46 protein-coding genes, 2 tRNA genes, 1 other RNA gene and 1 pseudogene are annotated in these 43,960 nt (G+C 60.2%); 23 read left to right on the top strand and 27 right to left on the bottom strand.

The window, feature by feature from the left end; all coding sequences use genetic code 11:
* Positions 1 to 482 (bottom strand): annotated as a pseudogene (locus NW846_RS08930) (IS630-like element ISSoc15 family transposase); the annotation flags it as partial.
* A 793-nt stretch (positions 483 to 1,275) separates the two neighbouring features.
* On the opposite strand from NW846_RS08930, the gene NW846_RS08925 reads away from it, so the two are divergent.
* The 3 genes from NW846_RS08925 (at position 1,276) to NW846_RS08915 (ending at position 3,356) form a co-directional block, all read left to right on the top strand.
* Positions 1,276 to 1,953, top strand: a complete 678-nt coding sequence (locus NW846_RS08925; protein ID WP_240527647.1) for a bifunctional 4-hydroxy-2-oxoglutarate aldolase/2-dehydro-3-deoxy-phosphogluconate aldolase — start codon at positions 1,276 to 1,278, stop codon at positions 1,951 to 1,953.
* A gap of 385 nt (positions 1,954 to 2,338) precedes the next feature.
* Complete coding sequence (gene ybeY / locus NW846_RS08920) at positions 2,339 to 2,830, top strand: rRNA maturation RNase YbeY (RefSeq protein WP_041438372.1); 492 nt, start codon at positions 2,339 to 2,341, stop codon at positions 2,828 to 2,830.
* Positions 2,814 to 3,356: a diacylglycerol kinase family protein gene (locus NW846_RS08915; RefSeq protein ID WP_099812054.1), complete on the top strand. Its 543-nt coding sequence runs from the start codon at positions 2,814 to 2,816 to the stop codon at positions 3,354 to 3,356. The genes ybeY and NW846_RS08915 overlap by 17 nt, the downstream gene beginning before the upstream one ends.
* Positions 3,357 to 3,584: 228 nt before the next feature.
* On the opposite strand, the gene thrB is transcribed toward NW846_RS08915, so the two are convergent.
* The 3 genes from thrB to NW846_RS08900 all read right to left on the bottom strand — a co-directional run bounded on the left by thrB (position 3,585) and on the right by NW846_RS08900 (position 7,183).
* Positions 3,585 to 4,505, bottom strand: a complete 921-nt coding sequence (thrB, locus tag NW846_RS08910) for a homoserine kinase (RefSeq protein WP_011430460.1) — start codon at positions 4,503 to 4,505, stop codon at positions 3,585 to 3,587.
* 72 nt (positions 4,506 to 4,577) lie between these two features.
* Positions 4,578 to 5,765, bottom strand: a complete 1,188-nt coding sequence (locus tag NW846_RS08905; protein ID WP_240527648.1) for an ABC transporter permease — start codon at positions 5,763 to 5,765, stop codon at positions 4,578 to 4,580.
* Between the two features lie 20 nt (positions 5,766 to 5,785).
* Positions 5,786 to 7,183, bottom strand: a complete 1,398-nt coding sequence (locus NW846_RS08900) for an efflux RND transporter periplasmic adaptor subunit (RefSeq protein ID WP_414346646.1) — start codon at positions 7,181 to 7,183, stop codon at positions 5,786 to 5,788.
* Positions 7,184 to 7,354: 171 nt separating this feature from the next.
* On the opposite strand from NW846_RS08900, the gene rplS reads away from it, so the two are divergent.
* Both rplS and NW846_RS08890 read left to right on the top strand, forming a co-directional pair.
* Positions 7,355 to 7,738, top strand: coding sequence for a 50S ribosomal protein L19 (gene rplS, locus NW846_RS08895; protein WP_011430457.1), 384 nt, complete (start codon positions 7,355 to 7,357; stop codon positions 7,736 to 7,738).
* Positions 7,739 to 7,800: 62 nt separating this feature from the next.
* A tRNA-Trp gene (locus tag NW846_RS08890) sits at positions 7,801 to 7,873 on the top strand.
* A gap of 261 nt (positions 7,874 to 8,134) precedes the next feature.
* Here NW846_RS08890 and NW846_RS08885 read toward each other — a convergent pair.
* From NW846_RS08885 to NW846_RS08830, 12 genes are all read right to left on the bottom strand, one after another.
* On the bottom strand, positions 8,135 to 8,548 hold the full coding sequence (locus NW846_RS08885) for a hypothetical protein (protein WP_011430456.1): 414 nt from the start codon (positions 8,546 to 8,548) through the stop codon (positions 8,135 to 8,137).
* Between the two features lie 41 nt (positions 8,549 to 8,589).
* Positions 8,590 to 8,687: signal recognition particle sRNA small type (ffs, locus tag NW846_RS08880), an RNA gene on the bottom strand.
* A 129-nt stretch (positions 8,688 to 8,816) separates the two neighbouring features.
* Positions 8,817 to 9,533, bottom strand: coding sequence for a BMC domain-containing protein (locus tag NW846_RS08875; protein ID WP_099812055.1), 717 nt, complete (start codon positions 9,531 to 9,533; stop codon positions 8,817 to 8,819).
* A gap of 31 nt (positions 9,534 to 9,564) precedes the next feature.
* Positions 9,565 to 10,260, bottom strand: a complete 696-nt coding sequence (locus NW846_RS08870) for a hypothetical protein (protein ID WP_414346647.1) — start codon at positions 10,258 to 10,260, stop codon at positions 9,565 to 9,567.
* A 74-nt stretch (positions 10,261 to 10,334) separates the two neighbouring features.
* Positions 10,335 to 12,299, bottom strand: a complete 1,965-nt coding sequence (locus NW846_RS08865) for a ribulose bisphosphate carboxylase small subunit (RefSeq protein ID WP_414346649.1) — start codon at positions 12,297 to 12,299, stop codon at positions 10,335 to 10,337.
* Between the two features lie 48 nt (positions 12,300 to 12,347).
* Positions 12,348 to 12,647: a EutN/CcmL family microcompartment protein gene (locus NW846_RS08860; RefSeq protein WP_011430452.1), complete on the bottom strand. Its 300-nt coding sequence runs from the start codon at positions 12,645 to 12,647 to the stop codon at positions 12,348 to 12,350.
* Positions 12,648 to 12,989 carry a carbon dioxide-concentrating mechanism protein CcmK gene (locus tag NW846_RS08855; protein ID WP_011430451.1) on the bottom strand — a complete coding sequence of 114 codons (342 nt, stop codon included), beginning with the start codon at positions 12,987 to 12,989 and terminating at the stop codon, positions 12,648 to 12,650.
* A gap of 91 nt (positions 12,990 to 13,080) precedes the next feature.
* A complete protein-coding gene (locus NW846_RS08850) occupies positions 13,081 to 13,389 on the bottom strand; it encodes a carbon dioxide-concentrating mechanism protein CcmK (RefSeq protein WP_011430450.1) in 309 nt (102 codons plus the stop codon).
* A 531-nt stretch (positions 13,390 to 13,920) separates the two neighbouring features.
* A complete protein-coding gene (locus tag NW846_RS08845) occupies positions 13,921 to 14,646 on the bottom strand; it encodes an energy-coupling factor ABC transporter ATP-binding protein (protein ID WP_011430448.1) in 726 nt (241 codons plus the stop codon).
* A 21-nt stretch (positions 14,647 to 14,667) separates the two neighbouring features.
* Positions 14,668 to 15,507: a cell division protein FtsQ/DivIB gene (locus NW846_RS08840; RefSeq protein WP_414346651.1), complete on the bottom strand. Its 840-nt coding sequence runs from the start codon at positions 15,505 to 15,507 to the stop codon at positions 14,668 to 14,670.
* Between the two features lie 42 nt (positions 15,508 to 15,549).
* Positions 15,550 to 15,768 (bottom strand): NAD(P)H-quinone oxidoreductase subunit O, encoded by a 219-nt coding sequence (gene ndhO / locus NW846_RS08835; RefSeq protein ID WP_011430446.1) that lies wholly within the window; start codon positions 15,766 to 15,768, stop codon positions 15,550 to 15,552.
* Between the two features lie 54 nt (positions 15,769 to 15,822).
* Positions 15,823 to 16,209, bottom strand: coding sequence for a hypothetical protein (locus NW846_RS08830; RefSeq protein WP_011430445.1), 387 nt, complete (start codon positions 16,207 to 16,209; stop codon positions 15,823 to 15,825).
* A gap of 402 nt (positions 16,210 to 16,611) precedes the next feature.
* On the opposite strand from NW846_RS08830, the gene NW846_RS08825 reads away from it, so the two are divergent.
* The 3 genes from NW846_RS08825 to NW846_RS08815 all read left to right on the top strand — a co-directional run bounded on the left by NW846_RS08825 (position 16,612) and on the right by NW846_RS08815 (position 18,393).
* Positions 16,612 to 16,779, top strand: a complete 168-nt coding sequence (locus NW846_RS08825) for a hypothetical protein (protein WP_011430444.1) — start codon at positions 16,612 to 16,614, stop codon at positions 16,777 to 16,779.
* 821 nt (positions 16,780 to 17,600) lie between these two features.
* Complete coding sequence (petE, locus tag NW846_RS08820; RefSeq protein WP_011430443.1) at positions 17,601 to 18,011, top strand: plastocyanin; 411 nt, start codon at positions 17,601 to 17,603, stop codon at positions 18,009 to 18,011.
* Positions 18,012 to 18,162: 151 nt separating this feature from the next.
* On the top strand, positions 18,163 to 18,393 hold the full coding sequence (locus NW846_RS08815) for a hypothetical protein (protein ID WP_011430442.1): 231 nt from the start codon (positions 18,163 to 18,165) through the stop codon (positions 18,391 to 18,393).
* Positions 18,394 to 18,432: 39 nt separating this feature from the next.
* Here NW846_RS08815 and NW846_RS08810 read toward each other — a convergent pair whose 3' ends face one another.
* Positions 18,433 to 18,645 carry a DUF2997 domain-containing protein gene (locus NW846_RS08810; protein ID WP_011430441.1) on the bottom strand — a complete coding sequence of 71 codons (213 nt, stop codon included), beginning with the start codon at positions 18,643 to 18,645 and terminating at the stop codon, positions 18,433 to 18,435.
* Between the two features lie 88 nt (positions 18,646 to 18,733).
* Here NW846_RS08810 and NW846_RS08805 point away from each other — a divergent pair, with 88 nt between their 5' ends.
* Complete coding sequence (locus NW846_RS08805; protein WP_011430440.1) at positions 18,734 to 19,783, top strand: potassium channel family protein; 1,050 nt, start codon at positions 18,734 to 18,736, stop codon at positions 19,781 to 19,783.
* A gap of 18 nt (positions 19,784 to 19,801) precedes the next feature.
* On the opposite strand, the gene NW846_RS08800 is transcribed toward NW846_RS08805, so the two are convergent.
* The 6 genes from NW846_RS08800 to NW846_RS08775 all read right to left on the bottom strand — a co-directional run bounded on the left by NW846_RS08800 (position 19,802) and on the right by NW846_RS08775 (position 26,851).
* On the bottom strand, positions 19,802 to 20,470 hold the full coding sequence (locus NW846_RS08800) for a PHP domain-containing protein (RefSeq protein ID WP_011430439.1): 669 nt from the start codon (positions 20,468 to 20,470) through the stop codon (positions 19,802 to 19,804).
* A gap of 142 nt (positions 20,471 to 20,612) precedes the next feature.
* A complete protein-coding gene (locus tag NW846_RS08795; RefSeq protein WP_011430438.1) occupies positions 20,613 to 21,773 on the bottom strand; it encodes a pyridoxal-phosphate-dependent aminotransferase family protein in 1,161 nt (386 codons plus the stop codon).
* 30 nt (positions 21,774 to 21,803) lie between these two features.
* Positions 21,804 to 21,875: transfer RNA gene (locus tag NW846_RS08790), tRNA-Cys, on the bottom strand.
* A gap of 272 nt (positions 21,876 to 22,147) precedes the next feature.
* On the bottom strand, positions 22,148 to 23,407 hold the full coding sequence (locus NW846_RS08785; RefSeq protein WP_414346654.1) for a CO2 hydration protein: 1,260 nt from the start codon (positions 23,405 to 23,407) through the stop codon (positions 22,148 to 22,150).
* A gap of 53 nt (positions 23,408 to 23,460) precedes the next feature.
* Complete coding sequence (locus tag NW846_RS08780; protein WP_414346656.1) at positions 23,461 to 24,978, bottom strand: NADH-quinone oxidoreductase subunit M; 1,518 nt, start codon at positions 24,976 to 24,978, stop codon at positions 23,461 to 23,463.
* A 13-nt stretch (positions 24,979 to 24,991) separates the two neighbouring features.
* Positions 24,992 to 26,851 carry an NAD(P)H-quinone oxidoreductase subunit F gene (locus tag NW846_RS08775; protein WP_414346658.1) on the bottom strand — a complete coding sequence of 620 codons (1,860 nt, stop codon included), beginning with the start codon at positions 26,849 to 26,851 and terminating at the stop codon, positions 24,992 to 24,994.
* A gap of 269 nt (positions 26,852 to 27,120) precedes the next feature.
* Between NW846_RS08775 and NW846_RS08770 the strand changes: the two genes are divergently transcribed.
* A complete protein-coding gene (locus tag NW846_RS08770; RefSeq protein WP_414346660.1) occupies positions 27,121 to 27,261 on the top strand; it encodes a hypothetical protein in 141 nt (46 codons plus the stop codon).
* A gap of 31 nt (positions 27,262 to 27,292) precedes the next feature.
* Here the strand turns inward: NW846_RS08770 and cobJ are convergent, their stop codons facing one another.
* Entirely contained in the window at positions 27,293 to 29,167 is a 1,875-nt protein-coding gene (cobJ, locus tag NW846_RS08765) for a precorrin-3B C(17)-methyltransferase (protein ID WP_414515778.1), read from the bottom strand.
* A 55-nt stretch (positions 29,168 to 29,222) separates the two neighbouring features.
* Here cobJ and NW846_RS08760 point away from each other — a divergent pair, with 55 nt between their 5' ends.
* From NW846_RS08760 to NW846_RS08745, 4 genes are all read left to right on the top strand, one after another.
* Positions 29,223 to 29,864, top strand: coding sequence for a hypothetical protein (locus tag NW846_RS08760; protein ID WP_414348279.1), 642 nt, complete (start codon positions 29,223 to 29,225; stop codon positions 29,862 to 29,864).
* Between the two features lie 58 nt (positions 29,865 to 29,922).
* Positions 29,923 to 30,387 (top strand): FKBP-type peptidyl-prolyl cis-trans isomerase, encoded by a 465-nt coding sequence (locus NW846_RS08755; RefSeq protein ID WP_041438366.1) that lies wholly within the window; start codon positions 29,923 to 29,925, stop codon positions 30,385 to 30,387.
* A 108-nt stretch (positions 30,388 to 30,495) separates the two neighbouring features.
* Complete coding sequence (locus NW846_RS08750; RefSeq protein WP_240527650.1) at positions 30,496 to 31,074, top strand: 5-formyltetrahydrofolate cyclo-ligase; 579 nt, start codon at positions 30,496 to 30,498, stop codon at positions 31,072 to 31,074.
* A gap of 25 nt (positions 31,075 to 31,099) precedes the next feature.
* Entirely contained in the window at positions 31,100 to 31,540 is a 441-nt protein-coding gene (locus NW846_RS08745) for an FxLYD domain-containing protein (RefSeq protein ID WP_414348282.1), read from the top strand.
* Here NW846_RS08745 and NW846_RS08740 read toward each other — a convergent pair.
* On the bottom strand, positions 31,537 to 32,811 hold the full coding sequence (locus NW846_RS08740) for an amidohydrolase family protein (protein WP_414348284.1): 1,275 nt from the start codon (positions 32,809 to 32,811) through the stop codon (positions 31,537 to 31,539). The genes NW846_RS08745 and NW846_RS08740 overlap by 4 nt on opposite strands.
* A 153-nt stretch (positions 32,812 to 32,964) precedes the next feature.
* On the opposite strand from NW846_RS08740, the gene NW846_RS08735 reads away from it, so the two are divergent.
* The 7 genes from NW846_RS08735 (at position 32,965) to NW846_RS08705 (ending at position 39,321) form a co-directional block, all read left to right on the top strand.
* Complete coding sequence (locus NW846_RS08735; protein WP_414389483.1) at positions 32,965 to 33,993, top strand: BMP family protein; 1,029 nt, start codon at positions 32,965 to 32,967, stop codon at positions 33,991 to 33,993.
* Positions 33,994 to 34,000: 7 nt separating this feature from the next.
* Positions 34,001 to 35,527 (top strand): ABC transporter ATP-binding protein, encoded by a 1,527-nt coding sequence (locus NW846_RS08730; protein ID WP_414515775.1) that lies wholly within the window; start codon positions 34,001 to 34,003, stop codon positions 35,525 to 35,527.
* Positions 35,517 to 36,566: an ABC transporter permease gene (locus NW846_RS08725; protein ID WP_011430424.1), complete on the top strand. Its 1,050-nt coding sequence runs from the start codon at positions 35,517 to 35,519 to the stop codon at positions 36,564 to 36,566. Before NW846_RS08730 ends, NW846_RS08725 begins: the two co-directional genes overlap by 11 nt.
* Positions 36,567 to 36,572: 6 nt before the next feature.
* Positions 36,573 to 37,529 (top strand): ABC transporter permease, encoded by a 957-nt coding sequence (locus tag NW846_RS08720; protein ID WP_414515773.1) that lies wholly within the window; start codon positions 36,573 to 36,575, stop codon positions 37,527 to 37,529.
* Positions 37,530 to 37,595: 66 nt separating this feature from the next.
* Positions 37,596 to 38,279: a dual OB domain-containing protein gene (locus tag NW846_RS08715; RefSeq protein WP_414515771.1), complete on the top strand. Its 684-nt coding sequence runs from the start codon at positions 37,596 to 37,598 to the stop codon at positions 38,277 to 38,279.
* Positions 38,276 to 38,893 carry a DUF488 family protein gene (locus NW846_RS08710; protein WP_414515769.1) on the top strand — a complete coding sequence of 206 codons (618 nt, stop codon included), beginning with the start codon at positions 38,276 to 38,278 and terminating at the stop codon, positions 38,891 to 38,893. Before NW846_RS08715 ends, NW846_RS08710 begins: the two co-directional genes overlap by 4 nt.
* Entirely contained in the window at positions 38,890 to 39,321 is a 432-nt protein-coding gene (locus tag NW846_RS08705) for a DUF488 family protein (protein ID WP_414383681.1), read from the top strand. The genes NW846_RS08710 and NW846_RS08705 overlap by 4 nt, the downstream gene beginning before the upstream one ends.
* A gap of 126 nt (positions 39,322 to 39,447) precedes the next feature.
* Here NW846_RS08705 and NW846_RS08700 read toward each other — a convergent pair whose 3' ends face one another.
* Positions 39,448 to 39,582, bottom strand: a complete 135-nt coding sequence (locus tag NW846_RS08700) for a hypothetical protein (protein WP_414342083.1) — start codon at positions 39,580 to 39,582, stop codon at positions 39,448 to 39,450.
* A 195-nt stretch (positions 39,583 to 39,777) separates the two neighbouring features.
* On the opposite strand from NW846_RS08700, the gene hflX reads away from it, so the two are divergent.
* Positions 39,778 to 41,544 carry a GTPase HflX gene (hflX, locus tag NW846_RS08695; RefSeq protein WP_414515767.1) on the top strand — a complete coding sequence of 589 codons (1,767 nt, stop codon included), beginning with the start codon at positions 39,778 to 39,780 and terminating at the stop codon, positions 41,542 to 41,544.
* A gap of 114 nt (positions 41,545 to 41,658) precedes the next feature.
* Positions 41,659 to 43,389, top strand: a complete 1,731-nt coding sequence (locus tag NW846_RS08690; RefSeq protein WP_099812067.1) for a diflavin flavoprotein — start codon at positions 41,659 to 41,661, stop codon at positions 43,387 to 43,389.
* 80 nt (positions 43,390 to 43,469) lie between these two features.
* On the opposite strand, the gene NW846_RS08685 is transcribed toward NW846_RS08690, so the two are convergent.
* Entirely contained in the window at positions 43,470 to 43,844 is a 375-nt protein-coding gene (locus NW846_RS08685; RefSeq protein ID WP_041438360.1) for a hypothetical protein, read from the bottom strand.
* Between the last annotated feature and the right edge of the window lie 116 nt (positions 43,845 to 43,960).

Genomic DNA, 43,960 nt, shown 5'->3' with positions numbered 1-43,960 from the left:
CCGCTCCATTCCCTCCCAGACTCCCGTCTGGTCGATGGCAATCAAATCCTCCGCTGGAATATTCCTGACTTCTTGACTATAAGCTAGTCGTTCCCTTTGCACCTCCTCTTCTTTGACTTTTGCACTGCGGTAGGTCTTTTTTTTAGAGTCATTCCTTGCTTTTTCAAGAAATTATGTATCGTGACGATGCTTACATTGATTCCTAAGCGCTCGCGCAACAGTTCTTGATACTGCCACAGGTAGAAGTCTGGGTGTTCTGTAATAATTGCCATCACTTCCTGCCGATGTTGTTCCAAAATGCCCACTCGCTTGGTGCCTGCTTTCTTAGGAGCTAAATCTTGAGTTTGTTGGTACTGACGCACCCAGCGGTGTACTGTTCTTTTGGTCACCATGAAGCGTTTAGCTACCTGGCGGATGGAGGTGTTACCTGCCTGGTAGGCTGCTACAACTCTTTGCCGCAAATCCAAAGAATGAGTCGGCATTCCTTTCTCTCCTTCCTCTTGAATACCTGTACCCTATTTTAAATTAAAAGGCTGTACTCCAAATCGTTACAAGATACAAGCAAAACGGCTGGGTTATTTTCAATACCAGTAAAACCGTTCATTCCTTCAATTCCTGACTTCCCCCTCCCTTTGAGAGAGGGGCTGGGGGCGAGGGATCCTCACTGCGGCTAGGTTCGTATCGATCTCCAGATCCCACAGGTCTAATCGGTGCCCAACCTAAACAACCGGCAAGCCAGAGCAACCTCGACACAACATCCAGACAATGGCGATAAACTAGCCGCTCACCTGCCGGCAAAACCTCATGCCAGTAAGATGAAAACGATCAATGCCAACCAGAAAGTTACCTCGTAGAGATGGGCTACCATGCGCCACCTTTCCCCTGAGGGAGCTTCCTCCTCTCCTCTGCCGAGTTCAATGTTGGTTAAGGAGCTAACAAGGCTGCAGATAGCTACTAAAATGAGAGACCAGCGACGCCATGAAAGGATGGGAAAAGTAAGCGCTCCAACGAGTGCTACAAACCCGCAAACAGTTGCCCCTATAAACACCACTTTTGCCTGTTCTTTATTCTATTTTAGCCTTCTTCTCAAAAGGAAATTTGTTATAGCTTGTCATTGTTTTACCGTCGGGCTGTTTGGTTATTTTTAATTGCAATTAAACTTAAAATCAACCCAAGCAAGGTAGAAATCGATGAGAGAGGGCTTTTCCACAGATGGTGTTTGAGGGTTCTGAACAGAGCTTCAGAGAGGGATGGCGGCACCCCTGGCTACTCCATTTGTGGCAGCAGCCCCTGATCGCGGTGATCCGCCTCTCGGCCAGCCCGGCCCAAGCCCTTGAGGGATCCACCCTGGCCATCCGGGCCGGGATCCGCCACATTGAGATCACTCCCCAAGTTCCCCGGTATCTGGAGTTGATTGCCCAACTGCGGCAAGACTACCCGCATTGCTGGGTAGGGGTGGGCACGGTTTTAAATCGGCAGATGGCAGAGCAGGCTTGGCAGGCGGGAGCCCAATTCTATGTTTGCCCCTTTGCGGACGAGAGCATCATCCGCTGGGGTCGGGAAGCAGGGCTGCCCATTGTGCCCGGCGCCCTCACCCCCGGCGAGATCTGGAGGGCCTGGCAGGCCGGGGCAACGGCAGTAAAGGTGTTTCCGGCAGAAAGCCTTGGCGGATCCCGTTACCTGCGCCATCTGCAACCGGTGCTGGGATCCCTGCCTTTGATCCCAACTGGGGGGGTTACCTTGGCCAATGCAGCAGAATATCTGCAGGCAGGGGCCTGGGCTGTCGGCATCGCCGGGGATCTCTTCCCGGCGGAGCTTCTTTCCCAGCAAGGGGTTGATCCAGACAGTTGCCGGCAAGAGCTGGAAAATCGGCTGCGGCAAACGCTACAACAGCTTGCCAGCCAGAGGGTCGCCGCAGCCTGGCCCGAACTTCCGGGTGAACCCCCAGAGTAGGGGGCGCGTTGACGCTCCCCGCACTTGAGTGGGGAGATGGCCGAGCACCCTGGCAGCAAACTTTGGAGGGCGCTGCCCAGCCGCACCCCCGACATCCCTCAGACAAAGAAAGTCCGAGAGTTGCGTCTGATTTCCCTATCACCTTGGCCGCCGCTCCCCTTACATGGGGTTCCTTGACTTCCCCCTTCCAGGGTTTGCAGCGTATTTGCCTGGGGAGGCGTCTTTTATGGCTATCGCAGCGGCACCCTAGCACAGCCAGCAATGTTAGCGCTACAGTACATTGAAGGTTTGTACCACTGGCAAGGGCGACTCAAGTCGTGGGTGGCCGTTCCGCTCCGTACTCAATGGGGCCAGCGAGCCAATTTTGGGTGTGAGTGAGGCCTGCATGGAGGGATTCCTGGATCTGTACCTGGAGCTAAACGTCCCCAGCCCAGTTGAGGAAGCCACTTGGCACCGTTGGTTTGAGGTGTGGCTGCGGGAGCTGGGGGTGACGGATCCCTGCGAGCTCAGCCTTTGCCTCACCTCCGACGAGCACATCCGCCAGCTCAACCGCGAGTTTCGCCACATCGACGCTCCCACCGATGTCCTGGCCTTTGCCGCCGAGGAGACGTCCACCCCTGTCGAGCTGCAGAAGATAACAGGGGTGCGCCTGCTGGGGGATATCGTGATTTCGGTACCCACCGCTTGCGCGCAGGCAAAAGCCCAGGGGCAGCGGCTGTCGCGGGAATTGGCCTGGCTGGCCAGCCACGGCCTGCTGCATCTCTTGGGATGGGATCACCCCGATGAGCTTTCCCTACAGCGCATGCTGCAGCAACAGCACCACCTGCTTGCCGCCATCCAAGAAGACCTGGAGGTGACCCATGGCCAGCAGCCCTAGCCGTTTTCCCCAGCCGCTGCGTTTGGCGGCATTGCGACGGCGAGCCCCTTTCACTTCAGCGCAGGTCGATTCGGCCCATCCCTCCGAGGCACCAGACCCGGGAGCCGAGGCTGACCTCGCGGCGCAGGATCCCTGGCAGCGCCCCCCCTCGTGGCAGGTGGCCACTAGCCTAAGTAAAAGCTTCTACTATGCAGGAAAGGGCCTGCTGTACGCCGCCCGCACCCAGCGCAACTTTCGCATCCACCTGGCTATGGCGGTAGTGGCCTTTGTCTTAGGGTTGGCCCTGCGGCTGAGCGCCGTAGAAATGGCCCTGATCAGCTTGACCAGCGGGATGGTGATGGCCTTGGAGCTGGTGAATACTGCCCTGGAAGCAGTGGTGGATCTGACCCTGGGCAGCCGCTATCACCTGCTGGCAGAAATTGCCAAAGATTGCGCTGCTGGAGCGGTGTTAGTGGCAGCGATGGCGGCTTTGGCTGTGGCAGCTTGGCTGTTTCTCCCCCCCTTGCTGCTGCTGCTGCCAGGGTAGGGACGCCGAAAAAGTTTTGCCCAGCCTCTCAAGGGATCCCATCCCAAACAGGTTTGTGCTGTGGATTCCTGGCTCCCCTCTCCCGCAGGGAAAGGGGTTAAGGGGTGAGGGATAAGGAGGGTCGGGAACTTGAGTGGGAGGGCGGTGTCCTAGTCTGCGAAAGGCCTATACGCCTAAAAGCACGACCCCTTTGTAATCGGGGTGACCAGCTTGACCCAAGGGCCTCCTCTATATTTGGGAATGGATCACCACCCGTCCCCCCTGTCGATCCAAATTCAGGGGTTTGGCCTCTGCTTCGATATCCAGTTGCTCCCAGGCGCCGACCATGGCGCATCCCACCCGTTCTCGCTCCTCCGGGGCGCAGAAGGCTAAAAGCGTGGGGCCAGCCCCGCTGATCACCACCCCATAGGCCCCGGCAGCCAGAGCCGCTGCCTGGACGGTTTTGAAGCCGGTAATCAGCTCCATGCGCGCCGGTTGGTGCAGTCGATCCTGCAAGGCCACCTTCAGCCAGTCCGCCCGCCCCGACTGCAGGCTGCGGATAAGCAGCCCCAGGTGACTGACGGAAAAGACAGCATCCGCCAGGCTGACGGACTTGGGCAGGATCTCGCGGGCCGCCTGGGTAGACAGCTTAAAGTTAGGCACCGCCGCCACTAGGCCGATGCGCTCGTGCCAATCCACCGGGCAAAATACCCATTGCCCCTGCTGCCCCTGCACACAGAGTTGACAGCCGCCCTGGAGGGCGGGCACCACGTTGTCGGGATGGCCTTCAAGGGCAATGGCCAACTGCAGGAGAGTCTCAGGAGCCAGGTTCAGCGATCCAAGAGCATTAGCCCCCAACAGGCCGCCGACAATGGCAGTGGCAGAGCTGCCCAGGCCCCGCGCCAGGGGCACGTTGAGGGTGATCTCAATCTCCACCCCCGGCACCGGCTTGCTTAGCAGCTCGAAAGCACGGCAGAAAGCGCGGTACACCAGGTTGTCCTTGCTCTGGCTGATGTGATCGCTGCCGCGATAGTGGATGCTGAGGCCGGTGGGAATCTCGCGAAATTGGAAGTGGTTGTAGAGCTCCAGGGCTGCACCGATGCAATCGAACCCCGGCCCCAAGTTAGCGGTGGTGGCGGGGACGATCACCTCTACTCGCTCTCTAACCAAGGGGGAAGCTCCTTAGCGAACGGCGGGCAACTCAATACCTGTAAGCCCCCATTATCCTACGAATGGGAGATCTCAGGCTCGCAGGGCCTCGATGGGATCTAGTTGCGCCGCTTGGCGGGCCGGGAAAATGCCGAAAACCACCCCGATCCCCGTCGAGAGGGAAAAGGACACCGCCACCGCCACTGCATCCACGCGGGTGGCCAGGGGGGTGAACACTTGCAGCGCCACCAGCAGGCCGCTGCTGAGGAGGATCCCGGCCACGCCCCCGCTGACGGCAATGAGAATAGCTTCGGTGGCAAACTGCTGCAAAATTTGCCGGCTATCGGCGCCGATCGCCTTGCGCAACCCGATCTCGGAGGTGCGTTCCGACACCGAGATCAGCATCACATTCATGATCCCCACCCCGCCCACCAGCAGCGAGAGGGCCGCCGTGCCGGTCAGCAGCACCCGCAGCAAGGTTAAGATCCTGGCGGCCCCGTCCAGCAACACCTTTTGGTTGCGGACGACGAAGTCATCCTCCCCCACCAGTTGGTGCCGTTGCCGCAGCAAGTTGCGGATCTGGAACTCGGCAGCCGGCAGATCTGCTTCGGAGCGGGCCGAGACGAAGATCGCCGTCAGTTCCAGGCCATAGGGGGAGCGCCGCCCCACAAACCGGTTGGCCACCACATCCACCGGCAAAAACAGGCCGGCATCGCTGTTGCCAAACACCGTTGGCTTAGAACGCAACGTGCCGATTACCTCGAAGGGCAGGTTGTTCAGCAGCACCGTCTCCCCGATGGCGGCAGCGGGATCCAAGCCGAACAGCTCGCGGGCGGCCTCGCTGCCCAGCACCACCACCGGGCGCTGCTCCTCAATATCCGCTGGCAAGAGAAAGCGCCCCTCCTCGATCTCCAAATTCAGCACCGACAAATACTCCGGCCAGGTGCCTGTGGCCTCATAGCGGCGATCCACTCCCCCCCGCACGGCGCGCACATTGACCACAAGACTGGGGACGGCTGCCGACACAGCGGGCACTTCCGCGGCAATTGCCCGTAGATCGTCGAGGGTAATGGGACGGGTGTTGCTGGCGTCCGCCAGGCCCAAGCTGGAAGAAAAGACAATGAGCAAGTTGGTGCCCAAAGAACGGAACTGATCCACGGCCAGCTCCTGGGCAGCATGGCCAAACCCGGCAATGGCCACGACGGCGGCGTTGCCGATGAGGATCCCTAACATGCTTAAACCGGTGCGCAGGCGGTAGCGGCGCACCATTTGCCAGGCCATTCGGGCTGCAATCGGTAGGCTCATGGGTGTGGCTTGATTTGAGCGGTTTCGCTGCGATTTTGCTCTTGTCGGATCAAAGTCTCCAGGTTCACCCCCGGCGGCAGCGCCGTAAAGACCCGATCCCCGGCCCGCAAGCCGGAGAGCACTTGGGTGATCCCGCCCTGGGTGAGGCCTGTTTCCACCGGTCGATAGACGGGCCGCTGGGTTCGCGGATCCAGCAGGATCACTCCCTCTTGGCCCTGCTCCCGCAAGATGGCCACCGAGGGCACCGTGAGCGCCTGAGGCTGCCGCTCCCCGATAAAATCCACCGAGACGTTCATGCCGGTGCGCAAAAAGTCTGCCCCCGTCTCCGGTTCGATCATGACCCGAAAGACGGTGACCTCCCGCACCACCACCGTGGCAGGGGCAATCCGCTTCACCCGCCCCTGCACCACCCGATCCGGATAGGCCAGGGAGCGGATCTCCACCGGCTGCCCCACCCGCACCTGGGCAATCTGCGCCTCCGGCACCTCGGCTCGCACCTCGATCCCCTGGGCCAGCGCCAAGATAGAGCTGGAAGAAGCGGCGGTGGCATCGGAAGCTGCGGTAGTGGGAGTTACAAAGGATCCCACCTCGGCAAAGCGCTGGACAACCACGCCGGAAAAGGGCGCCCGGATCTCGGCCTCAGCCAGGCGAGATTGCCGCTGGGCCAGCTCTGCCTCCGCTTGGGCAATCTGGGCTTGGATCTGCTGCAGCGTTTCTGGGCGGCTACCTGACCGCAATCGCTCCAGCTCCTGTTGAGCCGCTTGCCAGTCCGCCTGCGCCTGTTCCAGGCGGGCCAGGCGTTGATCCAGCTCGCTACGGGCCACCACCCCCTGCTGCACCAGGGTCTGAATCCGCTCCAATTCCCTTTCGGCCAACCTCACTTGCGACCGCGCCGCATCCACCCTGGCCTGGGCCGCCGCGATCACCTGGGGTCGCTCGCCAGCTTGCAGTTCCGCTAGGCGGGCCTGTAGCTCTTGGATGCGGGCTTGGGCTTGGCGAATGCCGCTGGCTAAATCCCCGTAATCCATCCGAGCCAACACTTGCCCTGCCACTACCTCATCTCCCTGATCCACCAGCAGCTCTGCCAGACGACCGGACTCGCGGGGGCTGACATTCACCTGCCGGATCGGCTGCACCTGGCCGCTCACCCGCAGGCGTTGGGCGAGATCTGTCACCTGCACGGGCACCGTTAGCCTCTCCAGGCGCTGGGCCGTCTGTTGCCGGAGCTGACGCTGAACGAGAATGCCGCCGCCCAAGCCGGCTAACAATATCCCCACAAGGATCCAGCCGATGGGCAGTCCTCTGTTGTGGGATCCGGTCTGTGGCAGAGGTTGGTCAGCAGATTTGGCAGGGGTTGGGGATCCCGTCTGGGGCTCATTGGTGCGCAGGATCACAAAAGTCTCTCGCCTTTAACAAGGGCTTTCTCTGTATCCAGCCTATTGAAAAAGGAGAGGGGGTGCAAACGCGGTTTCCCGCATGGCCATTGGGTTCGGACGGCTGGCAAGCTCTGTACAAAAAAAGGGGGGATTGCTACACTGATTAGCTGCCGATAACGCGGGAAAGCCATGAACGCTCGCATCAACGCCGAAGAGATCATCCGCTCCATCGAAGCGGCCCACATGAAGTCGGATCTGCCAGAGATCCATGTTGGCGATCAGGTACGGGTGGGGGTGCGCATTCAAGAGGGCGGCAAAGAGCGGGTGCAGGCCTTTGAAGGCACGGTCATTGCTATGCGTCACTCTGGATGCAACCGCACCATCACGGTGCGCAAGATTTTCCAGGGAATTGGAGTGGAGCGGGTCTTCCTAGTTCACTCGCCGCGCATCGACTCAATCCAGGTGTTGCGGCGTGGCAAGGTGCGGCGGGCCAAGCTGTTCTATCTGCGAAACCGAGTGGGCAAGGCCACTCGCATCAAAGCCAAAACGGATTCTAAAGAAGAAACCCTCTAAGGCTTTGGGCATACCTGCTACACTAGGTAAACTAGGTAAGGGGCTGACCCTTTACTACTCCTGCGTCCTTAGTTCAGTTGGTAGAACGTCGGTCTCCAAAACCGGATGTCGGGGGTTCGAGTCCTCCAGGACGCGTCAGCGGTTCGGCATTTTGAGGTGGCTTGGGGTAGATTCTCAAGCTTAAGCGCCCCGAGCTGCCAATTTTCAGAGAGAAGTCAGGGATCCAAGCCAACCGCTCCAACAAAAATTGGACGAGCCTGTTTAGACTCGCCGCTGCGGCCAAGGAACTTCGGCGGCAGCCGTTCGCAATCGGGCTGAGGGCGCTGCGGAGAGTCTTCCAGTTCCCCGTGAACGAGGATTAAAGAGATAGAGATCCCAACTTTTCCCGGGCCAAACCTAGGACTTCCTCGCTTCCTTCTTGATGCGATCCAACTCTGCCTGTAGCTCAGCAATCTGTTGGCGCAAACGGGCAGCTTCCGAAAGTTCAAGGGCAGTGCCAGTCTTGTCTTCAGCGTCGCCCATGTCGTCAATGTTGATCTTGCGAGGGGCGCCAGCAGACCTTTCCCCCCCCCTACGGTTGGCGTTGGCAGCGATGGCGTCCATGTAGGCCCGCGCCTCTTCGGCGGTCATCGCCCCCCGCTCCACCAATTCATCCACCAAAGCCTGGACCTGCTTGCGCAGCTCCAGCAGACGGCTGTTGGCTCTCCCGGCCACCTTTGCAGCATTGTCTGCCACCACCGCGGCCAAACCCATGCCGAAGTAGAAAGCCTTCTGAGCAAAGTTGGCGAGGGGGTTGTCTGTCTCGGCCATACAGGTGTGCGCTGCCAGGGCAGAGGTAAAACTTGGAAGAGGGCGACCCGGGTTGACGCGCCTGCTCAGAGCATCCCGTAGTGCTGCTATCTTCCGATCCTGACACGGTTTGGGCGTCGGAGCTGCACGGACCCAGGTCTTCCAGTAGCCTAACATTTTTCCTCTCTGCCCCGCTCGGCTTTCTGGAGGTGATCTCAGATCTTCTCCCCCTGTAGACGGCGGGAGGGGGCAGAGTACAGCGCGAGCCTTCCCGTCTTGCAAGGTAAACCTAAGGGGTTTCCGGCGGCTCCAGATAAACTGGGATCCGCTCCACAACGGTATCGCTGCGCCGCACCTCTTGTCCCTGGGCTTGGGGAATAGCCACCGGCAAGGTAACCGGTTGGGCAACGAAACAACTGGCCACCGGCAGAGCCTGCTCCAGTTCGTCGAGAGGGCGCGGGATCACAGCCACCGCGTTCAGCTCGCCGATGCGCTCTGCCTCGTACATGCCGGCATCGATGGCGATGGCCACGTTGGCCACCGTGCCCCGAATGATGGCCGTACACAGGCCGTCGCCAATGGTCTCGTAGGCGGCCAGTTGCACATCCGCCGTTTTCAGCATTGTGTCGGCGGCCCCTACCATAGCCGGAAAGCCGCGGGTTTCCAGCAGGCCCACGGCCAAGTTGCTGAGGCGGCTGTAGCCGCGGTTTTGTGCCAGTTGAGACAGCTTGCTGCTGACGGGCAGCACCGCCTCCAAGTTAGGCAAAGGCCGTGGAATGACCAAACTGGAGATCTCCTCTTGCTCAAACTGGCGGGCCACCTCGATCCCCTCCTCGATGGCAATGCGCACATCGGCAATCCCTCCCCGTACGATTGCCGTGCAGTAGCCTCCTGAGATCTTCTCAAAGCCGATCAGCGTCACCCCCGCCGACTTGGTCATGGCGTCGGCAATGCGCACAATGACCGGAAAGCTGCGTGTCTGAATAAGGCCCAAAGAGGTGGACATAGCACCCTACTTCTTTATGCCAGTGTAGCCCTCAAGACTGGCCACCCCCAGAGGATAGGATCTGCCGGTAAGGATAGATCTTGCCCAGCAGCCGCTCCAGCTCCGAATAGCCCGGGATCCCATTTAGCTTGCGGGTCTTAGGGGATCTCGAGTTCTCTTGGGTTTGCTCAGCCGCCTCCTGCCAACGACGGGTTTGCTTTTCCACCTGGGCCAGCGGCGAGTCGGGGGGAGAGGGAGGGGTCGGCTCAGGCAAGGTTTCCTCAGGGGGTTCTATCGGCTCTTGCGGGGCCGCCGCCGACACGGGCTCTGCCTCGCTAGCCATGCCCACCTCCGCCTCTTGCCTGCTGGGATAGGTGGGATCCCCGACCAGCGAGCGGGGAGGGATCACCGCCTGGCTGAGCACTGAACAGTTGAGCAGCGTGGTTTCCGAGCCGATACAGGCGTTTTTGCCGATGGTGCCCTGCCCGATCACCAGCACCCCCATTCCCAAGGTGGCCCCCGCCTCCACGACGAGGGATCCCCCGCAGGCGTGCAGGATGGATCCCATGCCAATACAGACGCCTCGCCCGATCTCGATGCGACAGCCGGGGTTGGCCCGCAACAGCACTCCCGCTGCAATGCCTGCCCCTGCCTCCACCTGCACCTCGCCACTGACATAGTAGCGAGTTTCGCCGTTCTGGCTGGGCCAGGAGCGCAGCGTTGTAGAGGTGGGCAGAGGCAAAGCCAAGGTGCTCCTCATCGCTAGGAGGTCGGATCAAAACCAACCTTGAACCGACAGTGATCAGAGAACAGGCGGATCCCTCAAGGGGTTTGGATGATCTGCTCCAGCACCCGTCGTTTGGCTTTGGGGTCGATGCCCAGCAGGCGCACATACTCGCCGCGATGCTCCTCCAGGCAGGCTTCCAGAGCCGCCACCACCTGGGGCAGCTGGGTGGCCTCGATAGGGCTGCAGCTCTGCCAAGAGGAGGTGCGAAAACGCCGCTTGTCCGCATGTTCGGTGCCGATGCGGTAGCCCTGGCTGAGCAATTGCTGCACCTGTGCCACCACCTCGCTGCTGAGTCGGGTGCTGGCAGGAACGGTGGAAACAGGAGTAGCCGCCGGGGATCCCTGGGCTGCAGGGGCAGGCGACTTGCCGCCGGGGGTTTGAATGACGCGCTCGTAAACCCGCTTTTTCCCCTTGGGATCGATCCCCAACAGGCGCACGTAGTGGCCTTGGTGCTCCGCCAAAGCAGCCGTCAGCTCGGCCAACACCTCCGGCCCGCGGCTGGCGCGAATGGTCGGCCCGGTCTGCCAAGAGGAGGTTTTGAAGCGGCGCTCGTCAGCATATTCGTAGCCGATGCGATAGCCCTGGGCCAGCAGCCGATGTACCTCTTCCTGTAACTCCAGGTCGAGGCCAGCAGCGCTCCCTCCCAGCTTGCCCCCCTCTGCGGGCGAGGCTGTCCCGCCGCTGCTGCTCATCTGGGGCGTTTGAATCACCTTCTCCAGCACCCGCCGTTTGGCCTTGGGATCGATTCCCAGCAGGCGCACATACTCTCCCGTATGTTCGGCCAAGGCCGCCTGCACAGCCGCCAGGATCTCTTGGGCCGAGCCGCTCCAATTGCCCAAAGTCTGCCAGGAAGAGGTGCGGTAGCGGCGGACATCGGCCACCTCCAGGCCGACGCGATACCCCTGCGCCAATAGCGCCCGGATCTCCTCCTCCAAGCTGGCGTCAGGGCGCGGATTGGCTGCGCCGGAACCTGGGGCCGTAACCGAGACGTGGCTGGGGGATCCAGAAACGGTCGCCGGCCCCTCCGGGGTTTGGATGATCTGCTCCAACACCCGTCGTTTCGCCTTGGGGTCGATCCCCAACAGGCGCACGTATTCGCCGCGGTGCTCCGCCAAAATAGCCCCCAGCGATTGCATGACCTCGGCCTCGCGGGTGCTGGTGATCGGGCTTTCGCTCTGCCAGGAAGAGGTACGGAAGCGGCGGGCATCGGCATATTCCAGCCCTACCCGATAGCCTTGGGCCAACAGGGCGCGAACTTGCTCCACCACCTCCGGCTTGAGAAGGGATCCGCCGCCGTTCCGGCCGTCGGCGCGAGAGGAGGAATGAGTCATGGATGCCGTCTCCGTAGCCGTTGGGTTAGAGGTGCGCGACCGCAGAAGTTCGTTGCGAATGGGAGCAATACAGACCAGGTTTTCGCTGCAGTGATAGCCTTCCAGCAGAGCCTGGTTGATGCCGATCACATGTTGGGCAAACTTGGCATCGCTATCCTGCACATCGGGCAGCCGATCCGCCTCAGCTTGCGTGGTGATGATGGAGCCGGAGGGCACATACTTGCCCGGCGGGATCTCCACATCCTGGATCAAGCAGTGCAACATGACGATGCAGCCATCTCCCACCCGCGCGTTGAACACGGTGGAGCGGAAGCCGATGAAGCAGTTGTTGCCCACGTAGGCTGGCCCGTGGATCAAGGCCATGTGGGCAATGGAGGTGTTCTTGCCAATCCACACCGAGTAGGGCTGGCCATCTTCCCCAATGACCCGCCCTTGCTCCAGGCCGTGGATCACCACCCCATCCTGGATATTGGAGCCGTCGCCAATGTAGAAGGGAGAGCCCTCATCCGCACGGATGGAAGTTCCTGGGGCAATCAGCACCTGGGCGCCCACGCGCACATCCCCGATGAGATTGGAAAAGGAATGCACGTAGGCAGAGGGATGGATGGTCGGCTCCGCCAGGCGGCGAGACCAGGGCGTTGGCGGCGCAGCATAGGTGTGAGCAGGCATAACCGTGAGCCTCTAGAACACGTCAGAGAGAGGAAGGAGGGATCCCAGCTAGCGTTGGTCGCGCTTGTTGTAGAGGGAGCGACCGCCGATGCTGACGGTATCGATGATCGCCATCACCACTGCATCCAGCGGACGGGTTTCATTTCCCTGCGGCTGGCGAGCTGCGCTGCCCTGGCTGACCAGCACCCACTCCTCGGCGCCGGCCCCCACCGGATCGGCAGCTACAGCGTAGTCGGGCTGCGGTCGGCCCTCGAGATCGACATACTGCACCACCAGAAACTTCACGCCTGTCAGGCTGGGATCCTTCTGGGTGCTGGTAACAGTGCCCCGCACAATCGCGATACGCATCTAGGGACGGGTGAAGGGACGGATGGCGTTGACCCCTTCGCGGAACTGAGCCACATCCTCGGTGTAGCGAATGGGCAACACGTACTCTAGGTTTTCGTGGGGACGGGCGATGATGTGCCAGGAGAGCAACTGGCCGCCATTGACCCGCTTCACCGACTCGATCCCGGCGGCCACCGAGGCCTGTACCTCGGAGACATCGCCCCGTACGATCACGGTGACGCGCCCGCTGCTGATTTTTTCATAACCCACCAGGGTGACGCGCGCGGCCTTTACCATGGCGTCGGCAGCTTCCACCACTGCCGGGAAGCCCAGGGTTTCGATCATTCCGACTGCAATAGCCATAGGGACTCCTTACGCTGAAATTGTGGAGGAGGTTGGAACCTGTCCAGATTTTCTGGATCGGGTCAATTCCAGGCTAAGTGCAACTACTCAGTTAGGTACGAAACTGCTCCACTGCCTCCGTGTAGCGGATGGGCAGCACAAACTCCAGGTTCTCGTGGGGACGGGCGATGATGTGGTGGGAGAGGATCTCGCCCCCACTCACCCGTTTGGCAGACTCCAAGCCAGCGGCCACCGAGGCCTGCACCTCGGAGACATCGCCCCGTACGATCACGGTGACGCGCCCGCTGCCAATTTTTTCGTAACCCACTAGGGTGACGCGCGCGGCCTTTACCATGGCGTCGGCAGCTTCCACTACTGCCGGGAACCCGCGGGTTTCGATCATTCCGACTGCAATAGGCATATCAACTCTCCACTTTTGAACACTCAGTTCCTGAACGTTGCCGAACCCAGCAATAAGGCCAATCGATCTCCAAATTGATCTCGCCTATTGGGTTCGATCCTGCAATTTCCCTCGAACTCATCCAAGAGATCCTCTGCCCCACCCTCAGTGGACAGCTCTTCTCGGCAACACCTACTCCAGCCACCACAGACCTCCCCCTGGAGAGAAGGCCGTGCCCAACCCCCGACCTCAGACTCAATCAGACGGAGGCCAGAAAAGGTTGTGGGAGCCATCCGGGTTAACCACAACTGTCGCTCAGGCGGGCAAAGCTGCCAACTCCAGGCCAAGTCCCCATCTTTCTTGCACAAAATCGATCATACAAAATCGACGAGGACGCCCCAGAGAAGGGATCCCCCGACTCAACAAAATGATATCCCCATTCAATCCTGGACGAAAATCAATATTTTTAATTAGCACGATAGCTTTTTATTAAGAGAGACAAAATTGTTATCAACTCAAAAATAATTCTTGACATCTTTTCAGCTTTTGCCGTTATCGGCGCAGCGAGGGGGGCACTTCCAAGTCATGGGCTTCCATGAGGTCGGGTTGGCTCATCAGATGGGCCGGGGATCCCTGGGCGCAAATCCGGCCTTGATCTAAGAGGATCACCCGATCGCACACTTCCAGGATCAGTTCCAGATCGTGGGAAGCGAGCAGAAAGGTGTGCGTTGCTTGCAACAAAAAGGCGATTAGCCGGCGACGGGCGCGCAGATCCAGGTTGGCAGTCGGCTCATCGTAGAGTACCAACTGCGGCTGCATTGCCAGGATCCCGGCGATCGCGACCATGCGTTTTTCACCGCCGGAGAGATGATGGGGGGGACAGTTGGCCAAATTCAGGGTGCCGGTCATCGCCAGGGTTGCTTGGACCACAGCCGCGACCTCTGTCTCAGAACGTCCCAGGTTGCGCGGCCCAAAGGCTACATCCTCGGCCACCGAGGCGGCAAACAGTTGATCGTCGGGATCCTGAAACACCAGCCCCACCTCAGGGCGAAACTGGCCAGGCTGGAGCGGCTGCCCAAACAAAGTGATCTGGCCGGAACAGGGGGGCAACAGGCCAGCGAGGGCCAGGAACAGGGTGGTTTTGCCGGCGCCATTGGGGCCAATGATTCCTAGGCGCTGCCCGGCCTCAACCCGTAGATCCAGCCCTTGCAGCACCGGCGGACAACCGGGATAGGCGACCCACAACTGTTTGACCTCCACCGCCGGCGCTGTGTTCATGGCAGCAAGCTCATCCCAGGGCTAGCGCTGCTCCCAATGCTTCCAGCGCTTCTGGGTGGCGGCAGGGGTGAGCTGCAGGGTGGGTACGCTGGGGCTGGTCAGGTCGATCTGGAGAATTTCGTCGGGTGTACACTCGCAGTGGCGGCGCAGATCCCGCATTTGGTTGAGGGTTTGAATTTGCAGAGGCAGGCGGTCAGAAATCGGCCCCAGATAGACGTTGCCCAGCTCAGTGTGGAGCGTGATTCCCTCTCCCGACTGCCAATCTACGGTCTCGATCTGGATCTCAGCCTGTTGCAGGGCTTCGAGCAACAAGGCCCATTGCTCGGGCGCGTGGTTCTCCCAGCCCAGCAACTCCAGCTCAGGCCAGGAAAGGGAGGATCCGCTGTGGCGTCGAAAGGGATCGGGGGGCAGCCAATGGCCTTGCCGATCCACCCAGCCTGTCTGGTCGCCCCGACGGGCGCGCGCGACCAGTTGCCGTTCCCGCACCTGGACGATCACCCCCACCGGCAGCAGCCGCCGCTGTACCTGGACGCTTTCGATGGGAGAAGGGCGGGCCGGGGATGCCAGCAAGGCTCTTTCCAACACAGCCGGCTGCACCTGCCAGAGGTTCATTGGATAGGTCAGAGGCAGTTGCTCCCGGATCCAGTCGGGGTCGACCCAGTAGCTGCCCTTTACCTGAATTTGCTCCGGCCGGCGAATTTGCCAGTAGGGCTGCTGCAGGCCCAACACCAGCAGCGTCAGAACGCCCATCGAGCTGGCCAAGCGCCAGGATCCCTGCCAAAAGCGCTTGAGCCGTTGCTGACGCAAAAGTCGCCTGCGTTGCAGAAGTTGGTCGCGCGTGGGAAAAGCCAGAGGTACCATTAGCCCTCCCTCAAGCCAAAGGGGAGCATTCCATGCTCCTATTCAACTCGCGATCTCCTCGACCTGATCCGCCCGCAGCCAAATTGGAGGGGTGGGAACAGCCCCAAACTTAATCTGGAGGTAGTCGTCCTTGATATCCACCACTTCTCCAGGAGTTTCGAAGACGTAGTTGGGAATCAAAGGGTCGCTGGCCTGGGCTTCCAGGCTGCCTTGCAGTTTCTCGCGGATGGCCCGCACCAAAGTGCCTCGCTTAATCGCCATTGCCCCTCCTTCGATAGCCGTTGTATCCTGTGCCGCCAATAAGCCGGGTCCAGCCTACTTGCGCTTCAGGCTGCGGGCCATGTTGCGAAACATGTCCATGTCAGATCCCCCCTGGCGGCGTGAGCCTGCTCCACTGCTGCTGTTTGAGGTGGAAGAGCTTTGCTCAGGGGCTTTGGCCTGTTCTACGGCCAACTTAACTTTGCTTAGGGAAGAAACCTGCTCCACCACCTCCACCTTCTCCGTAGAGCCGAAATCCTGGAAGGTGTGCTTCACGATCCTAGGAGTGCGCATGTATTCGATGTTGCCAAGGGTTTTGGCCTCATCTGGGTCGAGAAAGAAGGTGTTGTCTTTCTTTTTGGCCGGCTGAGCAGCCGTCCCTGATGAAGGTTTGGAATCTGCCTGACCACGAGAGCCGAAAAAGCGCCTGAAGATGCCCACCATTGGTGTCTTGCCTGCAATGCGAAGAAAGTTGAGCCAGATCCCTAGACGTCGGGTCAGCCAGCCGCAGCTAGAAAGGTGACGGCTGAGCCCGGCTATGAAATCATGTTAAGCCAACTCAGGATAACATGCTCCCTGGCTGCAGGACGGCTTTCTCGGCCACATGTTCAACTCTCGGAGGCTCTGCCAGGGGAGGACCTTCGACCCTAGGCAAGTAGTCTGGCCAAGGGCAGCGAGCACATCCTCAGTCACGGCTCTTTAGTAAGTTTGGGGATCCCAATGACTGGCCAATGTACAGTTTTTTTGCTGGAAAATCCGTGTTGGCTCCCTTTTTGAGCTATGGCTTGACTCTTCACAATCAGTATGGGCAAGCAGTGTTAAGCCCGATCCCAGGAGGGGCAAACTATGACCATTCGATCCATCGTTGAAGAAGTCTTGCAAACTCGCCACTTTACCTCAGAACACGAGAGCCTAATCTACCGCCTGTTGTGCGATCGGTGTTTTGACGAGGCCGATTTGAAGGCATTGGCTTACCTGAGCGACGCTATGGTTCAGGGAATTGTTCAGCACTAGCCTCGGGATCCCTAAATAATTACAGGCGGCACTCCGGATGCCCGTCTTACGGAGAGGGCCCAAAAACTTTTGGGATCCCTTCCTCTGCGAAACCCTTTAGGCTCAAGAAGCTTCTGAGATCATCTCCAGAAGTGCGAGCGAAATTACCTGGCAGGCGTTGGGGAGCAAGCGTTACCCCTCTGCCTGCGAGGTGTAATGTATGGCAACCCTGAGCGGACTGCCTAAATTCAAGGCTGTGCCGATGCAGCGAGCCAAGATTTGAATGTTTTGCTTTTGCTCCGCCGATTCTAAAATCCTGGTAGAGGCCTTGCTCGGGCTGGCGATGGACGAATACCGGCTGTTCATCTTAAGCAAGCTCTCAATTTTGTTCAGCGGGTTGATATCTTATACGCGACTTGGAAAGTAATTGGAGAACAGCAAAAGAAATACCGCATCGTTCTTTGCTTAAAGACTAGAGCGGCTTGTCCCTCTCCCGCATCGGCGACCCTACGGATTTTGGCCGGCAAGGCACTCCCAGTTTTTCAGAGATGGCCGGTTTTCTCTCCGAGATCCCACGGGCGAAGGATCGCCGCCTTGCGGTGAGAGGCAACGAGAAAGGTAGAGGCTCGAGGCAATCTCGTCGCCCGATCCCTCCCTGTGGCCTTGCCGTCTGGAACAGCCCCTCGCTCTAGCAAGGGAATGGGTGTTCCTGTTCCGCCTTAAGATCCTAAGATAGGAGTTGAACGTCCCTGCTGGACTGGGTGCCTTTCCTTTACAACTTGGAAAGGGGGGGCCCAGCCGCAGAGGCGGGGGCGACGGCCGTTACGTTTTGAGAGGAATCCATGTTGTTCATTTTTAACCTAGCGAAGCGTCTGCAGCGCATCCTCCTCGCTCTCGTAGTCGGGGTGGCTGCGGTAGCTTTCCTGTCCAACCCTGCTGCTGCTGAAACCTACACGGTCAAGATGGGCTCTGACAAGGCCCAGCTCATTTATGATCCCCCCACCCTCACCATCAATCAGGGAGATACTGTTCGGTGGGTCAACAACAAGGTCTATCCTCACAACGTTGTCTTTGACAAGGTACCTGGTGGCGATGCGGCCCTGGCAGCCAAGCTGTCCCACAAGGCCCTGCTCACTGCTCCCAACCAAGTGGTGGAATCGGCCTTTGTCGATGTCCCTCTGGGTGAGTACACCTACTACTGCACTCCCCACCGGGGGGCTGGCATGGTCGGCAAGATCATCGTCAAGGGCTAGGCTGGCGCTCCAATTCCACTTCTCTGGTTGCTTTTTAAGAGGGAGATTCCGGCTCTGGCTTGCTGGCATGGGATCCCTGCCCGTAGCATAGAAAGTAGCCCTCTCGAGAGTGGGAGGGCTTTTTCGCGAATAGACGTTAGACAGGTTCCCCATGACCACCAGTGTTAAAGGCTACCTGCTCCTGGCCGTTTCCTGCATCAGTGCCATTGCCGCTGTGGGTTCGATTTTCGAGTTGGCTTCCGGTGAGCCGGATTTTGGCGTCGGCCCCACCAGCATTATCTTGATCGTCGCTGCTCCCTTGGCGGTTTGGCTGTTTCAATCGGCAGTTGGGGCGGCACGAGCCAGCGGCGCTGCCGGCAAGGGGGGCAAGAAGCGAAAGTAGGCAGGTAGATACGGGAAAACTGGGGGGAAGGGGATGGAGTCAGCGGGTTTGCTGTAAAGAAACTTGTGATTCTATCTCGGCTTCTGCTGGCTGATGAAACTCCGGCAACAGCTTTCGTTCTTGCACCGTTCCAAGGGCTGCTTCTAGCTCTGCCGTGGCTAGAGTACAACTGGAGCCAGATCCGTTCAATACGGTCTCGGTCACCTGTCCTTTTTTGTCGATCCGATATTCCACCTTGATGTACTCGGGCATCTGCACTCCACTCGCTGCTGCTCAACAACTGACTTTCTCCTACCCATTGTAGTTCTCGCTTTTTCCCCGCTCGATCTGGCTGGGCCGTATGGCTTCTGCTCGTCCCCCGTTTCCTCCTGCCAAAAGGGATCCCGGTATCCAGCGGGATCTGAGTTTGGGAGTAGGGGCGCTGCTGGGCGTTGTCCTGATCGGCACCCTTTGGTACCACGGGGTGGAGCAATGGCCTTGGGTGGAAGCTTTTTACATGAGCGTTATCACCCTAACTACTGTGGGCTTCATGGAGGTGCAGCCGCTGGGGGATCGGGGGCGCTTGTTCACGGTGGCCTTGATCCTGATGGGGGTCTTGAGCATCGGGTTCATGGTGAACCGCTTTACAGAGGCCCTCATCCAGGGGCATTTTCAGGAAGGGATCCGGCAGCGGAAGTGGAAGAAACAGATGGAAGCGCTGAACAACCACTACATCGTCTGCGGTTTTGGGCGCATTGGGCGACAGGTGGCCCAGGAGTTTCAGGCAGAGGGGGTGCCCTTTTTGGTGATCGATCAATCGGCCGAGGCAATTCAGGTGGCCCAAGAGCTGGGATATGTCGCTCTCCAGGGAGACAGCACTCTCGATGCCACCTTGCTGGCGGCGCGGGTGCAGCAGGCCGAGGGGTTGATTGCCGCCCTCTCCAGCGATGCCGAAAACCTCTATGTGGTGCTGTCGGCCCGCACCCTCAACCCTCGTATCCGCACCATTGCCCGCGCCAACACGGAAGAGGCTTTGCAAAAGCTGCAGCGAGCGGGCGTTGCCCACGCCATCTCTCCCTTCATCACCGGTGGAAAACGGATGGCAGCGGCTGCCCTGCGCCCCCGCGTGGTGGACTTTGTGGATGGGATCCTGTCGGGTCGAGATCGCACTTTTTACTTGGAAGAGTACGAGCTGGCGGCGCAAGAATGCCCCTATGTTGGCCAGACCCTGGGGAAAGCCAATCTAAGGGCGCGATCCGGCGCGTTGGTGGTGGCAATTCGGCGAGCCGATGGCCAGCTGATTGGCGGCCCCAGCGGTGACACCCTGTTGCAACCGGGGGATCTGCTGCTGTGTATGGGCACGGCCGAGCAGTTGCGCCGCCTGGGCCAGTTGCTCTATCCCCGCCCCTAGATGGGCTGGACAAGTCGGCTAGATACGCCTGAGGATGCTGGGGCCGTGGGAGTCGGTGCCGCAGGTTTTCAAAAGTCCGTAGGTCTCTGCCAGCTTTTCCCCAATCGCCGCCTCCTCTGGGCTGGGAGCCCAAATGTCGGGGTTTTTGTAGGCGTAGTAGACCTCAAGGCCATCCAGGCCCAACTCCACGGCTGCCGGCACCAGCTCTTCCGCAGGCAGCCAGTAGCGAAAGGGATGGGCCAACACCGCCAGGCCGCCTGCTGCTTGAATGGCCCCAATGGCCTCAGCGGCGGGCAGGCCGGGAACTTGCTCCCCCTGGATGTAGGGATCCAAAACAGGATCCGCCGGATCGAAGCCGTAGCCAAGAATATGCACCTCGCAGCCCAGCAGGTTGGCTGTAATCTCGATCCCCGTCCATAGCAGGGGGTCCTCGGGGCGATCCAGATAGGCTTGCGCTTGCTCGTAGCCCTTCAGGGTGTGGTGATCGGTGATGGCCAGGCCCTTGAGGCCGTGCCGGCGCGCCTGCTCCGCCAAGTCTGCCGGATCCATGCGCCCATCGGAGCAGCAGGTGTGCAGGTGAAAGTTGTACTGCAGCGGGCAGGAGAGAGGGCCGATCCCCTGCAGCACCCGCCGCAGCTCCGCCGCCGAGGCAGTTTGACAGGGATCCCGTTGCAAACTAACCAGCATGTCAACCCTTGGGTTGGGAACAGATAGCTCTCCAGAGCAGTCGACTCTGGAATTTTATCTTTTGTTAAGAACGCTCACCCATTCTAGCCAGGGCAAGGGAGGGGCGCCAGGTGTCAAGAACTACAGAATGGGCAAGGGATCCCTAGGGGCTTGCCAAGATCTCCTCGGCCGCCTTGATGGCCGCTCCAGGAGGGAAGTCGCCATAACCCAGCGTGTGCAGGGTCGACTCCAGGGCAGCCAGCGTGGTGAGAATGTCGCGGTCGCTCACAAAGCCCAGATGGCCGATGCGGAAGATCTTGCCCTTGAGGTGGTCTTGACCGGCAGCAAGGGCGATGTCGAAGCGTTTCTTCAGGGTGCTGCGGAGGGTATCGGCGTTGATCCCTTCAGGCGCCAGCACAGCAGTTACCGAGGGGCTGGCTGCCGACTCCGGGTTGACCAAAAGCTTCAGCCCCAGGGCCTTGACGCCGGCGCGGGTGGCCTGGGCCAAACGGGCGTGGCGGCGGCAGATGGCTTCCAACCCTTCGGCCCGCATCAGGCGCAGGGTTACCTGCAGGGCATAAAACAGGTTCACCGCGGGCGTAAAGGGAGTGGTGCCCTGGCGCAGGGCTTTTTGGGCCAGTTTAAAGCTCCAGTAGTACTTGGGAAAGCGAGAGCGCTCGGCAGCAGCCATGGCCCGCGGGCTCACCGCCACAAACCCCAGCCCGGGCGGGATCATGTAGCCTTTCTGGGATCCGGAGGCCACCACGTCTAGGCCCCACTCGTCCATGGGCACCGGCATGGCCCCCAAACTGGTGACCGCATCCACAATCACCAGGGCTTCTCCGTGCTCGCGGGCAGCAGCCGCGATGGCCTGCACATCGTTGGCTACGCCGCTGGAGGTTTCCGAGTGGGTGAGGATGACCGCCTTGATGGTCTTCTCCCGGTCGGCGGCCAGCTTTTCTTGGAAGACTTCGACAGGATAGGGCACGCCCCAGGGGGTCTCTATCCGCTCGCACTGCAGGCCAAACTGCTCCGACATCTCGGCCCAGCGCTCGCCAAACTTGCCGTTGACCCCCACCAAGACCCGCTCCCCGGGGCTGAGGGTGTTGAGGATCCCGGCTTCCATGGCCCCGGTGCCGCTGCAGGCAAAGACAAACACATCGGAGGTGGTCTGGTGCAGCCAGCGCAACCCCTCCGTCACCTCTTCCAGAATGGCGCTGAACTCTTGGCTGCGGTGCTCGATGGGCCCCCGCGCCATGGCCAGCAGCGCACTCTCGGGAACGGGAGTGGGGCCGGGGATCATCAACATCAACTTGTCTTTCATGCGGGTCCCGCTGGGGATGTCAGGTTTGAGAGGTGGCGGCCAGATTCGAACTGGCGCATAGAGGTTTTGCAGACCTCTGCCTTACCACTTGGCTACGCCACCCTACTCCTCAATCGGACAAAACATTGTATCCGAAAATGGGATCCCGCTTCCACTTGCTGCAGCCAACGGCAACAGCGCTCGGGTTCGCTAGGCATCGACAATAGCTTGGTAGCCCCGTACTTGAGTGCGGGGCGAAAAAGCCCTTGAGCCACTTTAGTTGCTTCATAGTTAGTACAGAGCTTCTCCAGGAAAACAACCTACTGCGGTGCAAAACCCGCGCGGCAATAACTAACCTGGAGGAACTTAAGTCCGAAGTAAGCAGAACTTTGAGGTTATGCCTCAAAGGTCTGTCTAGGGGCGTCTTGACAGCGCCTTCGCGAGTCCATCTTGGGCTGCGTAAGAATCCGCTGGGTGGGAGTGTCAACTTCTTCTTGTACCCTCAGCAGGCGGGATCCCAGCAGCCGCTGCAGCCAGGGGGCGAGAAACTCGCGATTGGCCAACTGCTGCTGGGGATCCTGGGTTTCCAGAGGAAAGGGGGCAAGGGCCCGCAGGGCGGCGGTGGTAACACAGAACATGGCCTTTTGGAAGCTGAGGCAGATTTTCACCCGCAGGTCATCTTCCCCGCGCGGCTGGCGGCGGTAGTGCTCCCGCAAATAGCCAGGCAGGTGGCGCATCATATCCTGCATCAAGAGAGTAGGGGGGATCCCGGCGCTCCCCACCGGCAGCGGATCGGCATACAAAGCGCCGTAGGCGAAGTCCGCCTGCTCGGCCGGGATCTGGTGGGCCTGGGCATTGTAGGAGACGGTGCCCATGAAGGGAAAGGAGCGGAAAAACACAGCTTCCACGTAGGGCAGGGCCGTATCGGGCAGGAAGGTCAGCCCCGCCGACAGGGGGATGATCTCGTAGCGGCGGCCCCAGATGCAGGGGGCGTAGGTGATGGGCTTGTTGGCAGCTGCCACCAACCCCTGCTGAATGTGGGCTACTACGTCGGGAAGCGTGAGCTGCGGTTCGCTCTCGCGGCGCTTGGCCAAGGCCAGGAAGATATCGCTCATCACCCGCCAGAACTGGCCCAGGCCGCTGTACATGGCCAGCATGCGCACCTGTTCCAGCGCAAAGTCGGGGCAGAGGAAGTTGAGGCCCTGCAGAAGGGGGTTGAAGCGGAACTTGGCCCGGATGGCCACCTTGGCCCGCTCGACAAATTCGGGAGTATCCAGATAGCGATCGAGGCCTCCCCCTCCATGCCAGAGCATGGCTTTCATGCAGTATTCGGCAAACTCGTAGTTGATGCGGTCATGCCAGAGGTAGCGCAGCCATTTGCCCAGGGTGATTTCGCCGTTGAAGTACTTAAAAACTGGGAAGAGCTCCAAAAATTGGTGGTCGGCTATGAAGATCAAATTCTGGGAGTAGGCATCCAGCACCTGGCCGTAGCTGTGGAGGATGCCGATGACCTCCAGCCGGTTGCTGGAAGAATCCGGCACAAGGGCTCCCCCTGCTTCTAGGCGTTGGACGATGGGAGCCAGTCGCCGTTGCTCTAGAGGATCTAAGCCAGCCAGAAAGAAACAGGAAGGAGCGGGAACAAGGGTGGCCGTCATGGGAGAAGGAGGGGTTGAGACAACAACAAAAACTCAGTCGTATCACTAAATCGTCACAACGAAGAGAACCTAGGCTCGAAAGCAGTGGTCGGCCCGCCTGCTTCGGCAAGATTGAGGGCCGCCGGCTTGGCCAAATGGGCGGCGGTGGACTCCACCCAGTGGGTTGCCCAGGCAGGCTGGAGGCCAAGCACCACCACCAGCGAGGCCAAAACTACAGCAGGCAGGCGTTCTCCCGTGGCGCGTCGTTGCATGGCAATGGCCACTTCCGAGAGGCGCCCGAAAAAGACGCGGTTCACCATCAGCAAAAAGTAGGCCGCCGTCAATCCCGTCCCCACCATGCACAGCAACGTCTGCAGGGGGAAGACGGGGAAGCTGCCCCGAAAGAGGGTGAACTCGGCAATAAAGCCCACCAGGCCGGGCGTGCCGCCGCTGGCCATCACCCCCAACACCATCAAGCTGCCAACAAGTGGCAGGCCGCGTTCCGGGTTGAGCAATCCCCGCAGCCGCTTGAGATCCCGCGTGCCGGTGTTGGCGTAGACAGCACCCACCAGCAAAAACAGCAGCGAGGAAATCAGCCCATGGCTCACCATCTGGAAGACGGATCCCACCAAGGAGAGGGGGGTGGCCGCCGCCGTGCCCAGGAGAATGTAGCCCATGTGGGCAATGGAGCTGTAGGCCACCAGCTTTTTCATGTCTTGCTGCACCAAGGCGTTCAGGGATCCATACAGCACATTGGCCACCGCCCAACTGGCCAGCCACGGCCCGGCTTGCTCCCAGGCATCGGGCAAAAGCTGCAGGCCAAAGCGCACCAGGCCATAGGTGCCCAACTTGAGCAAGAGCCCCGCCAAGAGCACAGAAATGGGGGTGGAAGCCTCCACGTGGGCGTCCGGCAGCCAGGTGTGGAAGGGCACCAAGGGGATCTTGATGGCCAGCCCCAGCAGGATGGGAATGAGGATGAGAATCTGGGGCAGCAGCGGCAAGGGGTGGGCCTGCAAAACGGTGTAGGTAAAACTGTGGGCGTCGCTCAGCCAACTGAGGCCGAAAAAGCCAATCAGCAGAAGCACCCCCGAGAGGGCGGTGTAGACCAAAAACTTGGTGGCGGCATAGGTGCGCCGCGGCCCGCCCCAGATGGCAATCAGCAGATAAAGGGGAATTAGCTCGACTTCGTAGAACAAGAAAAACAGCAGCAAGTTCTGGGCCAGAAAAGCCCCCACAATGGCGGCTGCTAGCAGCAACACCAAGCTGTAGTAGAGGCGGGGCCGCTCCACCGGGCCGCTGGCCCAGAGGGCAATCAATACCAGCAAGCCGGTCATCACCACTAGCGGCAGGGAGATCCCGTCCACCCCCAGCTCGTAAACCAGGCCCAACTGCGGGATCCAGGCCATCTGTTCGGCCATCTGGATCCCTTGCGCTTGGGGATCAAACTGCAGCAGCAGCCCCAAGCTCAGCCCCAACCAAGCCAGGCCGAAGCCCAAGGCCAAACTTCGGTGCAGGCCCTTCCCCGCTTGCTCGGGGATCAGCCCCACCAGCAGGCCACCCAATAGGGGGATCCCGATTAGAAGGCTGAGCATGGTTCCTCCCGTCTCAATAGGCCAATCCCACCAGGGGCGAGCGCAGCAGCCAAGCGGTAACCACCACGACCCCGATGACAATGAGCAACACGTAGAGCTGCATCCGCCCCGACAGGGTGTACTTGAGGGCTTCGCCGCTAAACCAAAAAGCCAGGCTCACTCCGTTCACCAGGCCATCCACCCCGTTGCGATCCAGCCACTCCAGTCCGCGGGAAAGGGCGCCGACCGGCTGCACCACCAAAGCCTGGTAGAGCTGCCCGGTGTAGAAATCCTGCGCCAACAGATCCTGCAGCTCCGGCCAGGGTAGGCGCAGCCGCCGCCGGCCCCCCCAGTACAGCCAAGCACCAACACCGGCCCCCAGCAAACCCGAGGCCGCCAGCAGAGCCGCCATCTGCTGCAGCTCTGGGATCCAACTGGGATAAAGCCCCCAGCGCCAAAACAGCCAGGGCATGAGCAGGTTCTGCACCGTCAGAATGACCATGGGCAGGGCCATCGGCCAGCCCACCTCAGGGGCACGGCGCGTCTTGGGCTGCGGGGATCCCAAGAAGACCAGGCCAAACACCCGCGCCAGGTTCAAAGCCGTCAGCCCATTCATCAGCAGCAACACCCCCAACAGGGCCGGCTGCAGGGCGCTGTACACCAGCGCCAGGCGGATTAGGATCCAAAAGCACCCCAGGGGCAACAGGGCCACCATCCCCAGGGATCCCACAGCAAAGGCGGCCACCGTAGCCGGCATGCGGCCCCCTAGGCCCCCCAGCTCCGTCAGATCTTGGGTAGAAGTGGTGTAGATGAGGGATCCCACCCCCATAAACAGCAGCGCCTTAGCCAGGCCGTGCAGCAGCAGCAGCTCCAGCGCCAAATCCGGCTGCCCCGTCCCCACCGCCCCAAACACCAGGCCCAGGTAGGCGCTGGTGGAATAGGAGAAGGTGCGCTTGAGATCGATTTGCGCCAAGGCCACCAGGGATCCCCCTACGGCTGTGATGGTGCCGATGGCCACCAGCACCCCATCCGTGAAAGGGGAGAGGGCCAAGACTGGCTGCAGCTTGATGAGGACAAAAGCTCCAGCGGCCACCACTGCCGAGTTGCGCAGGATCGAAGCCGGGTTGGGCGCCTCCATGGCCTCATCCAGCCACAGGTGCAGCGGGAACTGGGCGCACTTGCCCAGCGGCCCGGCAATCAAAGCCAACCCCATCAAGGCCGCCCAAGTTGGATCCAAGCTGGCCGTAGCCGCCCAATCGCGCAGGCCGGAAAAGGTCAAGGAGCCGGAGAAATTGGAAACCGCCACCACCCCCATCAACAGCAGCAGGTCTCCCACCCGTTTGGTGAGAAAAGCATCCCGCGCCGCCGTGACCACCAGCGGCTGGGCGTACCAAAAGCCCACCAATAAGTAGGTGGAAAGCGTGAGCATCTCCAGCAGCGCGTAGCTGAGAAACAGCGAATCGCTGAGGGCGATCCCCGTCATCCCCCCCTCAAAAAAGCCCATCAGGGCGGCAAAGCGGCCCAACCCCCAATCCTTGTCCAGGTACCCCAGGGCGTAGATCTGGGCCAGCAAGCTCAAGCCGCTTACCCAGACCACCGCCCCCAGCGTCAGAGGCGAGACCTCCAAAGCCAGGGACAAGTCCAAATCGGCCACCCGAAACCAGAGGTAGTTCAGGAGCTGGGGATCCCGACCCCAAACTTGTCGCAACAGCCAAAAGCTATGAGCAAGGGCCGCAAAGGTCAGCAGGATATTGAGGTAGGCTGCCGGACGTGGGCCACTGCGCTTGATCCAGCCAGCGGCCCAAGGAAGAGCCAGCGCTGTCCCTACCCAGCCATAAAAGGGGAGACACCAGGCGCTCTCTGGCCCAATTGCCCAGTCTTCAAAACCCGCCATCTGCTGCTTGCAACAAGTAGTTAAGCATTTTTTAATGAACAGCTACAGTCCAATAATATAATATATTAGTATTAGGAGTTTTCCAGCGGCAGCGTCTCTCCCCACTTGGACACAGCTTCTGCCTCTGCCTAGGCAAGCAGGCGGCGCCCTTAGATTCTTTGAGCTCCCGGTTCTTTTGGACAGAAAATGGCGGCGCTCCGAATACCTTGCCCAGACCCCGGCTGGGGCTATCGCGGATTGGCGCCAGGGGGAGTGAGACCCCTCACCGATTGATTCTCCTCTTTAGGCTGGGCAGCCCTCCTGACCACAGCCAGGACTATCGCCTGCAAGCCGAGGTGTGGCACGAGGTGGAAGCTTGGGGATCCCCCTGGTGGCTGCAGTTGGATCCCCGCCATCTCAGGGTGTTTTGAATCGAAATCCAACGGCCATCAGGTGGGTTCATCACAAGCGGTAGCCGCGGAGAGTGATCAGCCGGCTGCCGTAGCGAAAGGTCTGCGAGCTGCCGATCAAGACCAGGGTAAACATGTCCACCTGCTCAGGATCCAACTCCCCTAGCGTGGTGAGGTGGATGGCCTCGCCGGGACGGTAGAGGTTGCGGGCCACCGCCACCGGGGTGTGGGTGGGGCGGGCCCAGCGAAAGATCTGCAGCGCCTTGAGGAAGGGATCCAACCGCTGCCGCGAGCGGGGGTTATACAGGGCCACCACAAAGTCGGCCTGGGCAGCCGCCTGCAGGCGTTGCTCGATGGCCGGCCAGGGGGTGAGGCGATCCGAGAGGGAAATAGCGCAAAAATCCTGCATGAGAGGGGCTCCTAGGCGAGCGGCAGCAGCTTGAAGGGCGGAGATCCCCGGCAGCACCTCCAGGGAGGGGCGGATCCCATCCCAGCCGCTGCGGGCCAAGTACTCCAGCACCAGGCCGGCCATGCCGTAGATCCCCGCATCCCCCGAAGAGATCACCGCCACCTGCAGCCCCTGCTGGGCCAGGGCGATGGCGCGCTGCGCCCGCTGCACCTCCTGGGTGATGGGAAAGGCTTCGCAAATCTGGCCGGGGTGCAGGAGGGGCGCCACCAAGTCCAGGTAAAGCTGGTAGCCAATCACCACCTCGGCTTGGGCCAGGGCCAGGCGGGCGGCCAAGGTCAATTGGGCGGGATCCCCAGGGCCGATGCCAATTAGCCACAGGTGCCCGGCGCGAGGGGAATACTCGCGGGCGGCGCGGGCAATGGCCAGGGTACAAGCTCCCTCGCTTTCTGAGGTGAAGATCTGCTTGGGGCAGACAAGGGTGGCTCTCCCCTGGGCTGGATTGTCCTCTCCCGACCAGCGCTGGGCCGCCAAAAGAGCAGCCGCCTCCGCCACCGAAGGGGTGCCCACCGCCTGCCGCACCGCCTCTGAAGGGTGGGGAACCGGGATCCCTGCCAGGGCCGCGGCGGAGAAAAACTGGATGGGCCAGCCATGGGCCTGGGCCAGCTCCAAGAGCCCCGCCTCATCCCGTTTCAGCTCCAGAGTGGCCAAGCCGGCAACGGCCTCGAGGGCCAGCCCCTGGTTTTGCAACAGGCGCCGCAGGGATCCCTCCAGCCAGGCGCGGCTGGTGCCCCGCTCGCAGCCCACCCCCACCCATAGCACCCGCGGATGCCAGTGAACGGTGGGGATCTGGTTCTTGTCCAAAGAAGTTGAATACTCGCTGATCCGGATCTGGGCCACCGCCTGGCTAGGAGCAGTGCTCAAGAGAGGGTGATCTGCCGGCCAAGCCCGCCGCCAGAGCTGCGTGCCGCAGGTTTGCTCTACGGCCACCGGCTCTCCCCGCGTCAGGGCAGCAGCTACCCCGTTCCAATCGCCACTGCCCCGCCGCCAGCCGTAGGGATGTCCCAACACATCCACAGGCGGGATCCCCAGCCCTTCGGAGGCAGAGGTGAGGATCGGCTCGGCTCCCAAAGCAGCCGCCACCTGCCGCGCCAGCGCATCGGCCCCGCCCACATGTCCCCCGCAGAGGCTAATGGCCCAGCGGCCTGATTCATCCACCACCACCACCGCCGGATCCCGGTATTTGTCCTGCAAGAGGGGGGCAATTAGCCGCACCACCGACCCAACTGGCAAGATGAAAAGACAGCCCTGCACCTGGGGCCAAGTTTGGGCCACCGCTGCCGCCAGGGATCTGGGCGCTGTGGGATGGCTGGGATCCCCATAGGCTTGCCAGGGCCAAGGCAGCGGCTCTCCCTGTGGATTGGCTTTGCTCCAGCAGATCCACTCCTCTGGCAGCAGCGACAGCAGAGCCTGGGCCAAGCGGCGACCGCGCGGGGTGGGGGCAAACAGGGCAAGCTTCATCAGCCTAGGGATCCTATACTGGACTACAGAGCCACCCGCAAATGGACAAGCGCCAATGCCAACCCCCCTTGGACTGATGCTGCCGCTGATCCCCCTGGAGGTTTTGCTCTCCACGAAGGGGCTGATGTTTTTGCTGCTATCGGCCTACGGCGGGGCCATGTGGACGTTTCTGAGCGGCGCACCGCGGGTTTACACCATCATCGTGCCCGATCTGGAGCAGGCGCGAGGGTTTTACGAAAAGGTCTTGAGGCTGCCGGAGGCGGAGCTGCCACTGCAGTACTACTACGGCTATGAGCAAAGCATGGTCGGCTCCAGCCTGGGATCTGCCTACTTCCCGGCGGATATTGGCCTCGGCTCCCGCCTTGATGCCAAAGCCCGCTTCACCTCGACACCTCTCGATACCGCTGGCCTCTGGTATCAGCTCTCCGACACCGTGCAACTGCACGTGATCCCCGGTACCACGGATCCCTACGGCAGTCTCTCCAGAACTCCCTTTGTACCTGCCTACGGGGCGGCAGCCGGTCGCAGCAGCGGCGTCCGCTATCGCCACACCACCTACGAACGGGAAGCCCTCAAAGCCCTCCTGAAGCGGATCAACAAGCAAGGGATCCGCAGCAGCGTCCGCTCCGAAAAGCCTTTTGTCTTCTGGGTGCGCGACCATCAAGGGCAGATCGTCGAATTTGCCGAAATAGGATGAGGGGATCCCCTAAGATTGTTGGGGAGGCAAAAAGTCGGCACCGGGGGGACGCCAACGGATGAAACAGATGCTGCTGCTGTTGCTGGGTTTGCTGTGGATTGGGGTGTGGGCTGGACAGCCGGCCATGGCTCTGTCGCGAGCCAAAGATCACCCAGCAGTTACTGTGCAATCTCAAGCCCAGCAATTTATCACCACCGAGTCGGGTCTGCAGTACTACGACCTTGTCGAAGGTACAGGGCCTTCACCTCAGCCGGGGCAAACGGTGGTGGTGAACTACGTGGGCAAGCTGCAGGATGGCACCGTCTTCGATAGCTCCTACAAGCGCAATCAACCTTTTACCTTCACCTACGGGGTAGGGCAGGTGATCCGTGGCTGGGAGGAAGGTCTGGCCACCATGCGGGTGGGTGGCAAGCGGTATTTGCGCATTCCGCCGGAGTTGGCCTATGGCAGCCGCGGCGCCGGCGGCGTGATCCCCCCCAACGCTACTCTCGATTTTGAAGTGGAGCTCCTGGCCATCCAGTAGGTTCTGGATATCCACCCCTAAGCTTGACTGGGGGTGGGGAAAGTCAAGGCAGGGAGATGGCATGGCGCTGCGGCAACTCCCTTCTACGCTACAAACCTGTCTCCGTCTGTGGGGCCCAATTTTCTCCCCAAAGCTCGCTTGCGCCGGCACTTCCGCCAAGTGCGGCAAGGGGTGGATCGCTCTCTGGTCGAGCAGAAGATAGTGGCTCATCTGGCCTCTCAGCCCCGGCTTTTGGCGGCCAAGACCATCCTGGCCTACGTGGCCTTCGGCTCCGAGGTGGACTTGGGATCCCTGTTCGCCCTTTTCCCTGAAAAGCGCTGGGGGATTCCTCGTTGCTTGCCGCAGCGGCAGTTGCGGTGGCACCGCTACCACCCAGCTGAGCTTGTTCCCAACCGCTGGGGGTTGCTGGAGCCCTCTCCCAGCAGCGAAGTCATCGATCCCGCCGAAGCCGAGTTAATCCTTGTGCCCGCCCTGGCCTGCGATCGCTGGGGGAGGCGCCTGGGCTATGGCGGCGGCTATTACGACCGCTTTTTGGCCTCGCTGCCGGATCCCGGCGTGCCCAAGTGGGGCATTGTCCCGCAGGCCTGCCTACTGGAGCAGCCTCTGCCTCAGGATCCCTGGGATCAGCGCTTGGACGGGATCCAGACCGAGGAGGGGTTTTACCGGGCGGGGGATCCCCTAGACTAGGGGAGATGGGCCTTGGAGAAAAAACATGAGCCAAGTTTGGAAGAAGGGGCTTCGCTCCCTCTGCTGGAGCCTGGGTTGTGCAGCTTTGGCGGCGCTCTTGCTGGGTTTTGGAGCCATCCCCCTGCAACTGAAGGATTTGCACCTCACCCCCTGCCCGGATACCCCCGAATACACCAACCTGGTTACCAGCAACGGCAACCCCATACCGGCCAGGTGCCTATTCATTGAAGGCACGGTGGTCAACCGCTCCAGAAATACTGTGCTGAATGCGGATGTCTTCGGTCGCCTTTACGATGCCAACGGCAATGAGGTTCTGCCGGAGCGCACCCGCCTGGGGGCAATTGCCGAAGTTCCTCCTGGGGAAAGCCCCTTCTCCATTCGCATCTCCGTGCCCGTGACCAGCCCGCTGCCTCTGACTATGGAGCAGTTCAAAGCCAGCGGCTTCAGCGGCACCGTGCGCCGTTAAAGCTGGCGGGTGAAGTCCACCTGGGCCGGGCGCCCCGGCAAATGGAGCTGGGCAACCACCGGCGGGGTTTGGGCGATCAGCCGTCCCCGACGGAAAACGTACAGGCAAGCCGGTTGCAGGCGAATGGCTTCGACAGCATCGGCAGCCTGGAGCACCACCAAGTCGGCATAGCAGCCGGGTTCTAGTCCGTAGCCTTCTAACCCCAGAATGCGGGCCGGGTTTTCCGTAACCGCCAAGAAACACTGCCGCATCTGCTCATAGCCTGTCAGTTGGGCAGCGTGGATCCCCATGTGGGCCACCTCCAGCATGTTGCCGCTGCCCAGGGGATACCAGGGATCCATCACGCAGTCCTGGCCAAAAGCTACGGTCAGCCCGGCGGCCATCAGCTCCGGCACCCGCGTCAGCCCCCGCCGCTTGGGATAGGTATCGTGGCGGCCCTGCAGCACCAGGTTCACCAGCGGGTTGGCGATCACCCCCAGCTCTGCTTCGGCCATCAGGGGAATGAGTTTGCTCACGTAGGCGTTGTCCATTGAGTGCATCGAGGTGAGGTGGGAGGCGGCCACCCGCCCCTGCAAGCCCAGCCGCTGCGTCTCGTAGGCCAGGGTCTCCACGTGGCGCGAAAGCGGATCGTCTGTCTCGTCGCAGTGCAGATCCACCCGCAGACCCCGCGCCGCCGCGATCTCGCACAAGGCCCGCACCGCAGCTGCCCCTTCGGCCATCGTCCGCTCAAAGTGGGGGATCCCGCCCACCACCTCCACCCCTAGATCCAAGGCCTTCTCCAAAAGCTGCACCGCCCCCGGCGAGCGGTAGTAGCCATCTTGGGGAAAGGCCACCAGTTGCAAATCCAGGTAGGGGGATACTTTTTGCTTGACCTCCAGCAAGGCCCGCACCGCCACCAGGTTGGGATCGCACACGTCCACATGGGCGCGGATGGCTAAGATCCCGCGCGCCACTGCCCAGTCGCAGTAGGTTAGAGCCCGCTCGATGACCGCCTCCGGAGTTAGCAGTGGCTTCAACTCTCCCCAGAGGGCGATCCCTTCCAGCAAGGTGCCCGATTGGTTGACGCGCGGGATCCCGTAGGTGAGGGTGGCATCCAGGTGAAAGTGGGCATCCACAAAGGGGGGCGACACCAAGCGGCCGCTCACATCGATCTCCTGGGGAGCAGTAGCCTGCAGATTTGCCTCCAGGGCAACGATGCGCTCCCCCTCGATGCCGATGTCGATTCCCTTACGGCCATCCGGCAAATTGGCCCGGCGCAAAATCAGATCCATATGTTGATGTTGTGGCTATTTCAACTTAGGTTGTTCATTACAAACAAGCTTCTTCCCGAAAAATCGTGTTTTACAATACACATTTCTGGGGATCCCCCTTTACAATAAACCGGTCAGTAACCCGATCTCGAACTAACCTCAACAGAAGCGACTATGGCACGTTTAGAACTCTCCCGGCGGGACTTCTGCCTGCGTTCTGGGGCTTTCGTGGCTGGCTTGATGGGGAGCCGCTGGTTGGTTCGCGATGCCGCGGTGGCTCAAGGAACCAAGCTGAAGGTGGCCGGGGTTTATACGGTTCCCATTGAGCAGCAGTGGGTGAGCCGGATCCATAAAGCGTTGATGGCTGCCCAGGAGCGGGGGGATATTGACTATACCTGGTCGGAGTCAGTTTCCAACACCGACTACCCACGGGTGCTGCGTCAGTATGCCGAGAGCGGCGTCCAACTGCTGGTGGGTGAGGTCTTCGGGGTGGAGCGGGAAGCGCGGGAAGTAGCCAAAGACTATCCCAAGGTCAGCTTTTTGATGGGATCCAGCCTCAAGCCGGATCCTGCCCTGAGCAATTTTGCCGTGTTTGACAACTACATCCACGAGCCTTCCTATTTGACGGGAATGGTGGCCGGGGGGCTGACCCGCTCCAAAATCATCGGCATGGTGGGGGGCTATCCCATTCCAGAAGTGAACCGCCTCATGAATGCTTTTATGGCAGGGGCGAGGGAACTGCAGCCGGAGGTGAAGTTTTTGGTCACCTTTATCGGCAGTTGGTTTGATCCCCCCAAAGCCAAAGAGGCGGCTTTTGCCCAAATTGATGCCGGCGCAGATATCCTCTATGCAGAGCGGTTTGGGGTATCTGATGCCGCTAAAGAGAGGGGCGTTTTGGCCATCGGCAATGTGATCGATACCCAGCCGGACTACCCGGAAACGGTGGTGGTCAGCGCCCTGTGGCACATGGAACCCACCATCGACAGAGCCATTGCCGCGGTGAAGGCCGGAGAATTTAAGGCAGAGGACTACGGGATCTACAGCATGATGAAATATGGGGGATCCAGCCTCTCCGACTGGGGAACCTTTGCCGACAAGGTTCCGGCTGAACTGAAAGCTAAGGTGATGCAGAGGCAGGCAGAGATTCTGGCAGGGTCTTTTGTTGTAGCCATCGATGATAGCGAACCCAAGTCCACCCTCTGAAGCGCCTTTGGCCTTGAAGGTGGTGGGCATTACTAAGCGCTTTGGTGCTCTGCTGGCCAACGACCAGATTGATCTCGAACTGCGGGCCGGGGAGATTCTGGCCATCTTGGGGGAAAATGGGGCGGGCAAAACGACGCTGATGAATATCCTGTTTGGGCACTACGTTCCCGATCAGGGTCAGGTGTGGGTGTTTGGTCGGCCCCTCAAGCTGGGATCCCCGGCGGCTGCCTTGGCGGCGGGGATAGGCATGGTGCATCAGCATGTGGTCTTGGCCGATAATCTGTCGGTGCTGGACAACATTCTGCTGGGCACTCAGCCCCTGTGGCACCTATGGTCTCGGCGGCGAGAGGGACGGCAGCGCATCCAAAAGCTGGCTGAGGAATTGGGGTTGGCCGTGGATCCCGATGCCCTGGTGGGATCCCTGACCTTAGGGGAGCGGCAGCGGGTGGAGATCCTCAAGGTGCTGTATCGAGGGGCGCGGATCCTGATTTTGGATGAGCCTACGGCGGTGTTGACCCCACCGGAAATTGAGCCGTTTTTTCACACCCTACGGCAGATGGCCGGTCGCGGGCTGGGGATCCTGCTGATTTCCCACAAGCTCCAGGAGGTGATGCGCATCAGTGACCGGGTGATGGTGCTGCGCTCAGGGCGGGTGGTGATGACGGGCAAGACGGCTGAGATCCATCCCACAGCTCTGGCGGAAGCGATGGTGGGGCAGCGGTTGGCGGCGGTGGTCAAAGCCCCTTTGTCTCCGGGGGAGACGGTCTTAGAGTTGCAGCAGGTCTCCTGTCGGTTGGGGCAGCAGCATCTGGAGCAGGTTTCTTTGACGGTGCGGCGTCACGAAATCGTGGGTATTGCTGGGGTGGCGGGCAATGGGCAGGCCGTTCTGGCAGATCTGGTCTGTGGGGTGATCCGGCCCCACCAAGGTCATCTCCATCTGCATGGCCGAGTCCTGCGGCTGATCTCTCCTGCTGAGATGGTGCGGCAAGGCATGGCCCGGATCCCAGAAGACCGCCACAAAACTGGGCTGATTGGTTCCCTTAGCCTATGGGAAAACTGGGTCATCGAGCGCTATCGGGATCCCGAATTCTCGCGGTGGGGGATCCTGCGTCACCGGCAAATCTATCAGCAGGCTCACACCTGGCTACAGACCTACGATGTGCGGGGGCTCCAGAGGGGGGATCCGCGGCAGGCGCTCCGGATGCCGGTGCAACTGCTGTCCGGCGGAAATATGCAAAAAGTGATCCTCTCGCGGGAGCTGTGTCGGGATCCCCAGGTGATTGTGGCTCACCAGCCAACGCGGGGACTGGATCTGGGGGCTGTGGCCTATGTGCATGCCCAACTTCTGGCAGCAGCCCGGGCTGGAGCCGGGATCCTGCTCATTTCCGAAGACCTGGATGAATTGCTGAGTTTAGCGGATCGAGTGGCGGTGCTCTATCGCGGTCGGCTTTCCTCGGCAGTCCCGACCCAAACCACAACGGTGACCGCCTTGGGGTTGCGCATGGCCGGGCAGGAGGTGGCCGATGCGTGTTGAACCTCGTTCCACTGTGCCCCTTTGGCTGATCCTGAGCGCGCCGATGGCAGCCATTGTCCTGGCTTTCCTCTCCTGTAGCCTGCTGATCCTGTGGACGGGATCCCCGGTTTTGGCAGCCTATGGAGCTTTGCTGCGGGGAGCGGTGGGATCCCCCTTTGCCCTAAGCGAGACCTTGACTCGGGCCGTTCCTCTGATCCTGACGGGATTGGCGGTGGCGGTGTGTTTTCGGGCCAAGTTGTGGAACATCGGTGCGGAAGGCCAGTTTTATGGTGGGGCTCTGGCTGCCAGCCTCTTGGGCACCGGTGGGCTTTCGCTGCCGCGCCCATGGTTGGTGTTGGTGCTGCTGCTGGCGGGCTGGATTGCTGGAGGGCTGTTGCTGTGGATCCCGGCCTGGCTCAAGACCCAGTTCCAGGTGGACGAAGTGGTGACCACCTTGCTGCTCAATTTTGTCATTCTTCTCGGGATTAGCTATCTCCTGGAAGGCCCCCTCAAAGATCCTCTGGCTCTGGGTTGGCCCCAAGGTCGTGCCCTTGTGGATGCCGCCCTACTGCCGCGGCTGATCCCCCGCAGTCGTCTCCACGCTGGTTTAATCATCGCCCTGCTCGCTGCCCTGGGGGTGTGGGCCATAGAGCGGTTCACCGTTTGGGGCCTAGAAATGCGAGCCGTAGGCGCCAACCCAGAAGCGGCCAGGTTCCTCGGCATCCCAGTCCGGAGAGTTATTTTATATACCTCATTGTTGGGAGGTGGGCTGGCAGGCTTGGCGGGAGCTTGTGAACTCCTCGGGCTCAAGGGCTATCTCACCTTGGATTTATCCCCTGGCTTTGGCTACACCGGCATCGTCGTTGCCCTGTTGGCCCAACTGCATCCCTTGGGAGTGGTGGGGGCCGCAGTTTTCATTGCCGGGGTTTATGTGGGAGCCGATACCATGGGGCGTAGCTTGGGCGTTCCCACCTATCTTGCCGATGTCATTGTTGCTGCTGCCCTGCTGTGGATGTTGGTCTGCATGGGATTGGCCCGTTATCGTCTGCGCTGGGACTGAGCACCCGTGTCTGCACTCCTGAGTCTAATCAGCTTAATCAGCACCACCAGCTTCTGGGTGGCCACCCTGCGCATTGCCACTCCCTTGCTCTTTGGCACTTTGGGCGAAGTCCTCTGTGAGCGGGCCGGCGTTCTCAATCTGGGCATCGAAGGGATCATGACCCTGGGGGCCATGACCGGTTGGCTGGTGGTCTATCAGGGATCCGGATTGTGGTGGGGCGTAGCCTTTGCTGCCGTCCTCGGTGCAGGTGTGGGCTTGATTCACAGCCTGTTGACGGTCCGCCTTGGAGTTTCCCAGCACGTCACCGGCATTGGCATTACCCTCTTGACCATCAATGCTGCTTATTTTGTTTATCGCATGGCCCTGCCCCAGGTCACCTCTCCCCCCAAAATCGTCCCCTTCAGTCCTTGGCCGATCCCCGGTCTCTCCAGCCTGCCCTTTCTGGGAGAAACCCTGTTTACCCAGCCGCCCCTCACCTACCTCAGCCTTGTTTTGGTGCCCCTCATGGCCTACATCCTCTATCGAACTCCCCTGGGCCTGGCCGTGCGCATGGTTGGAGAAAATCCCCAGGCTGCCGCTTCCCAGGGGATCCCGGTCTATGCTGTTCGCACCGGAGCCGTGATGGTGGGCAGTGCTTTGATGGCCGTGGCCGGTGCTTTTTTAACCCTCTCTGCGTTCGATGCGTTTTTCTTCAATATCGTCAATGGGCGGGGGTGGATTTGCATTGCCCTGGTGGTTTTTGCCGCTTGGGATCCCTGGCGAGCCTTAGGAGGAGCGTTGCTGTTTGCCGGGTTTGATGCTTTGCAATTGCGCCTTCAGCAGCTTTGGGGTAGCCGGATCCCCTATCAGTTTTTCTTAATGTTGCCCTATCTGCTCAGTATTGTGGCGTTGATCTTGGTCTCTCGCCATGCCAGGGCGCCCCGCGCTCTTTTGATCCCCTTTCGCCCTGAAGAACGGATTTGACTACTGGACTTTCAAGAAGCCGAAAATTACTCCCATTGAGCCTTTGCCCTTGCCCCAGAAGCCTGTATGTCTTACGTCAAGACGATTGTCTGTTTCGCCAACTCCAGAAAAATGGCCGGTCGCTGTATTGCCGGCAAGGAATGGCAGAACGGAGAGCCAGGAGAATGGGTGCGTCCTGTCAGCAGCCGCCCGTCACATGAGGTCTCTGAACATGAGAGGTACTACGAGAGCGGTGGCGACCCAGAACTTCTTGATATTCTCTGTGTCTCTTGTGATACACCTCAGCCACTACCTCACCAGAGGGAGAACCACGTTATCAATCCAAAGCACCGCTGGAAAAAAGTTGGCCACCTGCCTTGGGAGGATATCAACAGTTGGCTAGACAACCCTGAGAATCTCTGGGGCACTGGCGAGAGCAGCTATGCTGGGTGGAACAACCGGTTAAGTGTCGGGCGAGAAAGCGGAGTTTCTCTTTACCTTGTACCGGTCGAGCATTTGCGTCTGTTGGTTGGTTACAAGGCACCAGGATACCCGAATTCTAAGCGTAGAGTACGCGGCGAGTTTGTATACAAGGAAGTAAAATACTGCATGGATGTTACCGATCCTGTGATTGAACGGGATTTCCTAATGGGCGAAGACGGTCAATATGACATCCCCGATCCGGTGCTGTGTGTTAGCCTTAGCGATCCCTACTTGGGCTATTACTACAAGCTGATAGCGGCTGTTCTCTACTCAGGTCGACTCATATGAAATCAGAGATCTACACGATTGGTCACTCAAACCACGAGATTGATTTTTTCATAGACTTACTGCGCCAGTACAACATCACCGGTATTGGCGACGTTCGCTCACGTCCATATAGCCGTTACGTCCCTCAATATTCACAAGAAAAGTTGAAAAGTGCTTTAGCGGCAGCAGGTATTGCTTACGTCTTTCTGGGCAAAGAATTGGGAGGACGTAGCGAAAATCTGAGCTGCTATGATCAGGGTAGGATTCAGTATGAACGACTGGCAAATGAGCCAGCCTTCCTCGAAGGGATCGACCGTCTGATCCAAGGTTCTAGTCGGTATCGGATCGCACTGATGTGTGCTGAGAAAGACCCTATTGAATGTCATAGATCGTTGCTGGTGGCGCGTAAACTTTTTCAAAGTGGGATTCCGGTCAACCACATCTTGGCCAATGGCTCTTTGGAGACTCATGAGGCTCTAGAATCTCGTCTTCTTGCCCTTTGCAAACTTCCAGAGGGCGACTTGTTTAGAAGTCGGGAAGAGTGTATAGCCGAAGCCTATCTCATTCAAGGCAGGCGTGTCGCCTATCGAGATGAGAAAATGTCAAAAAGTGATGAGCGGAGCGCGAGGCCATGAAGATATTTACAATAGGGTTTACGAAGAAAAGTGCAGAACAGTTCTTTAATCGTTTAAAACAGCCTGGTCTAGTTCGAGTTGTTGATGCTCGACTTAACAATACCTCACAACTGGCAGGATTCACGAAAAAGAATGACCTAGAGTTCTTCCTTCACGAGATCTGTAAGCTTGGATACATTCATTTGCCAGAATTGGCACCGACCCAAGAAATTCTTGATGCTTATAAAGCTAGTGGTGACTGGTCTAATTATGAGAGACAGTTTTTGTCGTTGATGGCCGAGCGTCGCATTGAAGATCAAGTGGATAAAAGTATTCTCGATGGAGGGTGTCTGCTTTGTAGTGAAGCTACTCCTGAGCACTGTCATCGTAGGCTGGTTGCTGAATATTTGCGCAGAAAATGGGGTGATGTTGAAATCGTGCATCTATGATAACTAAGAGCTGGCACTACGGATTTTTCCGATTTATGCAGCTATTCCAAGTTGCAGCAGGATTCCGGCAACACGGAGCGAAAGGGATGCCCAACTGATTTGGAAACTCTCTCACCGACAGCAAGCTCAATACAGGGATCCCCGCTTGGGCAGATCCAACACATTGACATCTTTGGGGTTGACCTTGAGCAGATGATGGGCGAGCAGGAAGCCTGTGATCGTCTGGGTTTGGCTGCCCCATGCGTACCTCGGTTGGGTCATGGAAGTATTCCGCCTACTTTTGTTCGGGAATGACCTTGGTTTGAATGTTGCACCCGTTGCTGATGACATCGCCGTACTGTTGCCCCCGCAACACTGGGCCAGTGTTTGCCGCCGTTGCTTTTGGATCCCAAGTTCCTGCTGTCAGCTAGCGTGTATGGTAGATGAAAGCTTGTTTTTGGGTCTTTCCCCGTCCCTATGCCCAGGGCTAGCACCTCTCGCCATCAGACCGACCCCCGCTTCAGCTCTGCTATCGCTCCACGACGCTTTCCCGAACAGGCCAAAGGGTTAAAGCCCCACCAACAAAAGCAACTGCAACGGCTTTACCAACTGCGCCTACCCCCCAACCGCCTGGTGACGGTGGAGTTTGCCCAACGGCTGGGATCCCTGACCCAAGAGTTGGAAGGCCGGCCCATCAGCGTTTACCTCAACCGGCGCGGCCAGGTGATCCGCGTAGGGGTGGGATCCCCTTTTGAAACCCAGATTCCCGCTTGGGAATTGCCCCGCCAGGGGGCCGAGCGCCTGTCCGGGATCCGCTGCATCACCACCCAAACGGGGGAAGGGGGTCCCGGTCGAAAAGCGCTGACGGCCATGGCCCTGCAGCGTCTAGACGCCCTCATCACCCTGTCGGTGTCCCCCTCAGGAGGACGGCTGCGCCGCGGGGGAGGAGCCACGGGCTTTGTCCACTGGGCCTACCTAGCCCATCTGGTGCCGGAGGGAGAGAGCCGCTGGCGGGTCTCTGAGCCTCTGCCTTTGGGGATCCTGGCAGAACAGGATCTGCAGGAGCTGGTGGCGGAGCTGGAGGATGGGTTTCGGCGCCAGTTGACCGCCCGCCAGGTGGATCTGGATCAGGATCGGGCCATCCTGGTGGGGCTGCAGGAGTCCGGGCAGAGCTACGAGGATCTCATGGATGGGTTGGCGGAGCTGAGCCGCCTGGTGGAGAGTGCCGGCGGACAGGTGCTGCAAGCCCTCTGGCAGAGGCGGGAGGGCCCCAATTCGGCCACGGTAATCGGATCCGGTAAGGTGCAAGAGCTGGCTCTGCTGGTCCAGGATCTGGGCGCTAACTTGGTGGTGTTCGACCGGGAACTTACCCCCAGCCAGGTGCGCACCCTGGAAGAGGCGGTGGGGGTGCGGGTGGTGGATCGCAGCGAGGTGATCCTGGATATTTTTGCCCAGCGGGCCAGAACCCGAGCCGGGAAGCTGCAGGTGGAGCTGGCGCAACTGCAGTATTTGCTGCCTCGCCTGGCCGGTCGCGGTCGCACCATGTCGCGGCTGGGGGGTGGGATCGGTACTCGGGGCCCGGGGGAGACCCAACTGGAAATGGAGCGGCGGGCCATCCAGCGGCGCATCAGCAAGCTGCGGCAAGAGGTGGAAGAGCTGCGCCGCCACCGCCAGCGGCTGCGCCAACGGCGCGAGGCATCCCAAATTCCCGTGGTGGCCCTGGTGGGCTACACCAACGCCGGCAAATCCACCCTCCTCAATGCCCTCACCCATGCCCAGGTCTACGTGGCCGACCAACTCTTTGCCACCTTGGATCCCACTACGCGGCGGCTGGAGCTGCCCGGCCAGCAGGCAGTGCTGTTGACCGACACGGTGGGATTCTTAACCGAGCTGCCTGAGCAATTGGTAGAGGCCTTCCAGGCCACGCTGGAGGAGGTGACGGAGGCGGATGCCCTGCTGCACGTGGTGGATCTCTCCCACCCCAACTGGGAAGGGCACATCGAGGCGGTGGAAAAATTGCTGGACGAGATGCCCCTGGCCACCGGCCCGCGACAACTGGTGTTTAACAAAATTGACCGCCTCGATCCCGAATGGGTCGAGGACGTGCGCCTGCTCTACCCCAAGGCCCTGTTTGTGTCCGCCGCCAACGGCCAAAACTTGGATCAACTGCGCCACACCCTGGCCCAGTTTGCCGCAGCTTTTGCTCCCAGACCCTGCGGGGGTCGGCAGTTTGGGGATCCCTGAAGCATTTCATCAGAAAATCAAAACTTGGCGGCTCCTCAACATTTAGTTACATCACGGTTACGATGAGTGCAGAGGGCAGTTAGGTAAAGTTGCCATTTGGCAGAGGGGGAAAACATGGCCGTTACGGCAGTTGCACCGCGTTCAGGCCATCTTACGCTGCAGACGCTGCTCATTGGAGCCGATACCCTTGCCATCCGCTCCCAGGACTGGGATCGGGATCGGTTTGATATCGAGTTCGCCCTGGAAAACGGCACCACCTACAACTCCTTTTTAATTCGCGGGGAGAAGGTGGCCCTCATCGACACCTCCCACGAGAAGTTTCGCCAGTTGTACCTGGATCTGCTGCGAGGCCTCCTGGATCCCGCCACCCTCGACTACCTGGTGGTCAGCCACACCGAGCCGGATCACAGCGGCCTAGTCGGGGATCTGCTGGAGCTGGCGCCCCAAATGACGGTAGTGGCCTCCAAAGTGGCCGTGCAATTTTTGGAAAACCTGGTGCATCGCCCCTTCCGGCACCTGGTGGTCAAGCAGGGGGATCGCCTGGATCTGGGCAAGGGACATGTTCTGGAGTTCATCTCTGCTCCCAACCTGCACTGGCCCGACACCATCCTCACCTACGACCACGGCACGCAGATCCTCTACACCTGCGACGTCTTTGGGATGCACTACTGCGATGACTTTGCCTGGGACGAGCATCCCCACCTGCTACAGGCCGACTTCAAGCTCTACTACGACTGCCTCATGGGGCCCAACGCCCGCTCGGTACTCTCGGCCCTGAAGCGCATGGAGTCCCTGCCCCCCATCGCCGCCATTGCTACCGGCCACGGCCCCCTGCTGCGCCACCACCTGTCTGATTGGGTGGAGCACTACCGCACTTGGAGCCTGGAGCAGGCCAAAGCCGAACGAATGGTGGCGGTGTTCTACCTATCGGGCTATGGCCAGGCGGAAGCATTGGCCCAAGCCATTGCCCGCGGCATCCAAAAAACCGGCGTTGCCGTAGAGCTGGCGGATCTGCGGCTGCTGGATGCCCACGAGGTGCGCGAGCTGATGAGCTTGGCCGCTGGTGTGGTGATAGGCATGCCGCCCCAAGCGGGGCCTGATGCGGCCTCCACCCAGGTGCTGCTGAAAACCCTCCTGGCTGCTGCCCACAGCAAACAAGGCTTTGGCCTGTTCGAGTCGGGGGGAGCAGATGACGAGTCGGTCTACCTCTGCCGCAACACGCTGCAGGAGATGGGCGCCAAAGAAGTGTTCCCTCCTATTCTCCTCAAGCAACCCCTAGACGAAACCCTGCTGCAATTGGCGGAGGAAGCCGGCACCGACCTGGGGCAGTGGCTAACGCGGGATCGCACCATTCAGCAGATGAAAGCCCTGGATGCCGACTTGGATCGCGCCCTAGGCCGCATCAGCAATGGCCTTTACATCCTCACCGCCCGCAAAGGGCAGGCCACCAGCGCCATGCTCGCCTCCTGGGTGGCCCAGGCCAGCAGCGATCCGCCGGGGATCAGCGTTGCCGTGGCCAAAGACCGGGCCATCGAGTCCTTCCTGCAGGTGGGCGATACCTTTGTCCTCAACGTGTTGCAGGAAGGCCATCACCAGTCCCTAATGCGCCACTTCCTGAAGCGCTTCCCGCCGGGAGCCGACCGCTTTGCCGGCATCAAGACCTACCCCGCCGCCAACGGATCCCCCATCTTGGCCGATGCCTTGGCCTACCTGGAGTGCCGCGTGGCCAGCCGCCTAGAAACCAGCGACCACTGGGTGGTCTACAGCACCCTAGAAGCCGGGCGGGTCTCCAACCTGGAGGGCCTCACCGCCGTCCACCACCGCAAGGTGGGGAATCATTACTGATCCCTCACCCCCAGGGAGAGGAGAGGTTCAGCAGGGCTTGAAATAGCCGTCCTGCTAACGCGAAAACCTCCCCGCCTATTTCAATAGGACAGTTGGTAGACCAGCCCGTTGACATGGAGGAAAAAAGGGCTACCCTCTCCCAGAGGGATCCCGGCTGGCCGCAGTGGAAAAGGCAGCCCCTCTGGGCTCTGTTCCGCTTTCTGAGCGAGGCGGTAGAAGACCTCCCCAAACCCAGAAGAGGGAATCTCCGCGGCAGCATGCTGCTGTTGCCAGCGCTGGTAGGGGCTGAGTCGAGCTTCCCTCTGGTCGATGTTCGACGGCACAGGGAGAGAGGGCGATATAGCCGGCTGTCCGGCGGGCAAAAGAGCCGCTACCTCCGCTTGGGCCCATCCTCCCCTGGCCAAGGCCATAGCCAAAAGCCAGCCGCTTCCCCAAACCCAAATGAACTGCTGCATGACCGGATCCCTCGCTCTGCCTCGACTAGCCGCTTCTCGGGCTTTTTTGTCCGGCACTGAGAAGATACAGCCTTTTAATTTAAAATAGGGTACAGGTATTCAAGAGGAAGGAGAGA

This window comes from Synechococcus sp. W60.3 (assembly GCF_047502615.1).
Classification (GTDB): domain Bacteria; phylum Cyanobacteriota; class Cyanobacteriia; order Thermostichales; family Thermostichaceae; genus Thermostichus.
The sequence above is the reverse complement of the archived record's forward strand: the minus strand, read 5'-3'. Positions and strand labels throughout refer to the sequence as shown.

Coding starts and splice junctions, on each gene's coding strand:
- ybeY (WP_041438372.1), top strand. CDS start 2,339: ATGGAGGGATTCCTGGATCTGTACCTGGAGCTAAACGTCCCCAGCCCA.
- NW846_RS08915 (WP_099812054.1), top strand. CDS start 2,814: ATGGCCAGCAGCCCTAGCCGTTTTCCCCAGCCGCTGCGTTTGGCGGCA.
- NW846_RS08905 (WP_240527648.1), bottom strand. CDS start 5,765: ATGGCCTGGCAAATGGTGCGCCGCTACCGCCTGCGCACCGGTTTAAGC.
- rplS (WP_011430457.1), top strand. CDS start 7,355: ATGAACGCTCGCATCAACGCCGAAGAGATCATCCGCTCCATCGAAGCG.
- NW846_RS08885 (WP_011430456.1), bottom strand. CDS start 8,548: ATGGCCGAGACAGACAACCCCCTCGCCAACTTTGCTCAGAAGGCTTTC.
- NW846_RS08875 (WP_099812055.1), bottom strand. CDS start 9,533: ATGTCCACCTCTTTGGGCCTTATTCAGACACGCAGCTTTCCGGTCATT.
- NW846_RS08865 (WP_414346649.1), bottom strand. CDS start 12,299: ATGCCTGCTCACACCTATGCTGCGCCGCCAACGCCCTGGTCTCGCCGC.
- NW846_RS08860 (WP_011430452.1), bottom strand. CDS start 12,647: ATGCGTATCGCGATTGTGCGGGGCACTGTTACCAGCACCCAGAAGGAT.
- NW846_RS08855 (WP_011430451.1), bottom strand. CDS start 12,989: ATGGCTATTGCAGTCGGAATGATCGAAACCCTGGGCTTCCCGGCAGTG.
- NW846_RS08850 (WP_011430450.1), bottom strand. CDS start 13,389: ATGCCTATTGCAGTCGGAATGATCGAAACCCGCGGGTTCCCGGCAGTA.
- NW846_RS08845 (WP_011430448.1), bottom strand. CDS start 14,646: ATGAACACAGCGCCGGCGGTGGAGGTCAAACAGTTGTGGGTCGCCTAT.
- NW846_RS08840 (WP_414346651.1), bottom strand. CDS start 15,507: ATGGTACCTCTGGCTTTTCCCACGCGCGACCAACTTCTGCAACGCAGG.
- ndhO (WP_011430446.1), bottom strand. CDS start 15,768: ATGGCGATTAAGCGAGGCACTTTGGTGCGGGCCATCCGCGAGAAACTG.
- NW846_RS08830 (WP_011430445.1), bottom strand. CDS start 16,209: ATGGTGGGCATCTTCAGGCGCTTTTTCGGCTCTCGTGGTCAGGCAGAT.
- NW846_RS08825 (WP_011430444.1), top strand. CDS start 16,612: ATGACCATTCGATCCATCGTTGAAGAAGTCTTGCAAACTCGCCACTTT.
- petE (WP_011430443.1), top strand. CDS start 17,601: ATGTTGTTCATTTTTAACCTAGCGAAGCGTCTGCAGCGCATCCTCCTC.
- NW846_RS08815 (WP_011430442.1), top strand. CDS start 18,163: ATGACCACCAGTGTTAAAGGCTACCTGCTCCTGGCCGTTTCCTGCATC.
- NW846_RS08810 (WP_011430441.1), bottom strand. CDS start 18,645: ATGCCCGAGTACATCAAGGTGGAATATCGGATCGACAAAAAAGGACAG.
- NW846_RS08805 (WP_011430440.1), top strand. CDS start 18,734: ATGGCTTCTGCTCGTCCCCCGTTTCCTCCTGCCAAAAGGGATCCCGGT.
- NW846_RS08800 (WP_011430439.1), bottom strand. CDS start 20,470: ATGCTGGTTAGTTTGCAACGGGATCCCTGTCAAACTGCCTCGGCGGCG.
- NW846_RS08795 (WP_011430438.1), bottom strand. CDS start 21,773: ATGAAAGACAAGTTGATGTTGATGATCCCCGGCCCCACTCCCGTTCCC.
- NW846_RS08785 (WP_414346654.1), bottom strand. CDS start 23,407: ATGACGGCCACCCTTGTTCCCGCTCCTTCCTGTTTCTTTCTGGCTGGC.
- NW846_RS08780 (WP_414346656.1), bottom strand. CDS start 24,978: ATGCTCAGCCTTCTAATCGGGATCCCCCTATTGGGTGGCCTGCTGGTG.
- NW846_RS08775 (WP_414346658.1), bottom strand. CDS start 26,851: ATGGCGGGTTTTGAAGACTGGGCAATTGGGCCAGAGAGCGCCTGGTGT.
- cobJ (WP_414515778.1), bottom strand. CDS start 29,167: ATGAAGCTTGCCCTGTTTGCCCCCACCCCGCGCGGTCGCCGCTTGGCC.
- NW846_RS08760 (WP_414348279.1), top strand. CDS start 29,223: ATGCCAACCCCCCTTGGACTGATGCTGCCGCTGATCCCCCTGGAGGTT.
- NW846_RS08755 (WP_041438366.1), top strand. CDS start 29,923: ATGAAACAGATGCTGCTGCTGTTGCTGGGTTTGCTGTGGATTGGGGTG.
- NW846_RS08745 (WP_414348282.1), top strand. CDS start 31,100: ATGAGCCAAGTTTGGAAGAAGGGGCTTCGCTCCCTCTGCTGGAGCCTG.
- NW846_RS08740 (WP_414348284.1), bottom strand. CDS start 32,811: ATGGATCTGATTTTGCGCCGGGCCAATTTGCCGGATGGCCGTAAGGGA.
- NW846_RS08735 (WP_414389483.1), top strand. CDS start 32,965: ATGGCACGTTTAGAACTCTCCCGGCGGGACTTCTGCCTGCGTTCTGGG.
- NW846_RS08725 (WP_011430424.1), top strand. CDS start 35,517: ATGCGTGTTGAACCTCGTTCCACTGTGCCCCTTTGGCTGATCCTGAGC.
- NW846_RS08715 (WP_414515771.1), top strand. CDS start 37,596: ATGTCTTACGTCAAGACGATTGTCTGTTTCGCCAACTCCAGAAAAATG.
- NW846_RS08710 (WP_414515769.1), top strand. CDS start 38,276: ATGAAATCAGAGATCTACACGATTGGTCACTCAAACCACGAGATTGAT.
- NW846_RS08705 (WP_414383681.1), top strand. CDS start 38,890: ATGAAGATATTTACAATAGGGTTTACGAAGAAAAGTGCAGAACAGTTC.
- NW846_RS08700 (WP_414342083.1), bottom strand. CDS start 39,582: ATGACCCAACCGAGGTACGCATGGGGCAGCCAAACCCAGACGATCACA.
- hflX (WP_414515767.1), top strand. CDS start 39,778: ATGCCCAGGGCTAGCACCTCTCGCCATCAGACCGACCCCCGCTTCAGC.
- NW846_RS08690 (WP_099812067.1), top strand. CDS start 41,659: ATGGCCGTTACGGCAGTTGCACCGCGTTCAGGCCATCTTACGCTGCAG.
- NW846_RS08685 (WP_041438360.1), bottom strand. CDS start 43,844: ATGCAGCAGTTCATTTGGGTTTGGGGAAGCGGCTGGCTTTTGGCTATG.